At 70.2% G+C, this 55292-nt stretch carries 56 protein-coding genes (1 of these 56 running past the window's edge); 22 read left to right on the top strand and 34 right to left on the bottom strand.

Going from position 1 to position 55292, the window contains the following annotated elements; all coding sequences use genetic code 11:
* From UG56_RS05350 to UG56_RS05340, 3 genes are all read right to left on the bottom strand, one after another.
* Nucleotides 1-1340, bottom strand: partial view of a dipeptidase gene (locus UG56_RS05350; RefSeq protein ID WP_045549896.1) — the 5' portion only. Its footprint begins 7 nt before the window's first position; 1340 of the gene's 1347 nt are visible here — the first part of the coding sequence; its start codon is at nt 1338-1340; its stop codon lies beyond the left edge, outside the window.
* Between the two features lie 110 nt (nt 1341-1450).
* The gene (locus UG56_RS05345; protein ID WP_052693782.1) at nt 1451-2341 is read right to left on the bottom strand and encodes a hypothetical protein; all 891 of its coding nucleotides are present in this window, start codon (nt 2339-2341) and stop codon (nt 1451-1453) included.
* A gap of 304 nt (nt 2342-2645) precedes the next feature.
* Nucleotides 2646-3017, bottom strand: coding sequence for a sterol carrier family protein (locus UG56_RS05340; RefSeq protein WP_045549897.1), 372 nt, complete (start codon nt 3015-3017; stop codon nt 2646-2648).
* A gap of 63 nt (nt 3018-3080) precedes the next feature.
* On the opposite strand from UG56_RS05340, the gene UG56_RS05335 reads away from it, so the two are divergent.
* Genes UG56_RS05335 through UG56_RS05325 form a run of 3 tightly spaced genes read left to right on the top strand, consistent with a single transcriptional unit; the run spans nt 3081 to nt 5166 of the window.
* Nucleotides 3081-3806 carry a hypothetical protein gene (locus UG56_RS05335; protein WP_052693783.1) on the top strand — a complete coding sequence of 242 codons (726 nt, stop codon included), beginning with the start codon at nt 3081-3083 and terminating at the stop codon, nt 3804-3806.
* Between the two features lie 10 nt (nt 3807-3816).
* Nucleotides 3817-4581 carry a serine hydrolase gene (locus UG56_RS05330; protein WP_045549899.1) on the top strand — a complete coding sequence of 255 codons (765 nt, stop codon included), beginning with the start codon at nt 3817-3819 and terminating at the stop codon, nt 4579-4581.
* 36 nt (nt 4582-4617) lie between these two features.
* Nucleotides 4618-5166, top strand: coding sequence for a GNAT family N-acetyltransferase (locus tag UG56_RS05325; protein WP_052693786.1), 549 nt, complete (start codon nt 4618-4620; stop codon nt 5164-5166).
* Here UG56_RS05325 and UG56_RS05320 read toward each other — a convergent pair.
* Nucleotides 5149-6102, bottom strand: coding sequence for a helix-turn-helix transcriptional regulator (locus UG56_RS05320; protein ID WP_084100549.1), 954 nt, complete (start codon nt 6100-6102; stop codon nt 5149-5151). The genes UG56_RS05325 and UG56_RS05320 overlap by 18 nt on opposite strands.
* A gap of 298 nt (nt 6103-6400) precedes the next feature.
* Between UG56_RS05320 and UG56_RS05315 the strand changes: the two genes are divergently transcribed.
* From UG56_RS05315 to UG56_RS05305, 3 genes are read left to right on the top strand one after another with little or no spacing between them, the layout of a single operon-like run.
* Nucleotides 6401-7411 (top strand): ATP-binding cassette domain-containing protein, encoded by a 1011-nt coding sequence (locus UG56_RS05315; RefSeq protein ID WP_256206448.1) that lies wholly within the window; start codon nt 6401-6403, stop codon nt 7409-7411.
* Nucleotides 7408-8214 carry an ABC transporter permease gene (locus UG56_RS05310; RefSeq protein ID WP_045549901.1) on the top strand — a complete coding sequence of 269 codons (807 nt, stop codon included), beginning with the start codon at nt 7408-7410 and terminating at the stop codon, nt 8212-8214. Before UG56_RS05315 ends, UG56_RS05310 begins: the two co-directional genes overlap by 4 nt.
* Nucleotides 8215-8259: 45 nt before the next feature.
* Nucleotides 8260-9747 (top strand): DHA2 family efflux MFS transporter permease subunit, encoded by a 1488-nt coding sequence (locus UG56_RS05305; protein ID WP_045549902.1) that lies wholly within the window; start codon nt 8260-8262, stop codon nt 9745-9747.
* A gap of 4 nt (nt 9748-9751) precedes the next feature.
* On the opposite strand, the gene UG56_RS05300 is transcribed toward UG56_RS05305, so the two are convergent.
* Nucleotides 9752-10765 carry a CAP domain-containing protein gene (locus UG56_RS05300; protein ID WP_177191425.1) on the bottom strand — a complete coding sequence of 338 codons (1014 nt, stop codon included), beginning with the start codon at nt 10763-10765 and terminating at the stop codon, nt 9752-9754.
* A gap of 44 nt (nt 10766-10809) precedes the next feature.
* Nucleotides 10810-11544, bottom strand: coding sequence for a TetR/AcrR family transcriptional regulator (locus UG56_RS05295; protein ID WP_256206447.1), 735 nt, complete (start codon nt 11542-11544; stop codon nt 10810-10812).
* 102 nt (nt 11545-11646) lie between these two features.
* Here UG56_RS05295 and UG56_RS05290 point away from each other — a divergent pair, with 102 nt between their 5' ends.
* Complete coding sequence (locus UG56_RS05290; protein WP_045549138.1) at nt 11647-12396, top strand: DUF2306 domain-containing protein; 750 nt, start codon at nt 11647-11649, stop codon at nt 12394-12396.
* Here the strand turns inward: UG56_RS05290 and purL are convergent.
* Both purL and UG56_RS05280 read right to left on the bottom strand, forming a co-directional pair.
* Nucleotides 12315-14603: a phosphoribosylformylglycinamidine synthase subunit PurL gene (gene purL, locus UG56_RS05285; RefSeq protein WP_177191424.1), complete on the bottom strand. Its 2289-nt coding sequence runs from the start codon at nt 14601-14603 to the stop codon at nt 12315-12317. The two genes, UG56_RS05290 and purL, sit on opposite strands and share 82 nt — an antisense overlap.
* A 56-nt stretch (nt 14604-14659) precedes the next feature.
* The gene (locus UG56_RS05280) at nt 14660-15304 is read right to left on the bottom strand and encodes a hypothetical protein (RefSeq protein ID WP_045549139.1); all 645 of its coding nucleotides are present in this window, start codon (nt 15302-15304) and stop codon (nt 14660-14662) included.
* Nucleotides 15305-15486: 182 nt separating this feature from the next.
* Between UG56_RS05280 and UG56_RS05275 the strand changes: the two genes are divergently transcribed.
* Nucleotides 15487-16878, top strand: a complete 1392-nt coding sequence (locus UG56_RS05275; RefSeq protein ID WP_045549140.1) for a sulfatase-like hydrolase/transferase — start codon at nt 15487-15489, stop codon at nt 16876-16878.
* Nucleotides 16879-16937: 59 nt separating this feature from the next.
* Nucleotides 16938-18290, top strand: a complete 1353-nt coding sequence (locus tag UG56_RS05270; protein WP_052693600.1) for a glycoside hydrolase domain-containing protein — start codon at nt 16938-16940, stop codon at nt 18288-18290.
* A 46-nt stretch (nt 18291-18336) separates the two neighbouring features.
* Here UG56_RS05270 and UG56_RS05265 read toward each other — a convergent pair whose 3' ends face one another.
* The 6 genes from UG56_RS05265 to UG56_RS05240 all read right to left on the bottom strand — a co-directional run bounded on the left by UG56_RS05265 (nt 18337) and on the right by UG56_RS05240 (nt 22969).
* A complete protein-coding gene (locus UG56_RS05265) occupies nt 18337-18960 on the bottom strand; it encodes a hypothetical protein (protein ID WP_045549141.1) in 624 nt (207 codons plus the stop codon).
* Nucleotides 18960-19514, bottom strand: a complete 555-nt coding sequence (locus tag UG56_RS05260) for a hypothetical protein (RefSeq protein ID WP_143054920.1) — start codon at nt 19512-19514, stop codon at nt 18960-18962. Before UG56_RS05260 ends, UG56_RS05265 begins: the two co-directional genes overlap by 1 nt.
* 43 nt (nt 19515-19557) lie before the next feature.
* Nucleotides 19558-21354: a M91 family zinc metallopeptidase gene (locus UG56_RS05255; RefSeq protein ID WP_045549162.1), complete on the bottom strand. Its 1797-nt coding sequence runs from the start codon at nt 21352-21354 to the stop codon at nt 19558-19560.
* Nucleotides 21355-21364: 10 nt separating this feature from the next.
* The gene (locus UG56_RS05250) at nt 21365-21784 is read right to left on the bottom strand and encodes a hypothetical protein (protein WP_071326884.1); all 420 of its coding nucleotides are present in this window, start codon (nt 21782-21784) and stop codon (nt 21365-21367) included.
* A gap of 102 nt (nt 21785-21886) precedes the next feature.
* Nucleotides 21887-22393: a general stress protein gene (locus tag UG56_RS05245; RefSeq protein WP_045549143.1), complete on the bottom strand. Its 507-nt coding sequence runs from the start codon at nt 22391-22393 to the stop codon at nt 21887-21889.
* A gap of 24 nt (nt 22394-22417) precedes the next feature.
* Nucleotides 22418-22969, bottom strand: a complete 552-nt coding sequence (locus UG56_RS05240) for a TetR/AcrR family transcriptional regulator (protein ID WP_045549144.1) — start codon at nt 22967-22969, stop codon at nt 22418-22420.
* Nucleotides 22970-23143: 174 nt separating this feature from the next.
* Between UG56_RS05240 and UG56_RS05235 the strand changes: the two genes are divergently transcribed.
* Both UG56_RS05235 and UG56_RS05230 read left to right on the top strand, forming a co-directional pair.
* On the top strand, nt 23144-24583 hold the full coding sequence (locus UG56_RS05235) for an MFS transporter (protein ID WP_045549145.1): 1440 nt from the start codon (nt 23144-23146) through the stop codon (nt 24581-24583).
* A gap of 91 nt (nt 24584-24674) precedes the next feature.
* Nucleotides 24675-26030, top strand: a complete 1356-nt coding sequence (locus UG56_RS05230; RefSeq protein ID WP_052693602.1) for a glycoside hydrolase domain-containing protein — start codon at nt 24675-24677, stop codon at nt 26028-26030.
* A gap of 9 nt (nt 26031-26039) precedes the next feature.
* Here the strand turns inward: UG56_RS05230 and purQ are convergent, their stop codons facing one another.
* From purQ to UG56_RS05215, 3 genes are read right to left on the bottom strand one after another with little or no spacing between them, the layout of a single operon-like run.
* Nucleotides 26040-26708 (bottom strand): phosphoribosylformylglycinamidine synthase subunit PurQ, encoded by a 669-nt coding sequence (gene purQ / locus UG56_RS05225; RefSeq protein WP_045549146.1) that lies wholly within the window; start codon nt 26706-26708, stop codon nt 26040-26042.
* Entirely contained in the window at nt 26705-26956 is a 252-nt protein-coding gene (purS, locus tag UG56_RS05220; protein ID WP_045549147.1) for a phosphoribosylformylglycinamidine synthase subunit PurS, read from the bottom strand. Before purS ends, purQ begins: the two co-directional genes overlap by 4 nt.
* Nucleotides 26957-27003: 47 nt before the next feature.
* Nucleotides 27004-27612, bottom strand: coding sequence for a TetR/AcrR family transcriptional regulator (locus UG56_RS05215; RefSeq protein ID WP_045549148.1), 609 nt, complete (start codon nt 27610-27612; stop codon nt 27004-27006).
* A gap of 48 nt (nt 27613-27660) precedes the next feature.
* Between UG56_RS05215 and UG56_RS05210 the strand changes: the two genes are divergently transcribed.
* Both UG56_RS05210 and UG56_RS05205 read left to right on the top strand, forming a co-directional pair.
* On the top strand, nt 27661-29133 hold the full coding sequence (locus tag UG56_RS05210; protein WP_045549149.1) for an FAD-dependent monooxygenase: 1473 nt from the start codon (nt 27661-27663) through the stop codon (nt 29131-29133).
* Between the two features lie 66 nt (nt 29134-29199).
* Nucleotides 29200-30420, top strand: a complete 1221-nt coding sequence (locus UG56_RS05205) for an MFS transporter (RefSeq protein WP_071326883.1) — start codon at nt 29200-29202, stop codon at nt 30418-30420.
* Nucleotides 30421-30470: 50 nt separating this feature from the next.
* Here UG56_RS05205 and UG56_RS05200 read toward each other — a convergent pair whose 3' ends face one another.
* The 3 genes from UG56_RS05200 to UG56_RS05190 all read right to left on the bottom strand — a co-directional run bounded on the left by UG56_RS05200 (nt 30471) and on the right by UG56_RS05190 (nt 34112).
* The gene (locus UG56_RS05200) at nt 30471-31445 is read right to left on the bottom strand and encodes a hypothetical protein (RefSeq protein ID WP_218145139.1); all 975 of its coding nucleotides are present in this window, start codon (nt 31443-31445) and stop codon (nt 30471-30473) included.
* Between the two features lie 102 nt (nt 31446-31547).
* The gene (locus UG56_RS05195) at nt 31548-33110 is read right to left on the bottom strand and encodes a long-chain-fatty-acid--CoA ligase (RefSeq protein WP_045549152.1); all 1563 of its coding nucleotides are present in this window, start codon (nt 33108-33110) and stop codon (nt 31548-31550) included.
* 93 nt (nt 33111-33203) lie between these two features.
* The gene (locus UG56_RS05190) at nt 33204-34112 is read right to left on the bottom strand and encodes a phosphoribosylaminoimidazolesuccinocarboxamide synthase (protein WP_045549153.1); all 909 of its coding nucleotides are present in this window, start codon (nt 34110-34112) and stop codon (nt 33204-33206) included.
* 123 nt (nt 34113-34235) lie between these two features.
* Here UG56_RS05190 and UG56_RS05185 point away from each other — a divergent pair, with 123 nt between their 5' ends.
* On the top strand, nt 34236-35186 hold the full coding sequence (locus UG56_RS05185; protein ID WP_084100544.1) for a sulfotransferase family protein: 951 nt from the start codon (nt 34236-34238) through the stop codon (nt 35184-35186).
* On the opposite strand, the gene UG56_RS05180 is transcribed toward UG56_RS05185, so the two are convergent.
* The gene (locus tag UG56_RS05180; RefSeq protein ID WP_045549155.1) at nt 35170-36066 is read right to left on the bottom strand and encodes a hypothetical protein; all 897 of its coding nucleotides are present in this window, start codon (nt 36064-36066) and stop codon (nt 35170-35172) included. The two genes, UG56_RS05185 and UG56_RS05180, sit on opposite strands and share 17 nt — an antisense overlap.
* 159 nt (nt 36067-36225) lie before the next feature.
* Here UG56_RS05180 and UG56_RS05175 point away from each other — a divergent pair, with 159 nt between their 5' ends.
* Nucleotides 36226-36822, top strand: coding sequence for a hypothetical protein (locus UG56_RS05175; protein WP_045549156.1), 597 nt, complete (start codon nt 36226-36228; stop codon nt 36820-36822).
* The gene (locus UG56_RS05170; RefSeq protein ID WP_045549157.1) at nt 36822-37421 is read left to right on the top strand and encodes a nucleoside deaminase; all 600 of its coding nucleotides are present in this window, start codon (nt 36822-36824) and stop codon (nt 37419-37421) included. Before UG56_RS05175 ends, UG56_RS05170 begins: the two co-directional genes overlap by 1 nt.
* A gap of 16 nt (nt 37422-37437) precedes the next feature.
* Here UG56_RS05170 and UG56_RS05165 read toward each other — a convergent pair whose 3' ends face one another.
* Entirely contained in the window at nt 37438-38646 is a 1209-nt protein-coding gene (locus tag UG56_RS05165; protein WP_071326882.1) for an MFS transporter, read from the bottom strand.
* An 85-nt stretch (nt 38647-38731) separates the two neighbouring features.
* Here UG56_RS05165 and UG56_RS05160 point away from each other — a divergent pair, with 85 nt between their 5' ends.
* On the top strand, nt 38732-39064 hold the full coding sequence (locus tag UG56_RS05160; protein WP_045551907.1) for an ArsR/SmtB family transcription factor: 333 nt from the start codon (nt 38732-38734) through the stop codon (nt 39062-39064).
* Here the strand turns inward: UG56_RS05160 and UG56_RS05155 are convergent.
* The gene (locus UG56_RS05155; RefSeq protein ID WP_256206446.1) at nt 39061-39636 is read right to left on the bottom strand and encodes an antibiotic biosynthesis monooxygenase; all 576 of its coding nucleotides are present in this window, start codon (nt 39634-39636) and stop codon (nt 39061-39063) included. The two genes, UG56_RS05160 and UG56_RS05155, sit on opposite strands and share 4 nt — an antisense overlap.
* Nucleotides 39637-39694: 58 nt before the next feature.
* On the opposite strand from UG56_RS05155, the gene UG56_RS05150 reads away from it, so the two are divergent.
* On the top strand, nt 39695-40012 hold the full coding sequence (locus UG56_RS05150; protein WP_045551905.1) for an antibiotic biosynthesis monooxygenase family protein: 318 nt from the start codon (nt 39695-39697) through the stop codon (nt 40010-40012).
* 8 nt (nt 40013-40020) lie between these two features.
* Here the strand turns inward: UG56_RS05150 and UG56_RS05145 are convergent, their stop codons facing one another.
* From UG56_RS05145 to purB, 5 genes are read right to left on the bottom strand one after another with little or no spacing between them, the layout of a single operon-like run.
* Nucleotides 40021-40920 carry an oxygenase MpaB family protein gene (locus UG56_RS05145; protein WP_045551904.1) on the bottom strand — a complete coding sequence of 300 codons (900 nt, stop codon included), beginning with the start codon at nt 40918-40920 and terminating at the stop codon, nt 40021-40023.
* 40 nt (nt 40921-40960) lie between these two features.
* Entirely contained in the window at nt 40961-41368 is a 408-nt protein-coding gene (locus UG56_RS05140; RefSeq protein ID WP_052694236.1) for an NUDIX hydrolase, read from the bottom strand.
* A 30-nt stretch (nt 41369-41398) separates the two neighbouring features.
* Nucleotides 41399-42523 (bottom strand): LCP family protein, encoded by a 1125-nt coding sequence (locus UG56_RS05135; protein ID WP_071326881.1) that lies wholly within the window; start codon nt 42521-42523, stop codon nt 41399-41401.
* A complete protein-coding gene (locus UG56_RS05130; RefSeq protein WP_045548741.1) occupies nt 42520-43086 on the bottom strand; it encodes an RNA polymerase sigma factor in 567 nt (188 codons plus the stop codon). Before UG56_RS05130 ends, UG56_RS05135 begins: the two co-directional genes overlap by 4 nt.
* 54 nt (nt 43087-43140) lie before the next feature.
* Nucleotides 43141-44571 (bottom strand): adenylosuccinate lyase, encoded by a 1431-nt coding sequence (purB, locus tag UG56_RS05125; RefSeq protein ID WP_045548740.1) that lies wholly within the window; start codon nt 44569-44571, stop codon nt 43141-43143.
* Nucleotides 44572-44610: 39 nt separating this feature from the next.
* Between purB and UG56_RS05120 the strand changes: the two genes are divergently transcribed.
* From UG56_RS05120 to UG56_RS05110, 3 genes are all read left to right on the top strand, one after another.
* The gene (locus UG56_RS05120) at nt 44611-45825 is read left to right on the top strand and encodes a DUF4032 domain-containing protein (RefSeq protein ID WP_045548739.1); all 1215 of its coding nucleotides are present in this window, start codon (nt 44611-44613) and stop codon (nt 45823-45825) included.
* 77 nt (nt 45826-45902) lie between these two features.
* Nucleotides 45903-47189 (top strand): phosphoribosylamine--glycine ligase, encoded by a 1287-nt coding sequence (gene purD / locus UG56_RS05115; protein WP_045548738.1) that lies wholly within the window; start codon nt 45903-45905, stop codon nt 47187-47189.
* Nucleotides 47190-47211: 22 nt separating this feature from the next.
* Nucleotides 47212-47502: a hypothetical protein gene (locus UG56_RS05110; RefSeq protein WP_045548737.1), complete on the top strand. Its 291-nt coding sequence runs from the start codon at nt 47212-47214 to the stop codon at nt 47500-47502.
* A gap of 39 nt (nt 47503-47541) precedes the next feature.
* Here the strand turns inward: UG56_RS05110 and UG56_RS05105 are convergent, their stop codons facing one another.
* The 4 genes from UG56_RS05105 to UG56_RS05090 all read right to left on the bottom strand — a co-directional run bounded on the left by UG56_RS05105 (nt 47542) and on the right by UG56_RS05090 (nt 51965).
* On the bottom strand, nt 47542-48825 hold the full coding sequence (locus UG56_RS05105) for an adenylosuccinate synthase (protein ID WP_045548736.1): 1284 nt from the start codon (nt 48823-48825) through the stop codon (nt 47542-47544).
* Between the two features lie 167 nt (nt 48826-48992).
* Entirely contained in the window at nt 48993-49973 is a 981-nt protein-coding gene (locus UG56_RS05100) for a helix-turn-helix transcriptional regulator (RefSeq protein ID WP_045548735.1), read from the bottom strand.
* Between the two features lie 30 nt (nt 49974-50003).
* Nucleotides 50004-51506: a lysine--tRNA ligase gene (gene lysS, locus UG56_RS05095; protein WP_045548734.1), complete on the bottom strand. Its 1503-nt coding sequence runs from the start codon at nt 51504-51506 to the stop codon at nt 50004-50006.
* Nucleotides 51507-51551: 45 nt separating this feature from the next.
* On the bottom strand, nt 51552-51965 hold the full coding sequence (locus UG56_RS05090) for a DUF3151 domain-containing protein (RefSeq protein WP_045548733.1): 414 nt from the start codon (nt 51963-51965) through the stop codon (nt 51552-51554).
* 62 nt (nt 51966-52027) lie between these two features.
* On the opposite strand from UG56_RS05090, the gene UG56_RS05085 reads away from it, so the two are divergent.
* The gene (locus tag UG56_RS05085; protein ID WP_045548732.1) at nt 52028-53500 is read left to right on the top strand and encodes an MFS transporter; all 1473 of its coding nucleotides are present in this window, start codon (nt 52028-52030) and stop codon (nt 53498-53500) included.
* Here UG56_RS05085 and UG56_RS05080 read toward each other — a convergent pair.
* Both UG56_RS05080 and UG56_RS05075 read right to left on the bottom strand, forming a co-directional pair.
* The gene (locus tag UG56_RS05080; protein ID WP_052693529.1) at nt 53497-54156 is read right to left on the bottom strand and encodes a cache domain-containing protein; all 660 of its coding nucleotides are present in this window, start codon (nt 54154-54156) and stop codon (nt 53497-53499) included. The two genes, UG56_RS05085 and UG56_RS05080, sit on opposite strands and share 4 nt — an antisense overlap.
* Entirely contained in the window at nt 54153-54875 is a 723-nt protein-coding gene (locus UG56_RS05075) for a FadR/GntR family transcriptional regulator (protein ID WP_045548743.1), read from the bottom strand. Before UG56_RS05075 ends, UG56_RS05080 begins: the two co-directional genes overlap by 4 nt.
* Nucleotides 54876-55292: the final 417 nt, after the last annotated feature.

Raw genomic sequence — 55292 nt, 5'->3', positions numbered from 1 at the left:
CCCAGCTTCTGGAGCAGCAGCGCCTCGGCGACGACGACCTTCTTGAACTCGGCGAGGTGGAGACCCTCGTTGGCGCCGTGGGCGCGGGTGTCGGGGTCCTCGACGCCGGTCACGAGCACGCTGGCCTGCGGGAACGCCTCGAGGAACTCGGCGATGAACGGGATCGAGCCGCCCACGCCCATGTCGATCGGGGCGGTGCCGTCCCAGGCCTCGGTGAAGGCGGCGCGGGCTGCGTCGTAGGCCGGGCCGGTCGCGTCCAGGGCGATCGGCTCACCGGTGTCGACGACCTTGGTGGTCAGCTCGGCGCCCCACGGGACGTGCTTCTCCAGGTGCTGGGTGAGCGCGGCGACGGCATTCTCACCGGAGTCGCCCGGAGCGATCCGGATGGTGACCTTGGCGCGCGCGCTCGGCGAGAGGGTGTTGGAGGCGCCGTCGACCTTGGGGGCGTCCAGACCGGTGATCGTGATCGCCGGCTGCGTCCACATCCGCTCGACCGCGCTGCCCTTGCCGACCCACTGCAGGCCGGCGATGGCACCGGACTCGGCGCGCAGGCGCTCCTCGGGGTAGTCGACATCCGCCGCCGGACCCGAGACGAGCCCCTCGACCGCGGGCGCGCCGTCCTCGTCCCAGAGGGTGTTGAGGAGGCGTACGAGGGCCATGATCGCGTCAGGCGCCAGACCGCCCCACATGCCGGAGTGGACGGCGTGGCCCAGGGTGCGGAGCTCGACGTCGACCCGGATCAGACCACGCAGCGAGGTGGTCAGGGCCGGCACGCCGATGTCCCAGTTGCCGGAGTCGGCGATGACGATGACGTCGGCCTTCAGCTTGTCCTGGTACTTCCCGAGCAGCTCGGGCAGAGTCGCGGAGGCGACCTCCTCCTCACCCTCGATGAAGAGGCGGACCGTGACCGGAAGGTCGTCACCCAGGGCGCGGACCGCGCCGATGTGGGCGGCGATGCCGGCCTTGTCGTCGGCCGCACCGCGCCCGTAGAGGCGGTCGCCGACCTCGGTCGGCTCGAACGGCGGGGTGTCCCAGTCGGCGTGGTCGTTCTCGGGCTGGACGTCGTGGTGGGCGTAGAGCAGCACCGTCGGGGCGCCCTCGGGACCCTTCTTCTCACCGACGATCGCCGGCGGGGCGCCGTCGAAGGCGCGCACGATCTCCACCTCGAAACCCTCGGCCGCGAAGAGGTCGCGGGTCTTCTCCGCGCTCTTCTCGACCTCGCTCAGGCGCTCGGGGTCCGCGCTCACGGACTCGATCCGCACCAGGTCCTCGAGGTCCTTGCGGATCCCGGGGAAGAGGTCTTCTACACGGGCCTTGATGTCTTCGGTGGAGAGGGTCATGGGGTGAGATTATCCGGGCAGGGGTCGGGGGCGGGTAGTCCGGTAGCGAACTGCCTATTACTGGCGGGTACATGGGCAGTTCGCTACCGGACTACCTCGGCACCCACCCCTCACCCCACCCGATTCGACAAGAAGCGCTCTCGCTGCACGGCGTTCAACGATCGACGCTGTTCGACGGTGTGGGTGGGGGTCCACCACCGGGGTGGATCGATCGTCCAGCGGCGGTCAGCGACGGCGATCCGGCGCGCACGAGATCTTGCCTCCAGGGTGCGGCGGAGGAACCCGCTCGGATCACCGATTTCGCGAGAGACCATGGTGACGTACTCGAGGCCCGCGGCGCGGAACAGACCCTCACGTTCGATGTCAACGGCCCGCCGCTTTCCTTCAAGGTGGAGCTTGCCGTCGTACTCCCCCACGACGCCGGCTTCGAGATCGAGTACGTCGGGAGTCCCGATGTGCCGGCCCTCGAGATCGAAGACCGGACGGTTGCAAACCAGCGCGGTGAGCCCGAGATCGATCCGCCACAGCAGTCGCAGGTCGACCTCTCTCGGCGACCAGACATTCTCGTCAGCCAGGACGATCGCCTCCCGAGCCAGCCCGACACCGGTCCAGCCGTTCAGCGTCGATATGTAGGCCGCCGCTTCGTTCAGACTGACCTGGTCGCTTGCCAGCGCCAGGTCGAGCCACCGCACCGCCTCACGTAGATCCGCCGAGTACCGGATCTCGAAGACGATCGATCTGGCAGGACTCGTGATCGGAAGACCGTCGATCCAGCAACGCTCTTGCGGTGGCATGCGTTCGGCCGAGACGGCAAGGCCCGGTTGGGCGAGAATCTTGTGACCGTACGTCGCCAACGTCACCGGCCGTGCCTCGCCCATTCCTGCGAACCACTTCGCACCGACCCACGCGTACGCCGCCCATCCCGTCACGGCGCCCGTGTTGGGCAACAGCGCCGCGGCCTCTAACACCCTCTGCTGTGCGTCGGACGAGTCGACGGTCATCGGGACGTACAGCCCCCGCCAGACCCGTCTCCATCCGCGACCGCGGCTCTGCCTGGTCGTCGGTCCCGCCCGGCCCGTGGGATCGAGGGCGACCGGCATCACGACCTGCGGCCGCTCCGCCGACCAACGCCGTGGCTCGAAGTGAGGTGCTCGCTTCATCATGGCGCCAGCGTGCGCCTCCGACCGGCTCCATGACCTCCCATTTCTGGCGCCCTGTGGATAACTCCCGAAGGTCGGCGGGGTCGGGTCGGCGGGGTAGTCCGGTAGCCAACTGCCTATTTCTGGCGGGTATATGGGCAGTTCGCTACCGGACTACCCCACCCAAGGGCAGGTGAGCCGACAGGTCGGTGCGTTCTCCCGAGGCCCTCACCCGGGCCTGATCGACGGCCTCGGACCAGGTCATCGCCCCGGTGGCGAGCGCGATCCAGCTGACCGCGTCGGTCTCGATCACCGCCGGCGGAGTGCCCCGGGTGTGCCGGACTCCTTCGATGCACTGCACCGCGGCGTACGGCGGGACGCGGACCTCGACGCTCCTGCCGGGCGCGCGCTGCTCGAGCAGCGCGAGGTAGTGCTTGGTGAGGAGCCGCAGGTCGGCCTTGGCAGGCTCCCCGGCGCGTACGCGATCCAGAGCAGCGGCCACGTCGGCGGCGGCCGCGGGCTTGAGTCGAGCTGGCACATCGCCACCCTATCCGCGGCAGTTGCCCACCGCGGCGGCGCGCGACCACTACGCTCCGGTGACGTGGGCCTGGAGAGACTCGAGTCGGCGATGGTGCTGAGGACCGTCGAGACGCTGCACGGACGGATCGCCGCACGCTTCCCCGACCGCGGGCTGGTGAAGGTCGCGGAGGAGCTGAGCGGGCTGATCCGGGACTCCGCCGGTGTCGGGGACCGGCTCCGCCGACGGTTGCTGTGGACGCGCGCGGTCTCGCGCGTGCTGATCCTGGCCGTCCTCGTGCTGACGCTGGTCGCCATCGTCTGGGGCCTCGCCACGGCCTTCGGCGACAAGACGCTCACCGGCGTCCAGTGGCTGCCGCTGATGGAGAGCACCGTCAACGACCTCATCTTCGGCGCGGTCGCGATCTTCTTCCTCTACACGATCCCGGAGCGGCTGCTGCGCTCGCGAGCGCTGAAGCTGCTGCACCGGCTGCGCTCGCTGGCCCACATCATCGACATGCACCAGCTCACCAAGGATCCCGAGCGGCTGCGCACGGGATTCACGCCGACCTCGGCCAGCGTCCGGCTCACCCTCGACGCCGACGAGCTGATCCACTACCTGGAGTACTGCTCCGAGCTGCTCAGCCTCGTCGGCAAGACCGCCGCGCTGTGCGCCGAGGACTCCCAGGACAATGTGGTCCTGGACACGGTCAGCACCGTCGAGGGCCTCACCGTCGACCTCTCCCGCAAGATCTGGCAGAAGATCCAGGTCGTCGGCGAGCTGCGCGAGGAGCAGTCGTCGTCCGCCTAGGGTCCATCTCATGAGGTCACAGACGGAGTGGTCGATCCTCGCGGTCGAGGCCGACACCGGCGAGGTGCTCATCGAGTCCGACCCGGACCTGCTGCTGCCGACCGCCAGCGTCGGCAAGGTCTTCCTGCTGCACCACCTGGCCGAGCTGCTCGACGAGGACGAGTCGCTGGGCCGGCTGCTGCTGCGCAAGGACAGCGTCGAACCGGTGGCCGACAGCGGGCTGTGGCAACACCTGGACGTCCCCGCCCTGACCTTGAACGACTGCGCCCGGCTGGTCGGCGCGGTCTCGGACAACCTGGCCACCAACGTGCTCCTCGACCATGTCGGTCTGGCTCCGGTCCAGGCGGTCGCCTCGCGGCTCGCCCCGGGCGGGTCGATGCTGAACGACTCGGTCCGGGACGTACGGACGCCGGAGGACCCGCCGACGCTTTCCCTCGGCTGTGCCGCCGACTGGGTCGCCTACTTCCGTACGCCGCACCCGACCGTCCTGTCCTGGCTGGCGCCGGCCACCGACCTGTCGATGGTCTCCTCCGCCTTCGGCCTGGACCCGCTGGCCCACACCGGACCTGTCCCGACCGATCTGGCGAACCGTCTCCAGGTGTGGAGCAAGACGGGTACGGACGACGGCGTCCGCGCCGAGGTCGGGCTGCTCGACGTGGCCGGCCGGCGGGCGGCGTACGCGGTCATCTGCCGCTTCGAGGGCGAGGTCGTCCCGGTGCTCGGTCAGATGCGGGCGTACGGCACGCTGCTCCTGGATGTGCTGCAGGGCGGCTAGGATCCAGATCCCGGACCGGCTCAGTAGGAGAACAGTGTGTTCAGCATCGACCTCGGGAACGGCGCAGAGATGGTGCTGCGTGACCGATCGACCGACTTCGCCGTCCACAAGCTCATCAACGCCAACCTCGAGCACCTCCGCGAGTGGGAGCCGTGGGCCCACGGCCAGCAGACCATGCTGAGCGTCGCCTCGTTCGGCACCTACCTGCTGAACCAGTGGGTCAAGGGCGAGGCGGTCCCCTGTGTCATCCGCCAGGACGGCCAGGTCGCCGGCGCCACCACCGCACGGATCAACCTCTACGAGAAGTCGGCCACGATCGGCTACTGGCTGGGCGAGGCCTTCGAGGGTCGCGGTCTGGTCACCCGGGCCGTCTCGGCGCTGCTGGACACGCTCTTCAACGAGTACGACATCGCGCGGGCGATCATCGACACCGCCGTCCACAACAAGCGCAGCCGCGCGGTCGCCGAACGGCTCGGGTTCACCCACGAGGGCACCATGCGCGGCGCCCAGGCCTATCCGGGCGAGCGCCGGGACCTGGTGGTCTACGGGCTGCTGCGCGAGGAGTGGCTAGGTCGCCGGGCTTGAGCGGACGAACCGCTCCCCCGCCTGCTTGACCATCTCGGCCAGCTCGGCGGGCTGCTCGACCGTGAAGTCGGCGTCGACCCCGGCGAGGATCATCATCGGCCAGCCCAGATCATCGGCCTGCATCCGCAGCCGGCAGCCGCCCTCGGCGGCCTCGACCTGACCCCAGCGCCCGACCCGCCGTGCGACCACGTCCGGCTCGACGCGGAAGTGGACGCAGATGTCGTGGGCGGCCGGACGGGAGCGGATGCCCGCCTGGACGTATGCCGCCGCGTCGCCACCCGGGATCTCGCGCGGCCGGAACGTCTGGCCGGTGGTCGCCGGGTCGCTGACCCGGTCGACGCGGAAGGAGCGCCAGTCCTGGCGGACGCGGTCGTAGGCGAGGAGATACCAGCGGTTGCCGAGCATCACCAGACGGTGGGGCTCGACGCGGCGCCGGGTCGGCTCGGCCTCGGGCGCCTGATAGGTGAAGGTCAGCGCCTCGTCGTCGCGGCAGGCCTGCGCGAGGATGCCGAGAACCCCGGCGTCCAGCGGCACCCGGCCGCCCCACGGGAGCAAGTCGGTCTGCGAGGTGACGGCATCCATCCGGCGCCGCAGCCGCGGCGGCATCAGCGCGACGACCTTCCCGAGTGCCTGGGCGGAGGTGTCCCCCATCCCGGCGACCAGGCCGGCCGCGGCGGTGCGCAGCCCGACGGCGATCGCGACCGCCTCGTCGTCGTCGAGCAGCAGCGGCGGCAGGGCGTTGCCGGCCCGGAGCTGGTAGCCACCGGCCACTCCACGGGTGGCGTCCACGTCGTAGCCGAGATCGCGCAGCCGCTCGATGTCGCGGCGCAGCGTGCGTTCGCTGACCTCGAGGCGTACGGACAGCTCCGTGCCGGGCCAGAAACGATGGGTCTGCAGCAGGGAGAGGAGCTGCAGCATCCGGGCACTCGTGCTCATGCCGCCACCTCCGTGGCGCAAGCGCCATGGTACGGACGCGGCGGCATGAAAGATCGGATTGTCGCTCGCTGACGCTCGCTCATGCCGTCGACTCTAGGCGGAATTGCGGCCAGCTCATGACCTGATTCCCGGAGAACCCTGGGCCCGAGCCCGCGCGACGGTCGGCTCGCCCCCTCCTCGAGCCGACCGTCGTCGCGCTACCTCCCTCTTACCCATTCGCCGCACTTCTAAACCGCATCCCGCAAAAGTTTTTCAAAAGCGGACAGAAACTGGCCGGATGAGGTCAGAGGCTGAAGACATGACGAACCACACCCACCAGCGGCCGGTGATCCGCACCGAGGCTCTGACCAGGCACTTCACCAGGAGCAAGAAGACCGTCGAGGCCGTACGCGGGCTCGACCTCGAGATCCAGCAGGGCGAGCTCGTCGCCTTCCTCGGCCCCAACGGAGCCGGCAAGTCGACCACCCTGCGGATGCTCACCACGCTGATCCCGCCGACCTCCGGCACCGCCGAGGTCGCCGGCCATGACGTCGTACGCTCGCGGGCGGCCGTCCGGCGCTCGATCGGCTACGTCGGACAGGGCAACGCGGCGGCCTTCGTCCAGCGCGGCCGCGACGAGCTGATGTCCCAGGCTCGCGCCCACGGCATCCCGCGGGCCGCCGCGAAGGCGCGCATCGACGAGCTGCTCGCGGCCTTCGACCTCCAGGAGTACGCCGACCGGCCGGTCCAGACGCTGAGCGGCGGCCAGCGGCGGCGGCTCGACATCGCGATCGGCCTGCTCAACCATCCCGACGTACTGTTCCTCGACGAGCCCTCGACGGGCCTCGACCCGCAGAACCGCGCCAACCTGCAGGAGCAGATCCGCCGGCTCCACCAGGACGGCACCACCATCGTGCTCACCACCCACTACCTCGAGGAGGCGGACGCGCTCGCCGGGCGCGTGATCGTCATCGACCACGGGGTGGTGATCGCCGACGACACCGCCACCCGCCTCAAGGAGCGGCTCGGCGACCTGGTGCTCCTCGGCTTCGCCACCGAGGCGGACGCCACGACCGCCGCCGCCCGCGCCGAGTCGGCGTTGACCGGTCCGACCCTCATTGACCGCACCGGGACGCAGGTTTCGATCCGCACCCCGCGCGGCGCCGACAGCGCCCCGGCGATGGCCATCGACCTGGCCGCTCATGGCACGCCGGCGATCCGGATGGAGGTCCACGCCCCCACCCTCGACGACGTCTTCCTCGACCTCACCGGCCGCAGCCTGCGCGAGTCGGCCGAGTCCACCACCCAGACCGAAGGAGCAGCAGCATGACCACCCTCACCGTCCCGGCCGCACAGGTCCGCCACACCACCCGGGTGCCGAGCAGGCCGACCGGATTCCTCACCGATACCTGGACCGTGCTGCTCCGAGAGCTCACACCCAAGCTGCGCCAGCCGGCCTCGATGCTCTTCGCGATGATGCAGCCGCTGGTCTTCCTCGGCCTCTTCGCGCCGCTCCTGCCCGACGTCGAGAACGGCAGCGCGCTGCAGTGGTTCGTGCCCGGCATCGTCGTCATGACCGCGTTGATGGGCGCCTCGATGACCGGCGCCGACCTGACCGCGGAGATCCGCTCCGGCTCCCACGAGCGGCTGCTGGTCTCGCCGTTGTCCCGGCCGTCCCTGCTGGTCGGGCGGGCCCTGAAGGAGGTCGTGCCGGTGCTCTTCCAGACGGCCGTCATCCTCGCCGTGGTGACCCCGTTCAGCTTCGACCTCCACCTCGGCGGGGTCCTGGTCGGAGCCGTCATCGTCTCGCTCTTCGCGATCGGCCTCGGCGCGCTCAGCTTCGCGCTCGCCACCGCCGCCAAGGAGCAGGACTGGGTCTTCTGGACGGTCCAGCAGATGCTGATCTTCCCGCTGCTGCTCCTCTCCGGCGTCCTCCTCCCGCTCGACGGCGCTCCCGGCTGGCTGCGGTTCCTCAGCGACATCAACCCGATGACGTACGTCGTGGAGGCGGAGCGTGCGCTCTTCTCCGGCGAGTTCCCGGCCGATGTCGTCACCGGCGGCTTCGTCGCGGCGGCAGTCGTCGCGGCGCTCGGGGTGCTCGTCGGCGTACGGACGATGGAGAGGTCGAGCTGAGAAAGCTCTTGACCTGAAGTTCACTTGAGCTTTCAGACTGGACACATGACTCGACAGCCCAGCCCGACAACGATCGTGCTCACCGTCATCGCCGGCACGGTGATGATCCCGATCGACATCACGATCGTCGCGGTCGCGATCGCCCGTCTCTCCCAGGAGACGGGCGCTTCGCTGCCGGTGATCCAATGGGTGGCCACCGGCTACACGCTCGCGCTGGCGACGGTCATCCCGGCCGCGGCCTGGGCGATCAGCCGGTTCGGCGCCCGCCAGGTGTTCCTGACCGCGATCGGCGTCTTCACCCTCGGCTCCGCCCTGGTCGCGGCGTCCTGGAACGTCGAGTCGCTGATCGCGTTCCGCGTGCTGCAGGGGCTCGGCGGCGGTTTCGTGATGCCGGCCGCGATGACCCTGACGCTGCGCTCGGCGCCACCCGAGGAGCGCGGCCGGCTGATGGCTCTGATGGGCCTGCCGGTGCTGGTCGGCCCGGTCTTCGGGCCTGTGCTCGGCGGGTGGCTCCTCGACACCATGTCGTGGCGGTGGATGTTCCTGATCAACCTGCCGCTGGGCCTGCTCGGCCTCGTCCTCGGGCTGCGCAACCTCCCGCGCCTGGAGCGCGGCCCGGGCGCGCGCCTGGACGTACGCGGCCTGCTCCTGCTCCCGCCCGCGATGGCGCTCCTCGTGCTGGGCACCTCGTTCGCCGAGGGCACCCTGCTCGACGCCCAGGTGCTGGTCCCGATCGGGACCGGGATCGTGCTCGTGGCGCTCTTCGTCCGGCACGCGCTCCGCGCCGCAGCACCGCTCCTCGACATCCGGCTCCTCGGCCGCCGCCTGACCGGGGGCAGCGCCGCGCTGCTGGTCTGCTTCGCCGGCGGCTACTTCGGCTCGATGATCCTGGTGCCGCTCTACTGGCAGGTCGTACGCGGCGAGTCCGCCACCACCGCAGGCCTGCTCATGGCTCCCGCCGGCATCGCCGCCGGGATCATGATCCAGATCTCCGGCCGCCTCATCGACCGCTTCCCGCCGCTGCCGGTGATCGGCTCCGGCATCGTGGTCTCGACCCTGGGCTTCGGGGCCCTGGCACTCCAGCTCAGCGCCGACGCCCCGATGCCGATCCTGGCCACGACCCACGCGATCGCGACCGCGGGCGCCGGGTTCGTGATGCTGCCGACGATGACCATCGCCACCCGCTACCTCGAGGACAGCGCCATCCCGGCCGGCTCGACGATGATCAACGTGATGAACCAGGTCGCCACCGCCTTGTGCACCGCCGGCGTCTCGGTGCTCCTGGCCGCCGCGCTCTCCGCCCGCCTTCCCGATCTGGGCAGCGACGGCGTCGGGGCGCTCAGCGCACTGTCGCCCACCGAGCGCACGGCCGTGGCACCGCTGGCCGCCGAGGCCCTGCAGGTCGCGTTCTGGCTGCCGGTCACGATGATGGCGATCTCGGCCGTGGTCGCGTTCGTCGTCTTCCGGCGTACGCCCTCGGCTCGGACGGCGCCGGCCGACGGCCGTCGGCCCGTGGCCGCGGTCGCCGACTAGGTCACTACCACGGGCGGTGGGTGCCGGGATACGGGTTCGGGCGCCCCGGGGCGGGACGGCCGGGGCCGGGGTAGTCGGGGTGGCCGGGGTGGGGCTGAGCGGGATGGACGGCGCCTCGGTAGACGGGGCCGCCCCCGGGGTAGCGCGGGGCCGGCCTGACCGGCCGAGTCGCCTCGAGATCGCGCCGGTGCCGTTCGCGGCGCCGGCGCCGCGCCAGCAGGAACGCGATGAGCAGCCCGAGCCCGGACAGCCCGAGCACAGCGACGGCGATCTCGACGTAGCCGATCCCGAACAGCCCGCTCGAGGCAGGAGCAGGACCGTCCGAGGCGTCGGTGAAGGTCACCGGGCCGGCCGTCTCCGAGTCGTCCCCGGGCAGAGCCGAGCTCGACTCCGGCGAGGACGATGACGACGACCCCGAAGCCGAGGGCGAGGACGAGGGCGATGCGACGGCGGACGGCGTACGCGACGGGGCCGGCGACGCCGTCTTCGACTTCGTGGGCTTCGAGGTCTGACGAGGAGTCGGCGCCCCGGTCGTCGCGGGCGCGGCCGGTGCCTGCGCGGTGGCCTCGGGGGTCGCGGTCGGCCGTACGCCCGGCGGATACTTCGCGAAGACCTGGACGCCCCAGCTGGTGCCGTCGACCACCACGAACGCGATCCCGATATGGGTGTAGTCGCCCAGGATGTTGGCGCGGTGCCCGTCGGAGCTCATCCAGCCCCGGTGCATCTCGGCGCCGGTCGGGTAGCCCATGGCGACGTTCTCGCCGATCCCCTGCCACCCCTCCGGCACCTGCTCGGCGAGGTCGGGATTGTGGGAGAGCTCCCCGTCGGCGGCGATCTTGTAGGCCCACGTCCGCGCCAGGCGGTCGAGGGCGGAGTCCCGCGTCAGCGGGTCCAGACCGGCATCGGCACGGGCGGCGTTCGCCAGCCGCTTGATCGTCCCGCCCTCCCCCGCGGACGCCGGACCGGCGCTGAACAGCAGCGCGGCCGCCGCCAGCAACAGAGCAAGGACACAGGACACGGGGCGATGCAGGTGGGGGAACATCCCCGCCAGGGTATCGACCTTTACTTGCGGTCGCTGCGCTCGATGTGGCGCTCGATGTGGGCCGCGATGCCTGCCATCAGCAGGCTCTGCCCGAAGGCCGACGGGTCGTCGGAGTCCGATTCCTCGCCGGGCGCGGCAGGCTGCCAGGTGGCCATCGACGCCATCAGGTGCGGGAACCGCTCCGGATCCGCGTACGTCACGAGCATCTCCTCGAACGACGCGTAGGGGTTGTCCGGGTCGGACAGCGCCGCCTCGACCTCGATCTTCGCCTCGCCCAGCGCGTACTGCGCGACGATGCCCAGGATCGCCAGCTTCTCCTCCGCAGGCAGTGCGACGTCGCGCAGATAGTAGAAGCCCAGGTCGATCCAGGCCAGGCGGTTCGGACCAGGGAGCGTGGCCGCGATCGGGAGGTCCAGGAACCATGGCTTGCGCACCGCCAGGTCGACCTGGGCACGCATCCAGGCCGCCAGACCCTCGCGCCACTCCAGGTCACGGTCGGGCTCGGGCAGGTCGTTGCAGAGCCGGTCGGCGAGCAGGATGAGCAGCTCGTCCTTGTTCTTCACGTGCCGGTAGAGCGCCATCGGCGAACAGCCGACCGCCTCGGCGACCCGGGCCATCGAGACGGCGGCAAGACCCTGCTCATCGGCGATGACGTAGGCGGCCTCGACGATCTGGGCGACGCTCAGCGCCGGCTTCGGGCCACGCCGGCCGGCCGGAGGCTTGCCCCACAGACGGGGGATCAGGTCAGAACTCATCGCATCCATCATGCCCTGCCCTTCCCGAAACCGATTGACGACCCATCCAATCTGCGTATTTTATAAACAGTTAATGCCATACGCTATTAGATCGGACGGCTCATGAGCACAACGACAAGACCTCTGGCACGCCCCTGGTGGCTCTTCCCACTGGGCGCGGCGACGGTGATCTTCCTGGTGTCCGCGCTGCCGCGATATGTGGGTCTGGACCCGTCGCAGTCGTTGGTCGCCACCGACCGCGGGCCCGCCTTCTACCCCGCCCTGGTGACGCACATCTTCTTCGGCTCGGTGATGCTCTGCTGCGGCGTACTCCAGCTGTGGCCGTGGCTACGCGCCCACCACCCGACGGTGCACCGCTGGACGGGGCGCGTCTATGTGGTCACCGGCATCCCGACGGGCGTGGCGGCGCTGGTCACCAGCCAGTTCCCGGCCGCGGGACCGGCCCAGCAGGTCGGCAACACTTTCCTGGGGGTGCTGTTCCTGCTCTTCACCGTGCTCGGCTACCGCGCCGCCCGGCAGCGGCGCTTCAAGGACCACCGCGAGTGGATGTACCGCAGCTACGCGATGGCGTTCTCGATCGTTGCCAACCGCTTCTGGGGCATGGTGCTGCTGATGATGTTCGTGCCCGAGGTGATGACCGGCGCCGACATCGGCACCGAGGACCCCACCCTCGCCAGCGCCGCCGCGGCCTCGGCGTGGGTCAGCTGGGTCGTGAACCTGCTGATCGCCGAGTGGATCATCCACCGGAGACCGCGGCGGCGAGGGAAGCGTCAGGAGAGCGCGTCGCGCAGCGTCGAGCGCCAGACGCCGGTGAGCTCCTCGAGCGGGATCTCGACGGCGCCGCCGTCGTAGGAGATCCGGTAGGCGGAGCCACCGGTCACACCGAGCTTCGTCGCCGCGACCCCGTGGCGCTCGGCCAGCGCGGTGAGCCGCTCGACGTCGTCGGCCTTGACGGTGACGATCGCGCGGGCGACCGACTCCGAGAAGAGCGCGACGAACGGGTCACCCGCGAGGGTCACGGAGACACCGATCCCCGAGGACATCGCCGGCTCGGCCAGCGCCTGCATCAGGCCACCGTCGGAGAGGTCGTGGGCCGAGGTGATGAAGCGGGCCTCGCCCAGGAGCTCGGCCAGGGCCTTCTCGGCGCCCAGGTTCACCCGGGGCGGCAGGCCACCGAGGTGACCGTGCACCACGTGGGCCCACTCCGAGCCGGAGAGCTCCTCGTGGGTCTCACCGAGCAGCACGACGACCTCGTCGGCGGCCTGGAAGTCCGAAGGCGTACGCGTGGTGACGTCCTCGATCACACCGAGGGTCGCGACCACCGGCGTGGGGTGGATGGCGACGTCGCCGGTCTGGTTGTAGAGGGAGACGTTGCCGCCGGTGACCGGGATGCCGAGCTCGAGGCAGGCGTCCTTCAGGCCGCGGGTGGCCTCGGCGAACTGCCACATCACGTCGGGGTCCTCCGGGGAGCCGAAGTTGAGGCAGTCGGAGATGGCCAGCGGCTTGGCGCCGACGGAGGCGACGTTGCGGTAGGACTCGGAGAGGGCGAGCTGGGCACCGGCGTAGGGGTCCAGCTTGGCGAAGCGCCCGTTGGCGTCGGTCGCGAGCGCGACACCGAGGTTGGTCGACTCGTCGACGCGGATCATGCCGCCGTCGGAGGGCTGGGAGAGGACGGTGTTGCCGCGCACGTAGCGGTCGTACTGCTCGGTGATCCAGGACTTGTCGCACAGGTTCTCCGAGGCGACCAGCTTCAGGATCGTCTCGCGGAGCTCGTCGGCGGAGGCCGCCCGCGGGAGCTTCTCGGCGACGTCGGCCTGGAGCGCGTCCTGCCACGACGGGCGGGCGTAGGGGCGCTCGTAGACCGGGCCCTCGTGGGCGACCGTGCGCGGGTCGACGTCGACGATCGGCTCGCCGTGCCAGTCGACGCGGAGCCGGCCCTCGCCGGTGACGGTGCCGATCGTGGCGGCTTCGACGTCCCACTTGTCGCAGATCGCCATGAAGGTGGCCTCGTCCTCGGGCGCGATGACGGCCATCATCCGCTCCTGGGACTCGCTCATCAGGATCTCCTCCGGCGCGAGCGTCGAGTCACGCAGCGGGACCTTGGTCAGCTCGACGTGCATGCCGCCGTCACCGGCGGCGGCGAGCTCGGAGGTGGCACACGAGATGCCGGCCGCGCCGAAGTCCTGGATGCCGCGGACGATGCCGGCGGCGAAGAGCTCGAGGGTGCACTCGATGAGCAGCTTCTCCATGAACGGGTCGCCGACCTGGACGCTCGGCCGCTTCGCCGGCCCGTCCTCGTCGAACTCCACCGACGCCAGGATGGAGGCGCCACCGATGCCGTCGCCGCCGGTGCGCGCGCCGTACATGATCACCAGGTTGCCGGCGCCGCTCGCCTTGGCGAGGTGCAGGTCCTCGTGGCGCAGCACGCCGACGCAGAGCGCGTTGACCAGCGGGTTGCCGAGGTAGGAGGCGTCGAAGACGGCCTCACCACCGATGTTGGGCAGACCCAGGCAGTTGCCGTAGTGGCCGATGCCGGACACGATCCCGGGCAGCACCCGGTGGGTGTCGTCCTCGGAGAGCGGGCCGAAGCGGAGCGGGTCCATGACGGCGACCGGGCGCGCGCCCATCGCGAGGATGTCGCGGACGATGCCGCCGACGCCGGTCGCGGCGCCCTGGTGGGGCTCGACGTAGCTCGGGTGGTTGTGGGACTCGACCTTGAAGGTGACCGCGTAGCCCTGGCCGACGTCGAGCACGCCCGCGTTCTCACCGATGCCGGCGAGCATCTTGCCGGCGGGGGTCTCCTGCGGGATCTCGCCGAACTGCTTCAGGTGGACCTTGGAGGACTTGTAGGAGCAGTGCTCGGACCACATCACCGAGTACATCGCCAGCTCGGCACCGGTCGGCCGGCGGCCGAGGATGCGGCGGATCTCGGCGTACTCGTCCTCCTTGAGGCCGAGCTCGGCCCAGGGCTGCTCGCGGTCGGGGTCACCGGCAGCGTGGTGCACGGTGTCCAGGAGCGGAAGATCGGACGCAACGGCAGCGGACGAAGTCTCGGTCACGGGCAGAAATCTACGTCAGAAGTGCCCAATCCCCCGAGTCGTCAGCCGGCCGCCGATCATCTGGGCAGCCCGCGCCACTCCCGCAGGTCGCGGATCTCACCGAACTCCTCGAGCGCCTGCCGGGCGACCTCGCCGTCCCCGGCGTAGGCGGCGACGCTCCAGCCGTGACCCTCCACCATCTCGGCGGTGACCCAGGAGGCCTCGCCGTGCGGGGTGGGCAGCCGGCGCGGACGCCAGGAGAGCGACATGCCGCCGTCGGGGCGCTGCTCGATCCTCGGGGTCGAGCCGGTCGCGGCGTACTTCTTCTGGCCGGTCTGCCACGTGCTCCAGTAGGCGTAGTGGAGGTAGACCCGGCTGCCCCGCCAGGTGATCGAGCACTCCACGAAGAGGTCACGCGGACCGGTCTCGGTACGGGCGCACTCGCCGCTCCGGGCGGCGTCGTCGTAGCCCGGGAAGACCCACTTCATGCCGTCCTCGCCGCGCGGGTCCGGGCACCGGGTCAGGGACCCGGAGCCGTTGCCGTCCCAGCAGACGTAGGGCGTGTTGGCCTGCCTGGTGGTCGAGCTGACCTGGTCGGCGACCGCGAACGGCCCGCCCACCTGTCCGCCGTAGGCGACGTGGATGATCCCGGCGACCGTGAGCGCGAGCAGCACGGTGATCGCGAAGAGAACCGGCGTCACCCGGTCACGTCGCTGCTGCACAGGCCCCCACCCCTTTGCGATCCGTTCCTTTACCAAGTTAACGCCGCCGCACGGCTTTGGTTAGGGCCCATCAGCCCGGCGGGACCAACGTCCCGGACGTCCGTCACCCGAGACCTTCGCTCGTCGAGCCAGCCGCCCTCTAGTCTTCTATTCGTAGTTATTCACTAGAGAAAGGCCATACGGTGTCCTCCCCCAGCACGTTCAGCCGACGCAGCCTCCTGGCGACCGGGGTCGGCGCGGTCGCCGCCACCGGCCTCGCCACGCCCGCCAACGCCGCCACCGAGGAGCCGTTCCAGGCCCGTAAGGTCAACCGGCCCCGGCGCAGGCCGAACCTCCTGGTCATCCTGGGCGACGACCTCGGCTGGGCCGACCTGTCCTCCTACGGCTCCCCGGACATCGAGACGCCCCACCTGGACCGGCTGGCCGCCTCGGGCGTGCGGTTCACCGACGCCTACTCCGCCTCCTCGGTCTGCTCCCCCACCCGCTTCGGGCTCTACACCGGGCGCTATCCCGGTCGCCTCGCCGGCGGGCTGCCCGAGCCCATCTCGTCGCCCAACAAGCTCCACGGCATCCCGCTCGACCACCCGACGCTCGCCTCGCTGCTGAAGGAGCAGGGCTACACGACGGCACTCTTCGGCAAGTGGCACTGCGGCTACCTGCCCTGGTACAGCCCGACCCGGGTCGGCTGGGACGAGTTCTTCGGCAACTTCTCCGGCGGGCTCGACTACTTCTCCAAGATCAACCACAACGGCGACCACGACCTCTACGAGAACGAGGTGGAGGTCGAGGACCTCCGCTACTACACCGAGATCGTCACCGAGAAGGCCGTCAGCTTCCTCGAGCGCGACCACGACGCGCCGTGGCTCCTCAACCTCAACTTCACCACCCCGCACTGGCCCTGGGAGGGACCCGACGACAAGGCGGTGAGCGATGAGCTGACCGCCCGGATCGAGGACGGCGAGAAGGGCGTGCTCTTCCATAACGACGGCGGCTCGCTGGCGACGTACAAGACCATGGTCGAGGACCTCGACCAGTCGATCGGCCAGGTCATCAAGGCCCTCGAACGCACGGGCCAGCTCCGCGACACCGTCGTCTTCTTCGCCAGCGACAACGGCGGTGAGCGGTTCTCCAACGTGTGGCCGTTCACCGGCGCCAAGTCGAACCTCAACGAGGGCGGCATCCGGGTGCCCACCATCCTGAGCTGGCCCGGCACCCTGCCCGGTCGCCAGGTCAGCGACGAGCCCGTGGTCACGACCGACTGGACCGCGACCTTCCTCGAGCTCGCCGGCGCGACGCCGGCGGAGGACTACCCCCTCGACGGCACCAGCCTGGTCCCACACCTCTTCGGTGGCCGGCCGCGCGAGACCCAGGACCTCTTCTGGCGGATGCGCGGGCAGCGGGCGCTACGCCGCGGCTCGCTCAAGTATCTGCAGCTCGACGGCACCGACCACCTCTACGACCTGAGCGAGGACGTACGCGAGCAGGCCGACCTGGCCCGGAAGCGGCCGGAGGACCTGGCGGAGCTGCGCGCGGCCTGGGAGAAGATCGACGACACCCTGCTGGCGTACTCCTGACGTACGCCTGGGCGAGTCCACTGGTAACTGAGTGACGGTTGTGACTACCGTGACGAAATATGGGGGACTTCACCAGGTTCAAGTACGTCAGACGGGCACTCGGCGCGAGCCTGATCTCCGGCGTCGTCGGCGTCGCGGGGCTGGCCACACCCAGCCCCGCGGCGGCCGCGAACCCGGTCACCCCGGGCAACTTCACCGGCTACGGCTTCGACCAGTGCCAGGCGCCGTCGCAGGCGGCGATGGACCGCTGGTGGAAGCACTCCAACTTCGGCGCGGTGGGGATCTACATCGCCGGCAACTCGCGTGGCTGCCGCACCCAGACCAACCTGAGCGCCACCTGGGTGCGCGCCCAGCAGGCCCGCGGGTGGCGGCTCCTGCCGGTCACGCTCGGCCCGCAGGCATCCTGCAACCCGCACTTCCCGCGCTACCGCGACGACCCGCGGATCAGCGCCAAACCGACCGACCAGTACGCCAAGGCGAAACGCCAGGGCGTCGCGCAGGCCGATGCGACCGTCGACGCCGCCAAGCGCTACGGCATCGTCGCCGGGAGCACGATGTTCTACGACCTCGAGGGCTTCGACATCGGCAACAAGCGCTGCCGTGAGTCGGCGATGTGGTTCGTCTCGGCCTGGAGCTACCGGATCAAGAAGCTCGGCTACCGCCCGGCGCTGTACTCGAGCGCGTCGTCCGGGATCAAGGCGATGTACGCCGTCTGGCACGCCCAGCCGCGCGGCTTCGTCTACCCCGCGGACCTGTGGATCGCCGACTGGGACGGCCGCGCCGGCACCTCGACCCGCTACATCCCCGACTCCCCGTGGAACCCGCACAAGCGCGTCAAGCAGTACCGCGGCCCGCACAAGGAGACCCACGGCGGCACCACCATCGAGATCGACTCCAACTTCGTCGACCTCGGCCGCGGCTCCTACGCGCGGCCGGTGACGCACTGCGGCGGCGTGCCGGTCAGCTTCACCAGCTACCCCGCCCTGAAGCCGCGCACCAGCTCCTACACCCCCTCGCCGATCTACACCAAGGCGCTCGAGTGCATGCTCCGCGAGCGCGGGGGCTTCGGCGGCCCCATCGACGGGACGTACGACGCGGGGCTGGTCCGCTCGATCAACGCCTGGCAGCGCTCGCACGGGCTGACGGTGCGAAAGACCTGGACCCAGGGTGCCTGGAAGACGCTGTGGGCGGCCAACAGCCGCCCGCTCCTGAAGCGCGGCATGTCCGGCGAGACCGTCCGCGACCTCCAGCGCGCCCTCAGCGCCACCACCGCGCCCGAGCGTCCGAAGATCACCGGCGTCATGGACTGGAACACCCAGGTCGCCCTCGTCGCCTACCAGAAGCGCCTCGGCCGCACCACGACCGGGATGGCCACCGAGGTGACCTGGTACGACCTGGCCCACGGCCGCTGAGTCCGAGGTTGTGAAGCCGAGAGTGGTCCATAGGCCACTCTCGGCTTCACAACGCTTCGGGGGTTGAGCAGAACAGGTGCTGCGCGGCGCTCGCGTGGCCGATCGTCCGGGTTCCGTCCTCCTCGGTCCGCGGTGTCGTCGACTCGGGGACGGGCGAGGAGACCACTCCGAGACAGAACCGGACCTCGTCGACGTCGCTCGGGATCGACATCGGTCCTGTTCCGAGATCGGACCCGAACGGGTGGAACCAGGTCAGCGGCAACACCGATGTCACTTCCACCTCGACAACCCCGCCCGCGGGCACCTCCGTGACCCCGACTCGCGGTATCGACTCCCACGTCTGGTCGGTGTCCGGAAAGCCGAAGATCGCCTGCGACAGCAATGCTCCACCGTTGGCGTCCTCGGTGACGTACGCCGCTTCCTCGCGATAGCGGATGCCAGCACCCGCGGGCAACCCGGGCCGGTTGATCAGCATCAGCGGCTCATCACCGTCGTTGGCGAACCGGTAGCTCACCTGGACCTCGGTGCCGCTGACCGTCACGTCGGCGTCGAACGTCGCAGCCGGCGCCGGTGCCGAGCTCGACGGACCGAACTCGCCATAGGGCGAATCCTCAGCGCACCCGCCGAGAGGCATCAGCAGTGCCACCATGAGCACGCCGACACGCTTCATCAGCCCAGGGATGCCGGATCAGAGCAGAAGATCTGCTGGGCCTCGGCTGCCGAGTCGGAGTGGGCGAGACCCGTGACCTCGGCGGGGACGCCGTCGGGGTAGAGGTCGCGGAGGTCGAGGACACCGACGCAGAAGATGACCTCCTCAACCGGGTCCGGGAGCTGCGGGACCGAGTCGTCGTCGAACGGGCGGTACTCCTCGAGCGGCAACGGCACGCGTACGTTCCGCTCCAGCTCCTCGCCCGCCGCGAGCTCGACCCAGCCGACCGCCGGCATCTGGGCGAACGACGTGTCGTCCGGCAGTGCGAAGACTCGCTTGCTGACCTCGGCCCGGCTCCCGCCGCTGCCCAGGACGTAGACGGTGTCCGCCGACGCCGGCTGCAGCGCACCGTTGGCGTACGTCGGCACCGAGTCGACCACGTAGACGTCGACATCCGCGTCGTTGACCACCCGATAGCTGATCTCGAGCGCATCTCCGGCCTTGGCGATCTCCGACTCGAACCGGACCCCGTCGATCTTCCGCTCCCCCTCGGGAGCCTTCGCGCAGCCACTCATCACCAGACCTCCCGCCGTCAACAGCGATGCGAGCATCATCCACCTAGTAGTGGTCACGGTGCGGTGCCCCCATCTCGTCGCGCAGACCGTTCTCGGTGTAGACGTAGGGATGGTCCGGGTCGATCTGCTCGGGCGTGCTCGGGTCGTTGTCGTGGTCGACAGGCAGACCGGCAGCCTCGCGCTCGCGGTTGTTCGTCCCCTGGTTCTCGGGGTCGTCACCGTGATACTCACCGGGCTCGAGCGTGTCGTGCATGTAGTCGTAGACGTGCGCCATCTCGTGGTAGAGCACCGCGACCGGCGGGCCGTCGACGGGCGTCTGGGGATAACGGTTGCCGGTGTTCATCGTGTCGATGTCCGGCATGTACTCGATCTCGTTGCCGCCCATCTTCCCGTCGGATGCCGAGCTGTTCGGCGTGTCACCGACGTACTCGCGGATGGTCAGGTTCTCCTGCCCGATCCCGAACACACCCGAATCATCGTGTCTACGGTCCAGCGCGGCGAGCATCTGCTGACCCGTCGGCGACGCGGCCAGCATCTCGAGGTCGGCGCGGGTCCGGGCGACGAACTCCGGTGACCCCTCGATCTTGATCCACTCCGGGACCTCGGCGATCTGGACCGTCACGTGCTGCTCGACGTCCTCGTCGGTGTCGCCGGACTCGCCGTGGGCCTTGTCGTCCCCCGTGCCACCGTAGGTGGTGTCGGTCCCCCGGCCGGCGTACGTCACGTCGTCGCCGGCGCCGCCGTGGATCCGGTCGTTGTCGTCACCGCCGGAGACGATGTCGTTGCCGTCACCGCCGACGAGCAGATCGTCGCCATCGGCACCTTCGAGGTAGTCCTGGCCGCGACCACCGCTGATCCGGTCGTTTCCGGCCATGCCGTAGACCGTGTCGTCCCCGCCCGCTCCGGTGGCGAGGTCGTTGCCGCCCTGGGCGTCGATGTAGTCGCGGTCCGTGCCGCCCGAGACCCGGTCGTCGCCGTCGCCGGCGAAGATGTGGTCACGGTCCTGGCCACCGAGGATGCGGTCGCTGCCGCTGCCCCCGTTGAGCCGGTCATCGCCCCTGCCCCCGAGCAGGGAGAGGTTGACGTTGGTGCCCTGCGGGACGTTGATCTCGTCGTTGCCCTCGCCGGCGCGGATGACGATCTCGTTGCCGGCGGGCACCTCGTACATCTGACCGTTGACGGTGACGACCTGTTTCCCGGTCAGCGGGTTGATCCCGACGGTGACCACGTCGTCGCCGCTGCCGGTGTTGATGTAGGTCTTGCCGTCGACGTTGATCATGCCGACCGAGTCGACGTCGGCAGGGAGGTGGAACGGGTCCTGGCCGGACTCGGCGATCGCCGCCATGCTCGTCGACAGGCTCTGCCAGGCAGCGGTGGTGTCGACGAGCACCTGGCGGTCGGCGCCGAGGTCGCGGTCGAGGCCGGTCCGGATCTCGGAGGCCCGGGCGATGGCGTCGGTGACCAGCTTGCTGTCCTCGGGGGTCTCGGGCTCGAACCGGATGTCGCCCGACGGGCTGCCCTGGTGCGGGATGTGGGCAACGGTGGCCCAGGACTGGTCGAGGTGACCTTGGGCGATGCGTACGGTGCCGGCGATGCGGGCCATCGCTGCCGACGCCTTGTCCGCGAGCTCGCGCGCGGTGTCGAGGTCGGTCAGGAGCGTCTTGCGGTGCCCCTCGTAGGACTCGGCCGTCTGCCCCTCCCAGTCGGCGACCACGTCCTTGGAGCCGCTGATGAACGACTCGGTGACGCCGTCGAGGGCCTTCGCGACCGACGACCAGCCTCGCGACGCGTCGTCGATCGAGGCCACGTCGTCCCACAGCTTCCAGGTGCCTTCGGACATCTCGTGCTCCTCAGCGGGGGGTGGGGGTGGGGCCCGGTGACGGGCTCGGCGTGGGCGAGGGTGGCTTCGGACCCGGAGTCGGCTCCGGAGGTCGCGGCAGCGGTCCCGGAGGCAGCGAGTTGCTGGACTGGACGGCCCGGGCGACCTCCTCGTCGGTCGCGGAGATGTCGAACGCACACAGCATGAGCGCGTCGGCGTCGGCCTCGAAGACCGCCGCGAACGACTCGAGTGCGCTGGACGCGGCCTCGACCAACGGCCCGTGGGCAGCCGTCGTGTCGTAGCCGCCCTGGGTGTTGCCGGCATCGCGCGAGGCGACCTGGAGCGCGCCGGCGTTGTCCGTGGTCGCGGCGGTCAGGTCCATCGCCCAGTCGATGCAGCGGTCGGCGAGCCTGACGAGCTCGTCGGGACGTACGTTGATCTGAGATGACATCGGGGCCTCCCTCTTCAACGGGGTTCTTCCCCGGAAGACGCGTGGCTACACGCGAACGCCGCGCCTATCTCATCATCCGAGACAGGCGCGGCGGCGAGGGGCTCAGGAGAAGGGGTTGGGCAGGGCGCCGGGGAGGTCGGCGAGGAGCTCGCGGGCACGGGCGGCGACCTTGTGCTCGACGAGCACCTCGTACTTGGCCGGGACGATCATCTTGACGCTGGAGAAGTCGCGGGTGCCCCGGGTGGCGGCGTAGCCGATCAGCGACCAGACGAGGCCGAAGACGACGCCCAGCAGCACCGTCGAGAGCAGGATGAAGAGGAAGTTCTCGCCGCCGAAGAGCGACATGATCAGGCCGACGAAGACGCCGAGCCAGGCGCCGGAGAGGACACCGGCGAGCGCGACCTTGCTCCAGGTGAGGCGGCCGGTGATCCGCTCGATCTGCTTCAGCTCGGTGCCGACGATCATGCAGTTCTCGACCGGGAACTCGTGGTCGGAGAGGAAGTCGACCGTCTTCTGCGCGGCCGCGTAGTCGTCATAGGTCGCGAGCGACTGGGGGAACTCCAGCTTCAGCGGGCTCTGCGGGCCGCCGACCGGCGAGGTGAAGGACATACGCCCAGTGTGCCCCAGGGAAGGTCAGGATTTGAGGACGCCGTTCGCGATGACATCGAGCATGGGACGTACGTCCCGGGGCTCGAGCGAGGACTGGTCGGCCATGGTCGCGACCCCACCGAGGAGACGACACACGTCGAGGTTGTCGACGCCCTCGCGCAGCATGCCGTGGTCGGCCATCTCGGTCAGGACGCTCTCGTTGGCGTCGGCGTAGGTCTGGCACTTGGTGCGCAGCGGAGAGTCCTCGCAGCCCAGGGAGGCCGTGATCTTGGCGGCCGCGCCCTGATGGCGGGTCAGCAGTCCGACGTACTCCTCGAACCAGGCGAGCAGCTTCTCCCGGCACCCACCCTCGGTCGCCATCGCCTTCTCGACATGGGCGGAGACCTCCTCGATCCAGGTGGCCATGATCGCCTCGTGGAGCGCCTCGCGCGTGGGGAAGTGACGGTAGAGGGTGCCCGGGCCGACGCCTGCGCGACGGGCCACCTCGTCGAGAGGCGCGTCGAGGCCGCGCTCCTTGAAGACGGCATGGGCGACCTCGATCAGCCGCTCGCGGTTGCGCTGCGCGTCGGCTCTCATCCGGACCTCCTCTGTGGCTCCCGCCGCTCTGCGGGGGCCTCACGTTAACAGCAGTGACCGCGAGCACAGATAAATGCATTGCTAACCGGAGACACCCTCCGGTAGTGTTCCATGCAAGCGGAGACTTCCTCCGCTTCACTGTACTCCTTTTCCGTCTCCAACAGGAGCTCTCGAATGACATCCACCGTGGCACCACCCACGCCACCCGCGGCCACCAAGGCCGTCGGTGCCGGGATCGCCCTGGTCCTGGTCGCTCAGCTGATGATCGTGCTCGACGCCGCCGTCGTGAACGTCGCACTCCCTCGGATCGCCAACGACCTCGAGTTCACCCCCGCGGCCCTGACCTGGGTCCTCAACGGCTACACCCTCGCCTTCGGCGGCCTGCTGCTGCTCGGCGGCCGTCTCGGCGACGTCTTCGGCAGGCGGCGTACGTTCGTCGCCGGCCTCTCCGTCTTCACCCTCTTCTCCCTGGCCGGCGGGCTCGCGCCGACCGACGACCTGCTGGTCATCGCCCGTGCTCTGCAGGGCTTCGGTGCCGCGATCGCCGCGCCTCAGGTGCTGGCGCTGCTGACCACCTCGGCGAAGGACGACGCCGGGCGGGCGCGGGCGATCGCGCTCTTCGCGGCCGTCTCCTCCAGCGGTGCCTCCATCGGCCTGATCCTCGGCGGCATCCTGACCGATGTCGCGTCGTGGCGCTGGACGCTGTTCATCAACGTACCCATCGGGCTCGTCGTGCTCGCCCTCGTCGGCCGCCTCGTCTCCGAGACCGCCCGGCGACCGGGACGCTTCGACATCGTCGGCGCCGTGGCCGCCACCGGTGGTGCGGCCGCGATCGTGTGGTCGCTCATCGGCGCCCCCGAGCACGGCTGGACCTCCGCGCGCACCATCGGCGGCATCGCCGTCGGCCTGCTCCTGCTGGTCGCCCTCGTGCTCACCGAGCGCCGCGTCGCCCACCCGCTGCTGCAGCTCCACCTCTTCAACAGCCACCGCCGCGTCGCCGCGTTCATCGCCGCGGTCGGGCTGGTCGGTGCTCAGTTCGCGACGTTCTACCTGACCGTGATCTACCTGCAGGGCGTGCTCGGCATGGGTCCGCTCGCCTCCGGGCTGGCGTTCCTCCCGCTCACCCTGATGATCTTCGCGATGTCCCGGATCGCGCCTCGCATCGCTGCCCGGATCGGGATGCCGCGGGTGCTGGTGCTGGGCGCCACCGGCCTCACCGCGTCGTTCCTGTGGCTGAGCACGCTCTCGGAGTCGAGCACCTACGCCGGCGCCGTCCTGGCTCCGTTCCTCCTCAACGGCGCCTTCGCCTCGCTCGTCTTCACCTCCACCACGGCCCTCGGCCTGGAGAACGTCGACGCCGCGCACGCCGGCTCGGCCTCGGGTCTGGTGCAGACGATGCAGCAGCTCGGCGGCTCGATCGGCCTGGCCGTGATCGCCTCGGTCTACGTCGCCAACGGCACCCCCGGCGAGGTCGTGCCGGGCATGCGTGAGGCGTTCTACGCCGCGGCCACCCTCGGCGCGCTCGGGATCATCGCCTCGCTGAGCGTCGTGCTCCGTCGTCCCTCCGGACTGCGGTCGTACGCCGCCGGGCCGGCCGCGGTCGAGGTCGACTGAACCGTCACCCTCGGGTTCGAGGACGTTGGACCCTCGACACGAGTCGTTCGACCTCTGCCGAACCAGGTCCCGGACCTGGTAACTACACACCATGGGGGGCATCACCAGATACGGGAACGCCCGGCACATCCTCGTCGCCGGCGTCATCGCCATCATCATGACCGTCGCGGGGCTGGCTTCGGCCGGCCCCGCGACGGCTGCCAACCCGGTCACCCCGGGCAACTTCACCGGCTTCGGGTTCGACCAGTGCCAGGCACCGTCGCAGACGGCGATGGACCAGTGGTGGAAGGACTCGAACTTCACCGGCGTGGGCATCTACATCGCGGGCAAGTCGCGTGGCTGCCGCGTCCAGACCTACCTCTCGGCGACCTGGGTGCGCACCCAGCAGGCCCGCGGCTGGCGGCTGCTGCCGGTCACGCTCGGTCCGCAGGCATCGTGCAACCCGCGCTATCCCCGCTACGGCGACGACCCGACGATCAACCCCGACCCGGCCGACGGCTACGCGGCGGCGAGGCGTCAGGCGATCAGTGAGGCCAACGCGGCCGTGGCCGCGGCCCAAGGGTACGGGATCGCGGCGGGCAGCACGATGTTCTACGACCTGGAGGCCTTCGACATCACGAACCAGGCGTGTCGTGAGTCGGCGATGTGGTTCATCTCCGCTTGGAGCTACCGGATCAAGGTGCTGGGCTACCGCTCGGCGATGTACTCCAGCGCGGCGTCGGGGATCAAGGCGATCTACGACGTCCGGCGAGCCCAAACGCCCGGATTCACCTACCCATCGGACATCTGGATCGCCGACTGGGACGGCAAGGCGAACACGTCCACGACGTACATCCCCGACTCCGTGTGGAGCGACCACGACCGGGTCAAGCAGTACCACGGCGGCCACGACGAGACCCACGGCGGCGTCACCATCAACATCGACACCGACTACCTCGACGTCGGCCGCGGCTCCTACGCCCCTGCTGTGGTCAGGTGCGGCGGCGTACGCGTCGACTTCGACTACTACCCCGACCTAGCGCCGGCGACGTCGACCTACACCCCGCCCGCGGCGTACGTGAAGGCGCTCAAGTGCATGCTCAGCACCCGGGGCACCTTCGACGGCGTGATGAGCGGCTACTACGGCTCCGCACTGAAGGCAGCGGTCCACGACTGGCAGCGCGCGCACGGACTGGCTGTTCGGGACCTGTGGACCCGGGGCGCCTGGAAGACGCTGTGGGCCGCCAACCGGCACCCGATCCTCAAGCGCGGCTCCGCCGGGGACCAGGTCCGCGACCTCCAGCGCGCCCTCAACTCCACCACCCGCACCGAGGAGCGGGTCAAGGTCACCGGGGTCCTCGACTGGACCACCCACGTCGGCCTGACCAACTACCAGCGGCGGCTCGGGCGCACCGTCAACGGCTTCGCGACGGACGTCACCTGGTACGACCTGGCCCACGCCCGTTAGGGCCAGAGCTCAGGCGAAGGTCTTCTCGACCAGCGAGGTGAAGAAGCCGAGGCCGTCGGTGCCCGACCCGGTGAGGGTCTCGACCGCGTGCTCGGGGTGGGGCATCAGGCCGACGACGTTGCCGGCCTCGTTGGTGATGCCGGCGATGTCGTTGACCGAGCCGTTGGGGTTCACGTCGAGGTAGCGCGCGACGACGCGGCCCTCGTCCTCGAGCCGCTTGATGGTGTCGGCGTCGGCGACGTACTGCCCCTCACCATTCTTCAGCGGAACCACGATCTCCTGGTCCTTGGTGAACGCTGAGGTCCAGGCGGTCGAGGTGTTCTCGATGCGCAGCTTCTGGTCGCGGCAGATGAACTTGAGGTGGTCGTTGCGCAGCAGGCCGCCGGGAAGCAGGTGGGACTCCACCAGCATCTGGAAGCCGTTGCAGATGCCGAGGACCGGCAGGCCCTTCTGAGCACCCTCGATGACCTCGGTCATGATCGGGGCGAAGCGGGAGATGGCACCGCAGCGCAGGTAGTCACCGTAGGAGAAGCCGCCCGGCAGGATCACCGCGTCGACGCCCTGGAGGTCGTGGTCGCCGTGCCACAGCGCGACGGCCTCGTTGCCACCGACGCGGACGGCGCGCTGCGCGTCGACGTCGTCGAGCGTGCCCGGGAAGGTGATGACGCCGATCTTCACTTGGCAGGCTCTTCCACGCGGACGACGTAGTTCTCGATCACCGTGTTGGCCAGGAAGGTCTCGGCCAGCTTCTCGATCTGGGCGAGCGCGTCGTCGGTGATCTCGGGGATCTCCAGCTCGAACCGCTTGCCCTGACGGACCTCGGTGACCCCGGTGAACCCGAGCCGCGGCAGGGCGCCGAGCACGGCCTTCCCCTGCGGGTCGAGAATCTCGGGCTTGGGCATGACGTCGACGACAACGCGAGGCATGGCCGCAGTCTAGGTCAGGGGTACGTCACGCACCTACTCCCCACAGGTCACTCGATGCCGCGCTCCAGATGGTCGAACCCGGCCACGAGCGCGGCCCGATACCCGGCGTCGACCGCCGCGAGCGGCTCCCCCGCGAGGAGCCGCCCGGCGGCACCAGTGAAGGCCTCCCGGATGACCGCGACGGCGAGCGCCGCCGTCAGTCGTGCCGACGGCCCGTCGTCGGCGACACCCGAGGCCTCGATCTGCGCCGCCAGGTGGTCGCACAGATCGTCGACGAGCTCTCGCGCCCTGGCTCGCAGCGCCGGCGAGTCGAGCACGGTGCGCCAGAAACGGACGTACCGCTGCTCGAGGCCGAGGAACGGGTGGCGCTGCTGTTCGAGGTCGGTCATCAGGTCGCGCAGGGCGCGCATCGGGGTGCGTTCGCCCCGGCGCGCGATCGCATCACCGAACAGGCTCCTGATCTCGGGGACACGGTCGAAGAAGATGTCCTCCTTGCGCGGGAAGTAGTTGAAGACGGTCACCTTCGAGACGCCGGCGGACTCGGCGATCTCGGCGATGGTGACCGCCTCGAAGCCGCGGGCGGCGAACATCTGCGTCGCGACGTCGGAGATCCGTTGCCGGGTCTGCGCCTTCTTGGTCTCGCGGAGCGATGTCATAGGAAAATAATATCCGACTAAATTTTGAGTCTGGTACAACTTTTTGCCATGGATGCTGATGTGACCGTGGTGGGCGCAGGTCCCGCGGGGTTGATGCTGGCTGGTGAGCTCGCTCTTCGCGGAGTCTCGGTCGTGGTGCTGGAGCGGCGCGAGACACCCGACCAGACGATCAGGGCGGGGTCGATCAATGTGCCGACCGCCGAGGCGTTCGACCGGCGCGGGCTGCTGCCCGGGCTGCTCGATGCTCAAGCAGCCAACTTGGCCGCGTTCTCGAAGTTCGCCGGCGGCGGAGCGGTCAAGCCGCCACCGAAGTTCGCGGGACACTTCGCCGGCATGTTCCTCTCGGCGGACCGGTTCGACGACGCCGACCCGGCCTTCGCCGGGCGCGGGCCGGCGGGCGAGGTGGGCTTCGTCAACCAGCAGCAGGTCGAGGCGCTGCTCGGCGCCTGGGTCGCGGAGCTCGGTGTCGAGGTACGCCGCGGGGTGGAGATGACCGGGTTCACGGCCTCCGCGGAGCGCGTGACCGTGCAGACCGGCGGTCGAGAGATGCACACGGGCTGGCTGGTCGGCTGCGACGGGGGCCGCAGCGCGGTGCGCAAGCAGGCCGGGTTCGACTTCCCGGGCACCGGGCCGGAGCTGACCGCCTACCAGGCCGTCGTCGACCTCGACGGCGAGGAGCCGGCGAAGGGCTGGCACACCACCCCGACCGGTATCTACGCGTACGGCCCGACGCCCGGGCGGATCCTCACCGTCGAGTTCGGCGGGTCGCCCGTCGACCGGGACACGCCGGTGACCGCCGCCGAGCTCGAGGCGAGCCTGCGCAGGGTCACCGGTGCGGACGTACGCATCACCGGGGTGAGATCTGCGACGAGGTTCACCGACAACGCCCGGCAAGCGGCGACCTACCGGCAGGGGCGGGTGCTACTGGCCGGCGACGCCGCCCACGTGCACTCGCCGTTCGGCGGGCAGGGGCTCAACCTGAGCGTCGGCGACGCGGTCAACCTCGGCTGGAAGCTGGCGGCCGTCGTCCGGGGCGCCGCGGCCGAGGATCTCCTGGACTCCTACACCGCGGAGCGTCACCCGGTCGGGGCCTGGGTGCTCGACTGGACCCGCGCCCAGATCGCGATCATGCGGCCCGACCCGTACGCCCGAGCGATCCGTTCGGTCGTCGGCGATCTGCTCGGCACCGTGGATGCCACGACCTACTTCGCGAAGCAGATCTCGGGGGTCACCCACCGCTACGACCTGGGCAGCGAGCACCCGCTCGTCGGTCGCAGCGCACCCGATCTCGTGCTCGCCGACGGCAGCCGCCTCAACGAGCACCTCCACGCCGGCACCGGCCTGCTCGTCGACCTCGGCGGCCTGCCTGCGGGCGCCGACACCTGCTCGCTCCCGACGACCCGGGGCACTGACGGCGACCTCCCCGGGCTGCTCGTCCGCCCCGACGGCATCGTGGCCTGGGCCGGAGGGTCAGACGACCTCGACGTCGCACTGAAGAGGTGGTTCGGCACGAGCGCCTGAGGGCCGGACTGCGTCGACCCCTAAACCGTTGGCTATCGGGCAGCGCGGGCTTTACCGTCGATCCTCGTGCGCCACCTGCTGCTCGACATCGCCCCGTTGCGTACGTCGCCGGCTTTCCGCCGATTCTTCATCGGGCGGGCGGTCTCGGGGCTCGGTGGGCAGATCTCGGTCGTCGCGGTGATGTACCAGGTCTGGGAGTCGACCCACAGCCCGTTCTGGTCCGGCAGCGTCGCCCTCGCCCAGCTCGTCCCGATGCTCACGATCGGGCTCTGGGGTGGCTCCGTGGCGGACCGGGCCGACCGGCGCTCGATCCTGATGGCCACGACGATCGCCCAGCTCGTCCTGGCTCTGCTGCTCGTCGGTCAGGCCCTGTGGCTCGGCACTTCACCGGCATCGCTCGGGCCCGTCCTGGCCCTGGTCGGGCTCGTCGCCGCTGTGGGCGCGGTCGCCGCTCCGGCGGGCATGGGCGTGATCCCGCGCCTGCTCCCGGCCGGGCAGGTCGCCGCCGGGCTCGCCCTCAACCGGCTGAGCTTCCAGGGGTCCATGCTGCTGGGTCCGGCGCTGGGCGGGCTGATCATCGGCTACGCGGGCCTCGAGATAGCGTACGCCGTCGACGCCGCCTCCTTCGCCGCCGGCTTCCTCGGGGTCCTCGGCCTCCCGGCCCTCGCTCCCGCCGTCAGGAGGAGCGGCGGTGGTGTCCTGGAAGGACTGCGCTTCGCCGCCACCCAGCCGGTCGTACGCGGCGTGCTCCTCGTCGATCTGGCGGCCACCGTCCTGGCCATGCCGGTGAGCCTGTTCCCGCTGGTCAACGAGGAGCGGTTCGGTGGCGACCCACGGACGCTCGGGCTGTTCCTGACCGCGATCGCGGTGGGTGGCGTCGCGGCCTCGCTGTTCTCGGGTTCGTTCACCCGGCGCACCCGCCCGGGCCTGATCACGATCGGTGCCGCCGCGATCTGGGGCATCAGCCTCGGTGCCGTCGGGCTGGTCAGCTCACCGTGGCTGTGCCTCGCCCTGCTCGCCGTCGCCGGCGCGGCCGACTCGGTCAGCGTCGTCACCCGCGGCACCCTGATCCAGCTCGCGGTGCCGGACGACCTGCGTGGCCGGACCGCCGCGGTCGAGATGATCGTCGGCGCCGGCGGTCCGGAGATCGGCAACCTGCGCGGCGGCGCCGTCGCCCAGCTCACCTCGGGCTCGTTCGCGCTGGTCAGCGGGGGTCTCACCTGCCTGCTCGCCCTGGCCGCCGTCGGCGCCACCGCGCGGCCGATGCTCGCCTTCAGGACCACGTAGGTGCGGGAAGGTCGAAGTTCGCAGTCACCACGTGGCTGCGAACTTCGAGTTCATCGACCGCGTTGCTCCGAACATTCAGGGCACGACCGCAGCTCCCCTGACCAGCCGCCGCGGGCGAGCAGCTCACCGATGCGGACGGCGGTCCGGCACGGATCACCGAGCACCTGACCGTAGGTGATCCGGACCGTCCGCAGACCCCGCACAGCCGCCGCATCCAGGTCACGGGCATGGTCGGCGTCCCGAGACGCAGCGCCGCGGTGGAAGGCACGGCCGTCCAGCTCGACGACCAGGCCGTACGCCGCGTAGGTGACGTCGCGCTCGACGGAGACCCCGGCGACCGAGTCGGCGACCTGGCGTTCTCCCGTCGGCAGACCATGAGCGCGCTCCACGCGCCTGAGGTATTCACGCTCGAGCACCGAGCATGCGCCTGCCGTGAGGTCATCGAGCAGCTCGCGGAGGAGGCGCCGATCGCGCAACCGTCGGCGATGCCCCAGGGCCTCGACCAACGCCCCTGCCCGCAACGCCTTGCTCTGGACCAGGTCGGCGAGCATCGAGAATGCCTCGTTGACGTCGGCAGCCTCCGCGGCCGCATCGATCGCGGCTTCAGCGACCAGCTGTCGCGGCGGATAGGCGGCCCAATCGACGTACCCGTCGAAACGAGCGCGGCGCCGGACGATCACCCCACAGGGCGCACGCACGGTGCGACTCATGGGGACCATCACCTCGATCGGGCCTCGCTCCGGCGGTTTCGGCAGCGCAGATCTCCCGGTCAGAGCGGCCGGCCAGCACGCCAGCACCGCCGCCCACGCACGCTGACCCCACGTCGGATTGCCGGTGTGGTTGACGTAGACACCCGGATGGATCGCGGTGATCTCACGGTTGCGTACGAGACGGCGGATGTCGTGGTCCTGAGCATGCAGCTCACGCAGCTGTTTCCTCGAGATGACCCCGCCCTGGATCTCATCCCGCAGCCGCTCCATCCCGTCACGGTCGGACGGCTGCCTCACTGCGCCCGAGTGGTCCACACCGTCAGTTCTACCCCAACGCTCGCCCCACGAACCCGAAGATCGCAGCCACCGAGTGACTGCGATCTTCGAGCTACGGCACCTGCCGGCGTACGAGATCCCTTACTTCAGCTCGCGCTTGAGGATCTTGCCGGTGGCGGTCATCGGGAGGGCGTCGACGATCTCGACGATGCGCGGGTACTTGTAGGCGGCCATCTGCTCCTTCGACCAGGCGACGATCTCCTCGGAGGTCGCGGTGGCGCCGGGCTTGAGGACGAGGACGGCCTTGATCTCCTCGCCGTGGGAGTCGTGCGGGACGCCGATCACGGCGGCCAGCGAGACCGCCGGGTGGGTCAGCAGGACCTCTTCGATCTCACGCGGGTAGACGTTGAAGCCGCCGCGGATGATGAGCTCCTTGGCGCGGTCGACGATGTAGTACCAGCCGTCCTCGTCGCGCTTGGCGAGGTCGCCGGACCGGAACCAGCCGTCCGAGGTGAGTACCTCGGCGGTGGCCTCGGGGCGGTTGTAGTAGCCCTTGAAGATGTTGTGGCCCTTGATCGCGATCTCGCCGATCGCGTCGGGGGTCCACTCGATGTCGTCCCAGGACGCCGGGTCGATCAGGCGCATCTCGACACCGGGGATCGGGACACCGATCGAGCCCGGGCGCACCGGCTGGCCGTAGAGCGAGAACGACGCCACCGGGGAGGTCTCGGAGAGGCCGTAGCCCTCGAGGATGGTGACGCCGAAGCGCTTCTCGAACTCCTTGTGGATCTCGACCGGGAGGGCCGAGCCGCCGGCGGCGGCGACGCGCAGGTTCTTGGCGAGGGTGGCCACGTCGATGTCCTCGGAGAGGGCGCCGAGGAGGCCCCAGTACATGGTCGGCACGCCCGCGAAGAAGCTCACGCTCTCCTTGAGCATGGTCGCCAGCGCGGCCGCGGCGTCGAAGCGGGGCAGCAGCACGATGGTGCCGCCGAAGGCGATCGCGCCGTTCTGCACGACGGTCTGCCCGAAGGCGTGGAAGAGGGGCAGCACGGCCAGGTAGGTGTCGGGCCGGTCGGCCGAGGCGCCGAAGAGCTCGGCACCGGCCAGCGCGTTGTCGCGCATGTTGCGGTGGCGCAGCTCGGCGCCCTTGGGCTGGCCGGTGGTGCCGGAGGTGTAGAGGATGACCGCGGTGTCGTCCTCGTCGGTGGCCACGGTGTCGAACGTCGGCGGCTGGGTGCCGATGCCCTGGCCGAGGGTGGTCACGCCCTCGATCGGCGAGGCGGCGGTCGGGTCGGCGGTGATCAGGAAGAAGTTGTCGACCCCGGCCTCCTGTGCGCCGGCGTGCGCCTCGGCGCCGATGGCGAGCTCCGGCGTGCCCTCGAAGGCGAAGAGAGCCTTCGCGTCGGAGTCCTGGAGGTGGTAGGCCACCTCGCGCCCCTTGAGCAGCACGTTGAGGGGCACGACGGTGGAACCGGCCTTGAGGATGCCGAAGTAGACCATCGTGAAGTAGGGCAGGTTCGGGCTCATCAGGGCGACCCGGTCACCCGCGCCGATGCCCTTGCTCGCCAGCAGGTTCGCGACCTGGTTGGCGGCACCGTTGACCTGGGCGTAGTTCAGACGGACGTCCCCCAGCACGATCGCGGTGCGCTCGGGATAGGTCGCCGCGGAGTCTTCGAGCAGCGAAGCAAGGTTGTACGTGGACACATGGCCTCCAGTGGTGTGCGTGCTACGCGTCACAACCTACCCGCGCGTAGCCTCCCGGGAAACACGGTCCACAATTTTAGTGAGACACGTGTCTCAGAATCGGTGGCCGGTCAGTTTCTCGTACGCCTCGACGTACTTCGCCCGCGTGCGCGCGACGATCTCCTCGGGCAGCTCGGGCGGCGGACCACCGGCGGCTCGGTCCCAGCCCGACTCGGGCGAGAGCAGCCAGCGGCGGATGACGTCCTTGTCGAAGCTGGGGATCGCGGACCCGGGGTGCCACTGCGCAGCGTCCCAGTAGCGGGAGGAGTCCGGCGTGAGGACCTCGTCGGCGAGGACGATCGTGCGGATGCCCAGGTCGTCCTGGCGTACGCCGAACTCGAACTTCGTGTCGGCCAGGATGAGGCCGCAGCCGCGGGCGATCTCGTCGGCCCGCTGGTAGACCGCCAGGGTCAGCCGGCGCACCGCGGCGGCGTCGTCCTCGCCGATCAGCTTGGAGACGTACTCGTAGGTGACGTTCTCGTCGTGGTCGCCGAGCTCGGCCTTGGTCGCCGGGGTGAAGATCGGCGGGGTGAGCCGGGAGCCATCGACCAGGCCGGCCGGGAGCCGGATGCCGCAGACCTCGCCGGTGCTCTCGTACTCACGCAGGCCCGAGCCGGTCAGGTAGCCGCGCGCGACGCACTCGACGGGAAGCATGTGCAGCTTCTGGGCGATCACCGCACGGCCGGCCACCGACTCCGGCACGTCGGTCGAGAGGACATGGGTCGGCACCAGGTCCTCGAACTGCTCGAACCACCACAGCGACAGCCGGGTGAGGATCTCGCCCTTGTCCGGGATGACCGTGTCGAAGACGTGATCGAAGGCCGAGATGCGGTCGCTGGCGACCATCAGGAGCTGGCCGGCGTACGGGCCCTCCTCCAGCTCGTAGAGGTCGCGCACCTTGCCGGAGTGGAGGTGCTTCGCGCCCGGGATCGCCGGCGCCGCGGGGATGTTGAGTTCAGCCACGGGATCAGCCTAAGAGATCGGCCATCGAGACAGCGCTGCCGGAACCGTTTCTCGCTTAAGTAGACTGTTTCTAGCGATTTAAGCGGGAGGGCCGCCATGGAACGACGACCACAGCCGGATTTCTTGATCATCGGAGCACCGAAGGCCGGCACCACGGCGCTGCACTCGGCGCTCGCGCGGCACCCGCAGGTGTTCGCCACGACACCCAAGGAGCCCAAGTACTGGCTCTGCGACGACGCTCCCCCGCCGCACTGGCGCGGTCCGGGCGACAAGCACTCCCAGCAGGAGTGGGTCTGGCGGCGACAGGACTACGACCGCCTCTTCGAGGCCGCACCCGAGCACGCGGTGCGGGGCGAGAGCACGCCGTTCTACCTCTGGTCCAGCAGCGCCCAGCGACGGATCGCCGAGCACCTCCCCGAGGCGAAGCTGATCGCCGTCGTGCGCGACCCGATCGACCGCGCCTACTCCAACTGGATGCACCTGTGGTGCGACGGCCTCGAGCCCGTCGCAGACTTCCTGGAGGCGTTCGGGCGACAGGACCGGCGCGCCCACGAGGGCTGGGCGCCGTTCTGGCGCTACCGCGAGCTCGGGCTCTACGGCCAGCAGCTCGACCACCTCTACAAGCTCGTCGGCGAGGACCGGGTCCTGGTGGTGCGCTACCGCGACATCGTCGACGAGCCGGCCGCGACCGTCGACCGCGCCTGCCGCTTCCTCGGCATCGAGCAGGGCCACGTCGACCACATCCCGAAGGACAACAGCAGGACGTACGTCGAACCCGGCTGGCGCCCGAAGGTGCTCGGTCCCGTGGTCAGGGGCGGTGCCTGGCTCGGCCAGTTCGCCCCGCCGGAGATCTGGCGTCGGGCCTATCCGCCGCTGCTGCGCCAGCTCGCCGGACCCGGCGACCACCACCGGCCCCGGCTGACGCCGGAGCAGCGCGAGCAGCTCCTGCCGGCCTTCGCCGAGGACATCGAGCTGCTCACCAAGGTGAGCGGACAGGACTTCTCCGACTGGCTCTCCACGACCAGCCGGGGGTCGTTCCAGGAACGGGCTCAGCCGCTCAGCGAACCAGCGTGACCAGGTCGTGGGCGCCGTCCTCGCGGGCGGCCTCCACGTAGTAGCGGATGCGGCCGTCCGGCAGCGCCACGGCGCTGGCGTAGCGGAAGGCGCCGTCGGAGTGGGGGCTGGCGATGGGGGCAGCCTCGGGATCGGCGACCAGACGGGTGCCGTCCCAGCGGGCGATCCCGGTGGTCTCGTACCAGTTCGACTCGGCGTCGGCGCGGCCGTCGTAGAGGACGACGAGCGGGTCGTGGGAGACGACCGTGGTGACCCGCGCACCGCGGGCGTCCCACCGGCCGGGGCGGCCGGCCAGGACCTCGCCGTCGTCGTGCCACTCCAGGCCGTCGGTGCTCGTCAGGTAGCGGGTCGTCATCCGGTCCTCGTGTCCCGGCTCGGTGAGCGGGTGGCAGCACAGCCACATCTGCCAGGTCTGGGTGACCGGGTCGATCGCGATCACCGGGTCCTTGACCGCGACGGTGTCGCTGCCGGGGTGGACGACCCGGCGCTCGCCGTCGGGCAGACCCTCGACGGTGTCGGCGGTGAGGCTGTCGACCCACCAGTGCTTGGAGTCCCAGGTAGCGCAGGAGAGGTAGAGCCGCCAGCCACCCTCGGGCAGCGGCACCAGCACCGGCCGCTCCAGCGACTCGCAGCCGAACTGGTCGCGGTGGACCTCGGTGACCGTCTCGAACCGCACCCCGTCGGTCGACCGGGCGACGCTGACCGTCACCCCGCGGCCGTCGGAGAGCGGACGCCGGTTGCGCCAGGTCAGCCAGAAGACCCCGTCGACCAGGACCGCGCTCGCGGCGCCGGCCCAGTTGCCCGGCCCCTCGCCGGGCGCCGGGATCACGAGCTCGGCACCGTCGTAGGACGGGAGGGACGGAAGCACACCAGTGGTCATGGAGTCATCTTAGTCGAGTCACTCACTCGTCTAAGGATCCACGCGGGGTGGTCCGGAGATGTAACACGTCGTTCGTAGGACTACTCGCCCTGTCGGAACGACCGGATAGTCCGACGAACAGCGTGTTACACGTCCGCCCACTGTGGCATCGTTCGGGCCATGGCCGAGACAGCAGATCAGATCTATGCCCGCGTCCAGGCCGGCGGTGACCTGCCCGCGCCGAGCGTGACCGAGTGGGACGTCTTCCCGTGGGTCGTCCGTGACGGGGAGATCGCCCCCAAGCCGCTCGCCCCGCCCGCCCCCGAGGAGCCTCGCAACGGCGAGGACGGCGTCGACTGCAACCTGTGCGCCACCGACCGGCCCGACGTGATCTGGCAGGACGAGAGCTGGCGGGTCAAGCACCTGAAGCAGTCCGGGCTGCCGGTGGTGCTGATCCTCGAGCCGCTGGAGCACTACGACCTGCCCGATCTCGACGAGCACCAGGCGGCCGAGTTCGGGGTCCTCACCGTGCGGCTCGTCCGGATCATCGAGAGCCTGCCCAACATCGCCCGCTGCCACGCCATGCGCATCGGCGACGGCGCCGAGCACCTGCACATGTGGTTCCTGGCCCGCCCGAAGGACCTGCTCTCCGTCCGCGGCAGCTTCTCGCCCGACTGGGACGACATCCTGCCTCCCGGCCCCGAGGAGATCTGGCGCGCCGACCTCGCCGAGGTCGCCCGCAAGCTCGCCACCCACGGCGGCGAGGCCCTGGTCTGATGGACCTGACCGACGAGGCGGACGTACGCCGCCTGCTGGACGTGATCGAGCAGGAGATCGTCCCGCTGACCCGTGCCGGAGTGGCCGCCGGCAACAAGATCTTCGGCGCCGCGATCCTGCGTCGCGCGGACCTGTCGGTCGTGGTGGCCGAGACCAACAACGAGACCGAGAACCCGCTGTGGCACGGCGAGATCCATGCCATCAAGCGCTTCTTCGAGCTGCCGGCGGAGGACCGGCCGGCGCCGGCCGACTGCCTGCTGCTGGCGACCCACGAGCCGTGCTCGCTGTGCCTGTCGGGGGTGGCCTGGTCGGGGTTCCCCGAGTTCGCCTATCTCTTCAGCCACCAGGACTCGGCCGACTCCTTCGCGATCCCGTACGACCTGGCGATCCTCAAGGGCGTCTACGCCGTCCCCGATCCCGACCGCGACGAGGCCGACCCGGCGCGCGACCTCTACAACCGCACCAACGACTACTTCACCAGCACCGCCCTCGCCCCGCTCGCCGACCCCGAGCAGCTCGCCCGGATCAGCCGGACCTACGACGAGCTCTCGGCGGCGTACCAGGAGCGGAAGGGCGGCGGCGCGATCGCCCACCCCTGACCGGCCGCCGAGCCGCTCAGTCGTTGCTGCGCCAGCGCAGCAGCCCGGCCGCGGCGGAGAGCACCACGACGACGGCACCGTAGGCGTAGGTCGTGGTCGTGAGACCGACCTGCGGCGTCACCAGCCCGGCGATGACGGCAGGGACACCGAAGGCCAGGTAGGACACGATGAAGATCACCGCGAAGACCTCCGCCCGCTCATGGGCCGGAAGCATCGGCACGATCGTGCGCAGGATCCCGAAGAACGCGGTGCCGAAGCCGGTCCCGACGACGATCACGGCGACGAGGTAGGCGGTCGCCGAGCCGGCCAGCAGCGCGAGCAGGCTGAGCACGGTGCCACCGGCCAGCGCGGACGTGCCGTAGAGCGTCGTCGCGCGCGCCGAGCGGTTCCGGAACGCGTACGCCGCCAGCGCGCCGGAGCCGGCGAGGGCCCCGATCGCCAGCCCCTGGACGATGTGGCTGGTGGCGCCCAGCTCGGTGCGTACGATCGCGGCCCCGAGGGAGAGGAACAGACCACCCGTGGCCCAGCCGGCGAAGATCGCCGGGGCGCTGCGGGCGAGCAGGCCCCGGATGGCCGGCGGCACCGCGATCCGCGGACGCAGCGAGGCGAGCAGGCCCTCGTGGCGGGGCGCGGTCTCCGGAGCGAGCCAGACACCGGCCGCGAGCAGGAGGGACAGGACCACGAGGGTGTCGAACACGATGGCCCGCGCGTCGCCGGCCGCCTCCAGGGCCACGCCGGCGACGACCCCACCGACCGCCAGGCCGACCATCGGCGCGACCGCGTTGGTCACGGCCGCCGATCCGGGCCGTGACGGCCGCTCGAAGTCGGCCATGGCGGCCGACAGGGTCGAGAGCAGCAACCCGCTCGCGACCCCCTGCAGGATCCGCGCGTCGAAGAGCACGGCGGCACTGTCAGCACCCTGGAAGAGCGCGAAGCTGCCCGCGAGGAGAAGGAACCCGACGGTCACCACCGGGCGTCGGCCGACATGGTCGGAGACCGAGCCACCCACGAGCAGGGTGACCAGCAGCGCCACGGCATAGACCGCGAAGACCGCCGTCATCACCCAGGGCTGGAGCCCGAGTCCGACCTGGAGGTCGGGATAGAACGGGGACGGGGCGCTGGCCCCGGCCATCATCAGCACGACCGCCGCGAGGGCCACCGCCGCGCCGAGTCGTCGCCCGACGACGGCGTCCGTCGTCGTACTGCTCACTGCTTCTGCCGACATCACCACTCCATCCATTGTTCGAATTATTTCGAACCTTTCAAGGAGCGTACGTGCATTCCGACGACTGTGCAACTATTATCGAACCATGAGTTCTTCCCCGGACCTTCCGCATCCTGAGCGGTCGGAGCTCTCGCTGACGACGGTGCTCTTCGCGCTCAGCGACCCCGAGCGCCTGGCGATCGCCCGCCAGCTGGTCGACGGACCCCTCGACATGGCGGAGTGCCACCTGAGCAACCCGGACGTGCCGAAGTCGACGAAGTCGCACCTGATGAAGGTGCTGCGTACGGCCGGGGTGGTCCGCAACGAGGCCAACGGCCGCGCGCGGCGTCTCTCGCTGCGTCGCGAGGATCTCGACGCTCGGTTCCCGGGTCTGCTCGACGCCGTCCTCTCCGCGGACGACCCCAAGCCGAAGGCCTAGCGACGCCAGGGCGCCGGGCGGCCGTGCAGGAACCACTCCATGTTGCGGGTGATCCATGGCAGCCCGAAGTAGGTCATGAACGGCAGCGTCACGGCCATCACGCCCAGCACCTTCAGCGGCAGCACCCAGTCGGCGACGAACGGCCCGATCAGCCAGTTGGCGAGCAGGCTGACCGGGTAGAACATCAGGAAGATCGTGATCGTCTGCTTCCACCTCGGCGGAGCCGTCGCGACCCCCGAGACCTGCTCGACGTCATAGGTGCTCGGCGGGTCGAACCAGCCCTCGATCCCGGTGCGCCGCTCGATCCGGGTCTCCTCCACGAACGGCTCGCCCGCACCCAGCCACCAGCCGCGCTGGCGGCTGTTGTCCCAGCGCCCGAGGGTCTCGTGGGAGTCGAACCGGTAGAGCAGGTGCCACTGGTCGGAGTCCGGTGCCGGCCGCACCCAGCCCGCCCCCAGGAATCCGGGGAACTCACTGGCCAGCCGGATCCCCGCCTGCATCCAGGCGACCATCTCGTCGCGACGCTCCACGGAGACTCGGCGGGCGATGGTCACGGTTACCGGATCGGACATGCCGTCCATCGTCGCAGGCACGTACGCCGCGTCCCCAGCCCTCGCATAGGTTTGCGGCATGTCTGTGGTGAAGATCAATGCAATCCAGGTTCCGGCCGAGGCAGGCGCCGAGCTCGAGAAGCGGTTCGCGGCGCGAGCCGGGGCCGTCGAGAACTCGCCGGGCTTCCTCGGCTTCCAGCTCCTGCGCCCGGTCGCCGGCGAGGACCGCTACTTCGTCGTCACCCACTGGGACTCGGAGGAGTCCTTCGCTGCCTGGCGCGACGGTGACGCCCGGGCCGCGCACGCGACCCCGCCGGGCGAGGCGCCGCGCAAGCCGGTCTCGACCGGTGCCGACCTGCTGGAGTTCGAGGTCGTGCTGGACGTCAAGCCTGCCTGACGCCGTCCTCAGGCCGACGTGACGTCGGAGACGCCGGGGATGCTGACCCCGCCCCGGCGCACCAAGGACTGCTCACCCCGCTGGACGAACGCGTAGAAGTGCTCGCTCCTCCCCCGCAGCAGCGGCGTGGGTCCGAGGAGCGAGAGGCGGCCGTGGACGAGGCGGCTGGCGGTGCGTACGGCCCGCCATCTCGTCTCGGCCGCGGCTGACCACGGGATGTCGTAGTGCTCGCGGACGACCGGCGGGAGGCTGCCCTGGACGACGGTCCGAAGTGTCTCGGAGGTCGGGGCTCCACCGGGCAGGTGGTAGCCCGCGGAGCCCGCGATGTGGCGTCCGACCAGGCGGGCCTCGTCGACGAGGTAGGGATCGTCCGAGGAGAGCCAGGCGTCGAAGCGGCGGCGGAAGTCGGGATAGGACGCCGGCGCGGCGTCGGCCGGCATGCCGAAGAGACCCGCCCAGGTCACGAACCCGTCGAAGAGCTCCTCGCGCTCATGAGGGCGGAGCGGGCGGACCAGGGCGTCGTACATGAACTCGACCGAGTCGAGCGCGAACGCCGCCGTCCACCACATCAGGCCGGGATCGGTGGCCGAGTAGTGCGAGCCCGCGGGATGGGCCGGGCCTCCGTCGACCTCCATCGTCCCGTCGACGGGCACGTGCCTCTTCGCCGTGAACGCGAGCGCCCTGTCCGCCTCGTCCTTGGTGCCGAGGAAGACCGTCTCCATCAGCCGGGCGGTCAGCGCGAGCCGGGTGTAGGGCGTCGCCCGATGGGCGGTGTGCTGGGCGGTGCCGACGAAGAGCCGCGGGTGCAGACCGCCGATGATCAGCGCCCGCTGTCCCCAGGTGAGGCCGACCACCCGCTGACGCATCGCACGCACGACCATCGAGTCGGCGGCGAAGTACCCGGACATGTCGACAGTCTGCCACCGTGCGGTGACCCGTCGCCGGGGTTCAGGCGGGCTGAAGGGCCGGGACGACGTACTCCCTGGTCAGCGGCGCGAAGTCCGCTCCGTCGGTGATCTCGGTGAGGCTCGCCCAGCGCAGCTCCGCGATCTCGGCGGCCGCGTCGGGCGTCACCTTCCCGGCCCAGGTGAAGACCGTCGAGCGCACCAGGTGTCCCGGCTCGTTGGCGGCATCCGCCTCGAACTCACCGAGCAGCGTGAGCTCCTCGACCAGGAGACGTACGCCGAGCTCCTCCGCGACCTCGCGCACGGCCGCGTCCGCGGCCGACTCCCCCGGCTCCAGCTTCCCGCCGGGCAGCATGAAGCTCGCGGTGCCGTTCTTGCGGACCGTGAGCATCCGCCCCGCGTCGTCCCGGAAGACGACTGCCGCGACGGTGATGACGTTGGGCTCGGACACACGCGAAGCCTCTCACGCGGCCCGCGGAGCTCAGCAGACGCCGGCGTGCCTCGAGTCGCCGGGCTTGCTCGGGGGCGGCGCCGGGGCGTCGTTCGCGACCGCCTCGAAGAGATCGGCGGCCGCAGTCTCGTCGAGCAGCAGGGCATTGAGGTCCTGCGGGTCGGTCTCCGCCGGCGCCGTCATCAGGGTGACGTCGTTCCGCCCGATCCCGTCCAGGCCCGCGGCGAGCTCAGCGAGCGTACGCAGATCCAGGTCGGTCTTCAGTCCCGAACCGGCCGCTTCCAGGATCGCCCGCACCTTGGCGACGTCCGCGAGCGTGCCCCCCGCCAGGATCTTGCCGGTCATCGAGGCGAGGAACGCCTGCTGCCGGGTGATCCGGTCCAGATCGCCGCCGTCGCCGAGACCGTGGCGAAGGCGTACGTAGTCGAGCGCTTGCTGCCCGTCGAGGGTCTGAGAGCCCTGGTGGAACCTCGCGCCCGTGTAAGGATCTGCGACCTTCTGGGGGAGGCAGACGTCGACCCCGCCGAGCGCGTCGACGACGGCCGGGATGGTGGCGAAGTCCAGCTCCACCACGTGGTCCACCGTCACCCGGCACTCCTCGCACAGCTCGCCGGTGACCGACTCCAGCTGCTCGGCGACACAGGCCCCGCCGCCCTCGACGTAGGCCGCGTTCCACCGCTGCTGCCGGGTGCCCTGGCGCTGCCCGCAGGCCGGAGGGGGGACGATCAGGTCGCGCGGGATGCTGATGGCGTATGCCGAGCCGCGGTCGGCCGCGAGATGCACCAGGATCGTGGTGTCCGCGCGGGCGTCGCCACGCTCCCCGCCGACCTCGCATCCGTCGCAGGCGCGGCCGTCGGAGCCGAGCACGAGGATGTCGACCGGCTTGCCGCTGCCCGCGGCCGCGAGTGTGGGCGCGTCGTCCCGGCTCAGCGCGAGCGGAACGGCGACCGCGAGCACGGCGACGGCCGCGACGGCGCCGATGACGGCGACCCAGCGCCGTGCGCGGCGCGGCCGCTGCTCCGTACGGTCCAAGACGGGTGCGGACATGAGGATCTCCTCGAGGAGCTCGGCGCGCTCCGAGGCCGGCACCAGCCCGTCGAGATCCTCCCGGGCGAGCGGGTTGCTCGCGCGCAGCCGGAACAGATCGTCGGTCATCGGCCCTCCTCGGTCGCGAAGTGGTGGGGTACACCACGCACATGTCCCGCCACCGGGGCGGCGTCACCCAGGGCCTGCGCGAATCTGGCCCGAGCCCGGGCCAGCCGCATCCGTGCGGTGCCGGCCGCGATCCCGAGCACCTCGGCCGCCTCGCTCGGCGTCAGGTCGTCCCAGGCGATCAGGGTCAGCAGCTCCCGGTCGGCCGCGGAGAGGGTGGCCAGGGCTCGGCGTACCCGATCCTGTTCGGCGACGCCCGCGGCCGGGTCGGGTACGTCGGCGCCGCCCAGGAACGCCCGCAGCCGCTCCCCCAGGCGCGCCCGGCGCCGGGTGGAACGGTGCTGGTTGAGGAGTACGTTGCGGGCGATCCCGAACAGCCACGGCCGGTAGTCGCCGGCCGGAGCCTCATCGAGCCGCCGCCAGGCGACCAGGAACGTCTCGCTGACCACGTCCGCGGCGTCGGCCGGCTGCTCGACCCTCCGCAGCGCGTAGCCGAGCACGGCCTGGAAGTTGGCGTCGTAGAGCGCGCGGAAGCGCGCCGTGGACGGATCGGCGAGACGTGTCACGCCCCTCCATGTCCGGCTCGGCACCGAGCGTCACACGCCGGTTCGGTCAGATCCTCAGAGGATCTCGCCGGGCACGTAGGCAGCAGCCTCCGGGTGCGCGGCGGTGACGGCCTCCACGCGGCGTACGACCTCCTGGACCTGCGCGACCGCGGCACCGGTGAACTCGATCGGCTCGGCCACGAGCGACTGGATCTGCTCCTCGGTCAGGCCGAGGCGGGGGTCGGCGCCGAGCTTGGCGAAGACGTCGTTCTCGGCCTGTCCCTTGCGCATCGACAGCGCGGTGCCGACGGCGGCCTCCTTGATCGCCTCGTGGGCCTCCTCGCGACCGACGCCGTTGCGGACGGCGGCCATCAGGACCTTGGTGGTGGCCAGGAACGGCAGGTAGCGGTCGAGCTCACGCTGGATCACGGCCGGGAAGGCGCCGAACTCGTCGAGCACGGTCAGGAAGGTCTGGAAGAGGCCGTCGGCGGCGAAGAAGGCGTCCGGGAGCGCGACCCGGCGCACGACCGAGTCGGAGACGTCGCCCTCGTTCCACTGGTCGCCGGCCAGCTCGGAGATCATCGAGAGGTAGCCGCGCAGCACGACCGAGAGGCCGTTGACCCGCTCGGTGGAGCGCGAGTTCATCTTGTGGGGCATCGCGCTGGAGCCGACCTGGCCCTCCTTGAAGCCCTCGGTGACCAGCTCGTTGCCGGCCATCAGCCGGATCGTGGTCGAGAGGTTGGAGGGGCCGGAGACCAGCTGGACCAGCGCCGAGACCGCGTCGAAGTCGAGGGAGCGCGGGTAGACCTGGCCGACACTCGTGAAGACGTTCTCGAAGCCGAGGTGGGCCGCGACCCGCTCCTCGAGCTGGGCCAGCTTGTCGGCGTCGCCGTCGAGCAGGTCGAGCATGTCCTGCGCGGTGCCCATCGGGCCCTTGATCCCGCGCAGCGGGTAGCGGGCGATGAGCTCCTCGACCCGCTGGAGCCCGACCAGCATCTCGTCGGCGACGGTCGCGAACCGCTTGCCGAGCGTCGTCGCCTGAGCCGCCACGTTGTGCGAACGGCCGGCCATGACGGTGGTCTCGTGCTCGGTCGCAAGGCGTGCCAGGCGGGCCAGGGTCGCGACGGCACGGTCGCGGATCACCTTCAGGCTGGAGAGGACCTGGAGCTGCTCGACGTTCTCCGTCAGGTCGCGCGAGGTCATGCCCTTGTGGATGTGCTCGTGACCGGCGAGCGCGGCGAACTCCTCGATCCGCGCCTTCACGTCGTGACGGGTCACCCGCTCCCGGGCCGCGATCGAGTCGAGGTCGACGTCCTCGACGACCTTCTCGTACGCCTCCACGACCCCGTCGGGGAGGTCGATGCCGAGATCCTTCTGAGCCTTGAGCACCGCGATCCAGAGCTGGCGCTCCAGCACGATCTTGTGCTCGGGACTCCAGATCCCGGCGAGGTCGGCAGCGGCATAGCGGTTGGCGAGAACGTTGGGCACCACAGTCACGGTGGACATTCTCCCATGTCCGATGCCCCACCCCACTAACGTGGCGGTATGGCCCTGCGGATGCTCGCCAGCCGGCCCGATCCGGCCCTCTACACCTTGCCCTGGGCGCTCCCCCTGGAGGAGTGGCCCGACGACGTCGTGGTGCCGTTGGCGCGCGGTCTGAGCCGCCACGTCGTACGCATCGTGCGCGTGCGCGGCAACATCTACGCCGTCAAGGAGACCCAGGCCGACATCGCCCGGCGCGAGTACAACATGCTGCGCGAGCTGCAGCGACTCGGCCTGCCGACCGTGGTCGCCAAGAGCGTCGTCACCGGCCGCAAGGACCGCGACGGCAACGACCTCAACGCCGCGCTGATGACCGACCACCTCACCTACTCGCTCCCCTACCGGGCGCTGTTCGAGCGGGGCCTGGCCGCCGACCGGCTGCCCAGCCTGATCGACGCCCTCGTCGTGCTGCTCGTACGCCTCCACCTGGCCGGCTTCTACTGGGGCGACGTGTCCTTGTCGAACGTCCTCTTCGTCCGCGACGCGGCCGGGTTCGCCGCCTACCTGGTCGATGCCGAGACCGGAGAGCTGAAGGCGGAGCTCTCCGACCGGCTGCGCGAGTACGACCTCGAGGTCGCCTACCAGAACATCTACGGCGAGCTCCTCGACCTGCAGGCGAGCGAGTCGCTGCCGGAGGCCTTCCCGATCGACGCGATCGTCGAGCGGCTGCAGGACCGCTACAAAGCGCTGTGGCGCGAGCTCACCGAGGAGCAGGTCTTCTCGGCCGAGGAGATGTGGCACATCGAGCAGCGCATCGAGCGCCTCCACGACCTCGGCTTCGACGTCGAGGAGCTCGACATCACCACCAGCGAGGACGGAGACACGGTGGCGCTGCGCCCGCGGGTGGTCGAGCTCGGCCACCACCGTCGCGAGCTGCGTACGCTGACCGGGCTCGACGTCCAGGACGCCCAGGCCCGGCGGATCCTCAACGACATCTCCGCCTACCGCGCCACCCGCGAGCTCGGCGACCAGCCGATCGAGGTCGCCGCGAGCCGCTGGCTGCGCGAGATCTATGAACCCATCGTCGCCATGCGCCCGCCCGGCGCGGCCGCCAAGCTCACCCCGGCGCAGATGTTCCACGAGATCCTCGAGCACCGCTGGGTGCTCTCCCAGTTCGCCGGCGAGTGGGTCAAGCTCATCAACGCCGCCGAGTCCTACTACGAGGACGTCATCGCCCACCGCCCCGACGAGGCGGTGACCCCACCGCCGGAGGACTGACCGCCGGGTTGTGAAGCCGAGGGTGACCTATGGACCACGCTCAGGTTCACAAACTCGGCGCAGCATAAGGTGGCCCCGTGAGGATCCTTGTCGTTGGCACCGGTGGTCGTGAGCACGCGCTCGCTCTGAAGCTCTCCCAGGAGGGGAACGAGGTGTACGCCGCGCCCGGCAACCCCGGGATCGCGGAGTTCGCGACGCTCCGGGACGTGGACATCATGTCCGGCCCCGAGATCGCCTCCCTGGCGGGCGAGCTGGGCGTCGACCTCGTGATCGTCGGACCGGAGGCGCCGCTGGTGGCCGGGGTCGCCGACGCGGTCCGTGACGCCGGCATCGCGGTCTTCGGGCCGTCGCAGGCGGCCGCGCAGCTCGAGGGCTCGAAGGCGTTCTCCAAGGACGTGATGTCCGCGGCCGGCGTGCCGACCGCGGGCTCGCGCGTGGCGACCACGCCCGAGGAGGCGGCCGCCGCGCTGGACGAGTTCGGCGCTCCATACGTCGTCAAGGACGATGCCCTCGCCGCCGGCAAGGGCGTCGTCGTGACGCGCGACCGCGACGAGGCGCTGGCGCACGCGGCCGCGTGCGAGCGGGTCGTCATCGAGGAGTTCCTCGACGGCCCCGAGGTCTCGCTGTTCGCGATCTGCGACGGTTCCCGCGCCTACGCGCTGCAGCCGGCCCAGGACTTCAAGCGGATCTTCGACGGCGGTAAGGGTGGCAACACCGGCGGGATGGGTGCCTACTCGCCGCTGCCGTGGGCGCAGCCGGACCTCGCCGAGGTCGTGCTCGAGACCGTCGTCCGGCCGACCCTGGCCGAGATGGAGAAGCGCGGCGCCCCGTTCGTCGGGTGCCTCTACGTCGGTCTCTCGCTGACCGCCAAGGGCCCGAAGGTGATCGAGTTCAACTGCCGCTTCGGCGACCCCGACTCCCAGCCCGTGCTCGCGCTGCTGGAGTCCTCGCTCGGCGACCTGCTGTTCGCGGCGGCCACCGGCGCGCTGGACACCGTCGAGGAGCCGGTCTTCTCCGACGGCGCCTCGGTGACGGTCGTGCTGGCCTCGGCCGGCTACCCGGAGTCCTCCTCCAAGGGCGATGTCATCACCGGCGTCGGCAACGCCAACTCGATCAACGACGTGGACGTGATCCACGCGGGCACGGCGATCGTCGACGCCTCCACGCCGGAGGAGCCGGACCACCGCCACCTGGTCACCGCGGGCGGCCGTGTCCTGGCGGTCCGGGCGAAGGGCTACGACATCGACGACGCGCGCTCCCGGGCGTACGCTGCCGCCGACCTGATCAGTTTCGACGGTCTGCAGCGACGCTCCGACATCGCGGCCGAGCCGCTCGGTGTCGTCGAGGGCGCCTCGCTGCTTTGAGCATCGGCGTACGCTCCCGAGCATGACCTGGGTCGTGTTCGGGATCGCCGTCGTCGTCGTGCTCGGCCTGATGATCGCGGCCTGCAACAAGGCCCTGCGCTCCTCGCGCCGCGGCGTCTCCTCCGGGCTCGGCGACGGCCTCGGCAACTTCATCGACGTCTTCGACCCCGGCAACGCCCGCGCCGCACGCGAGCTCAAGGAGCAGGACAACATCGGTCACGTGATCCCCTCGCCCGACGGTGACGACCCGCCTCACGGGGTCGACCTGAAGGCCAGGCGGGTCACCATCCGTCGTCCCAGCGCGCAGCCGTGAGGCTGGGAGTGGCCACGGGCCACTCCCAGCTTCACGACCTCAGGTCAGGGAATTGATGATGACCGTCTCGTCCCGGGCCGGGCCGACGCCGATGACCGACATGGGGGCGCCGGAGATCTCCTCGACGAACTTCACGTAGGCCTGGGCGTTGGCGGGGAGGTCGCTGAACGACCGGGCACCCGAGATGTCTTCCTTCCAGCCCGGAAGCGTCTCGTAGATCGGCTTGGCGTGGTGGAAGTCGGACTGGTTGACGGGCATCTCGTCGTGGCGGACGCCGTCGACGTCGTAGGCCACGCAGACCGGGATCTCGTCGAGGCCGCCAAGGACGTCGAGCTTGGTGAGGACGAAGTCGGTGACACCGTTGACGCGGGCGGCGTAGCGGGCGATGACGGCGTCGTACCAGCCGCAGCGGCGCGGCCGGCCGGTGGTGGTGCCGAACTCGTGCCCGTTCTGGGCCAGGTAGGCGCCGGACTCGTCGAAGAGCTCGGTCGGGAACGGCCCCTCGCCCACGCGCGTGGTGTAGGCCTTCACGATCCCGACCACCCGGTCGATCCGCGTCGGCGGGATCCCGGAGCCGGTGCAGGCACCACCCGAGGTGGCGTTGGAGGAGGTCACGAACGGGTAGGTGCCGTGGTCGACGTCGAGCAGCGTCGCCTGGCCGCCCTCGAGCAGGACGGTCTCGTCCCGGTCGAGCGCCTGGTGGAGCAGCAGCCCGGTGTCGCAGACCATCGGGGCGATCCGGTCGGCGTAGGACAGCAGGTCGTCGACGATCGCCTCGACGGTGAAGCCGCGCCGGTTGTAGACCTTCGAGAGGAGCTGGTTCTTCAGCTCGAGCGCACCCTCGACCTTGCCGCGCAGGATCGACTCGTCGAAGAGGTCCTGGACGCGGATGCCGATGCGGTTGACCTTGTCGGCGTAGGTCGGCCCGATCCCGCGGCCGGTGGTGCCGATCTTGCGCGAGCCGAGGAAGCGCTCGGTGACCTTGTCGAGCTGGCGGTTGTAGTCGGCGATGACGTGCGCGCTGGCCGACAGCTTCAGCTTCGAGACGTCGACGCCGCGCTCCTCCAGGGCGGTCAGCTCCTCGAAGAGGACCGCGAGGTCGACGACGACGCCGTTGCCGATCACCGGCGTCACGCCGGGGGTCAGGATGCCGCTGGGCAGCAGGTGGAGGGCGTACTTCTCCTTGCCGATCACGACGGTGTGACCAGCGTTGTTGCCGCCGTTGAACTTCACGACGTAGTCGACGTGCTCACCGAGAAGGTCGGTCGCCTTGCCCTTGCCTTCGTCGCCCCACTGGGCGCCGATGATCGTGATCGCGGGCATGTGTTGCTCCTTCGCTCCGGACGGAGTCCCTCCGGGCGATGCCCGGCTGCTCGACGCACCATTATCTAGTGTGTGACGATCCATCGCTGGACCCATCGAAAAATGCGAAAAACCCTGGCAAGACCAGGGCTCTTGCGACCACACGCTAGCAAATCCCTGGCCGTACGTCACAGCCAGCCGCGCCGCGCGGCCTCGACACCCGCCTCGAACCGCGAGCTCGCGCCGAGCTCCTCGAGCAGCTCGGCGACCCGCCGCCGGACCGTACGCAGCGAGACACCCAGCCTCCGGGCGATCTGCTCGTCCTGGGCCCCGCTGGCCAGCTCGACGAGCAGCAGACGGCGCTCGGCGCTCGGCAGCTCCTCCAGCTCGGCCGCCGGGAGGGCCCGGTGCCACAGCTCCTCGAAGTAGCAGGTGACCACCTCGACGACGCCCCGCTGGCGTACGTTGACCAGCGGCTGCTCCACCAGGCCGAGCGGGTCGGGGAACATCGCGTGCGTGCTGCCGACGACCATCAGGTGAGTGGCGACATGCGGCAGGATCCGGATGTCCTCACCGATCTCGACCCGCATCCGCAGCACGTCGGGCGAGTGCTTCAGGGCCGCCACCGGATAGATGCCGCGGCACCGGCGACCCGACTTCGTCGCGGCCTCGATGACCGAGATGAACCGCATCTCCGAGGGATGCACGGTCACCGCCGGGCGCAGCCACATCATGTCGCCCGAGGTGGCCGAGACCAGGCGCTCGAAGGTCTCCGGCGTGAACTCGGTCGCGATCACCTCGCCGTCGATCGGATGCTCCTCGCCGATCGTCGTCGGGAGCCGTGCGGCGGTGCCGGCGACGTACGGCACCGACTGGGAGATCTTGAGCAGGTGGTCGTGGGCGTCCTGGGCCCTGGTCGCGGCCCGCTCCAGCATGTGGGCGACCACCGCTGTCGGGCTGAGCACGGTCAACGTCTCGCCGCAGCTGATGACTCCGCTCTCGATCAGGGGCGCGGCCTCCTCCTTCAGCTCGCCCTCGGAGGCGGACAGCGTCGCCGCGACCGCCGCGCACGGCCACCCGGTGAGCGGGAGGAGACGGCTGTAGAGCTGCGCCGCGCCGGGGTCGAACCCCAGCGCGGTCATCAACGTCTCCGACCGGCCGTTCTCCATACCTGGAACTCTAGTGCCAGGTATGGCAGATCAGGCCTCCGGCTTGAGCAGCGGGAAGAGGATCGTCTCGCGGATCCCGGCCCCGGTGAAGAGCATGATCGCCCGGTCCAGGCCGAGGCCGAGACCACCCATCGGCGGGGCGCCGTACTCCAGCGCCCGCAGGAAGTCCTCGTCGAGCTGCATCGCCTCGGGGTCACCACCGGCCGCCAGGAGCGACTGCTGGGTGAGCACCTCGCGCTGCACGACCGGGTCGATCAGCTCGGTGAACCCGGTGCCGCGCTCGACACCGCCGATGATCAGGTCCCAGGCGAGCACCTTGCCGGGCTCCTCGTCGTTGATCCGCGCCAGCGGCTGGGCGATCGCCGGGAAGTCGCACAGGAAGGTCGGCTGGAGCAGGTGGGGCTCCACCAGCTCGCCGCACAGCTCCATGACGATCTTGCCGGCGTCCCAGGCCGGGTCGAGCTCGACGTCGTGCTTGTCGGCCAGGGCCTTGAGCGTGTCGACGTCGGTGTCGGGGGTGACCTCGACACCCACGGCCTCGGAGACGCCCTCGTAGACCGGCAGCCAGGTCCACTCGCCGTCGAGGTCGATGACACCGGCCTCGGTCTCGATCTGGCGCGAGCCGACCGCGTCGGCGGCAGCGAGGTACATCTGCCGCATCTCCTCGGCGATGGTGAACTGGTCGCCGTAGGCCTGGTAGGCCTCGATCATCGTGAACTCGGGGCTGTGCGTGGAGTCGACGCCCTCGTTGCGGAAGATCCGGCCGATCTCGTAGACCTTGTCGACACCGCCGACAACGGCCTTCTTGAGGTTGAGCTCGAGCGCGATCCGCAGGCTCATCGGCTGGTCGAACGCGTTCATGTGGGTGTTGAACGGTCGCGCGTGGGCGCCACCGTGGATGAGCTGCAGGACCGGCGTCTCGACCTCGAGATAGCCGTCGTCCTCCAGACGGCGGCGGATCGCCTGGGTGATCTTCGCGCGCGTACGCACCATGTCGCGCGCCTCCTGGCGCACGACCAGGTCGGCGTAGCGCTGGCGCACCCGGGCCTCCTCGGAGAGGTCCTTGTGGAGCACCGGCAGCGGCCGCAGCGCCTTGGAGGCCATCTCCCAGCTCGAGGCCATGATGGAGAGCTCGCCGCGCCGGGAGGAGATCACCCGGCCGGTGACGGCGACGTGGTCGCCGAGGTCGACCAGGCTCTTCCAGTCCGCGAGCGCCTCCTCGCCCACCTCGGCGAGCGAGAGCATCACCTGGAGCCGGGTGCCGATGCCCTCCTGGAGCGTCGCGAACGCCAGCTTTCCGGTGTTGCGGACGAACATGACCCGGCCGGCGACGGTGACCACGTCCTGGGTCTCCTCGCCGGCCTCGAGCTTGTCCTCGTAGGCCTCGCGCACCTCGGCGAGCGTGTGGGTGCGGCCGACGCCGATGGCGTACGCCTTCTTCCCGGCGGCCAGCAGGCGCTCGCGCTTCTCGCGCCGGACCAGCATCTGCTCGTTGAGGTCCGGTTCGGGGGCGTTGGTGGTCTGCTCAGTCACAGGGCAAGGCTAGGCGAAATCGCTGGTCCGACGCGATTCGGTAGTTCAGCCGAGAAGCGTGTCGTACGCCGTCGGGCTGCTGTCGCGCAGGAACTCGCTGCAGCGCTCCCACTCGTCGGTCTCGCCAATCGCCTTGGCCTGCTCGGCGAGGAGGGCGAGGCTGGTCAGGAAGCCACGGTTGGGCTCGTGCTCCCACGGCACCGGACCGTGACCCTTCCAGCCGTTGCGGCGCAGCATGTCGAGCGAGCGGTGGTAGCCGACGCGGGCGTAGGCGTAGACGGTCACGTCCTCGGCGCCGGACTCCTTGGCTGCCGTGGCGAGCGCGGCCCAGGCCGCGGGCGAGGCCGGGTGGCGGCGTACGACCTCGGCGGGCTCGGTGCCGGCGGACAGCTCGTCGGTCGCGGGGTCGGCGGGGAGGTGGGTCGGCGGCGGGCCGGCCATCAGGTCCTGGTGGGTCATGCCCACCATTGTGCCCGCGTACTCCGCCACCAAATGTCGGTGGTCGGGTGTTGACTGTGCACATGACCGAAACGACGACGTCGGCGACGCCGGGCGACACCGTGGAACATCCGTGGCGCAGCCTGGGCGCGCTGTGCATCGGCTTCTTCATGATCCTCGTCGACATGACGATCGTGACCGTCGCGACCCCGGACATCATGAGGGACCTCGAGGCGAGCACCAACGACGTGCTGTGGGTGACCAGCGCCTATCTGCTGACCTATGCCGTCCCGGTGCTGATCATGGGGCGTCTCGGTGACCGGTTCGGGCCGAAGTGGCTCTATCTCGGCGGCCTGGCGATCTTCACGCTCGCGTCGCTGTGGTGCGGGCTCTCCGACAACATCGCGATGCTGATCGCCGCGCGTGCGGTGCAGGGTGTCGGTGCGTCGATGATGACGCCGCAGACGATGGCGGTGATCACCCGGATCTTCCCGGCCGACCGCCGCGGCGCGGCGATGGCGCTGTGGGGCGCCACGGCCGGCATCGCGACGCTGGTCGGTCCGATCCTCGGCGGTGTGCTGGTCGACCTCGGCGGCTGGGAGTGGATCTTCTTCATCAACATCCCCGTCGGCGTGCTGGCGCTCGTCCTCAACTGGCGGCTGGTGCCGCTGCTGCCGACCCACCCGCACGTCTTCGACTGGCTGGGTGTCGCGCTCAGCGGGATCGGCATGTTCGGCCTGGTCTTCGGCCTGCAGGACGGCGAGCAGCGCGACTGGGACGCGGTGGTCTGGGCGCTGGTCGTCGGAGGCGTGGTCGTGCTCGGTCTGTTCGTGCTGTGGGAGGCGCGCAACAAGCAGGAGCCGCTGCTTCCGCTGGGCCTCTTCGGCGACCGCAACTTCTCGGTCGCCAACATCGCGATCACCTGCATGGGCATGGCGGCCACGACGATGGGCTTCCCGCTGATGCTCTACGCCCAGATCGTCCGTGGCTACGACGCGCTCGAGGCCTCCCTCCTGTTCGTCCCGATGGCGGCGGTCTCGCTCGTGCTCGCGCCGGTGGTCGGCCGGATCAACGACAAGGTCCATCCCCGCTGGCTCACCAGCTTCGGCTTCCTCTGCTGCGCCGCCGCGATCTTCTGGGTCACCCGGCCGATGACCCCCGGCTCGGCCGTGTGGGAGATCCTCCTCCCGATGGGGCTGCTCGGGCTCGGGATGGCGTTCGTGTGGGCGCCGCTGGCGGCGGCCGCCACCCGCAACCTGCCACCGCACCACGCCGGAGCAGGGGCGGGCGTCTACAACGCCACCCGGACGGTCGGTTCGGTGGTCGGCTCGGCCGCGATCGCGGTGCTCATGGACGCCCGCATCAGCGCCAACGGGCTGGACGCGAGCGCGGAGAGCGCCGGCAACGCCGGTGGTCAGATGCCGGCGCAGATCGCCGAGCGGTTCTCCCAGGCGATGGCCGAGGCGACGCTGCTGCCGGCGATCGCGCTGGCGGTGGGCTTCGTGGCGGTGCTCTTCTTCACCACCCCGCGACACATGATGAAGCCGACAGCCTAGGAGAGCGCGACCGAGAGCGGCAGACCCCGGCACGGGATCATGTCGCGGGCCGTGGTGAGCGGAGCACCCGTGGCCAGCTGCGGGTCGGCCGAGACGATCGCCTTGCCGTGGCCGTTGACCAGCGTCGCGCCGGCCTCGCGCAGGCCGGGCAGGAGCATCGTCTCGAGCGTCTCGACCAGGGTGTCGGCCCCGGCGACGCCGACCATGCGGCCGCCGGCGTAGACCGGCATCGTCGTGGTCATGACGTACTCGTCGGTGCAGACGAAGTCGACGTACGGGCCGACGAGGGTCAGCTCCCCCGTACGCTCCGGGGTGCGATACCAGGGCTGGCGGGTGTAGTCGATCGCCTCACCGGTCGCCGGCGCGTCCGCGTCGCCCAGGAAGTCCCGCTCCTCCCCCTGCCACCAGACGAGGTAGAGCCGACGGTCGCTGAGCACGCCCGGCGCGACGACGAACCCGCCACCGACGAGGTTGGGGTTGCGCAGGAACTCCAGGGAGCCGGGTTCGAGCCGCTCCCGCAGGGAGGTGGTGGTGACCGGCCCGGCCTCGAAGAGAGCGGCCACCTCGCTGCGTACGCGCTCCAGCTCGGCCACGATCGGCCCGAAATGCTGCTCGACCTGAGCCACACAGTCGATGGGAGTCATCGTCCTGGTCATCGTCGCACCGCCTCATGGATCTCGGCCAAGCGTTCAAGGGAGTGAGCGACATGCTCGCGTACGCTCTCCCGTGCCCTGACAGCATCCCCCGCTGCGAGGGCTTCGACAAGCTCCTGGTGGCGGGTCGCGGTCGCCTCCCGGAAGCCCGGCTCGTCGAGCGGGATCCGGAGCAGCGCGCCGAAGTCGGCCTCCTGGCGCACCACCTCACGGGTCATCCGGGCCGACTGGGTCAGCGCCGCCACCGACAGGTAGAGCTCGCTGTCGGCGCTGCGCCAGCGGGCCACGTCGCTGACGTTGAGCGGGATCAGCAGGTCGCGCAGGTCCTCGACCTCGTCGGGGTCCGTACGCTCCGCCGCGATCTCCGCACACCCGGTGAGCACCACGAGGTAGACGGTGGCCCGGTCGCGCAGCTCGATCCGCGACATCGCGGCGAGCCGCTCCTCGACGAGGTCGACGCTCTTCGGGGCGCGCACGAACGAGCCACCGCCACGCCCCCGGGTCGTCACCACCAGACCCTTGGCGCGCAGCGCGACCAGCGCCTCTCGCGCGGTGACCGTCGCGACTCCGAGCATCTGCGCGAGCTCGGGCTCGCTGGGGAGCCGCTCCCCGTGAGCGAGTACGCCGGAACGGATCGCCTCGGCGAGCCGGTTCTCGACGCGCGCCGCCCGGCCCTCGTCGCCGATCGGGGCGAAGATGGCCGCGCGGGCTCGGGAGGTCATCACACGCACGCCGAAATCCTAATGTATGGATCCAGATGATTCGGGGCCTCAGATCTGTTCGATTCTGTTCGAATCCGCACAGAACTTCATGAATTTCGTCTTAACCATCTGGATCCATGGGCGTTTCTATGCATAACCTGAGCCCACGACTGACGCAGACTTGGTGTCGGTCACCCAAGATCGTCGGATGTCCAGGGCTTGTGGGGGGCGCTGGGCATCCGACTCCTTGGTTTTGGGCAGGTGGCGGCGTGGATGCCGGCCGAGATACCTCGGTGAGTGCGCACCGACTTCGTGGAGTTCACCGAAGTGAGCGACTGCCGACCGAGGTACCTCGGTGAACGTCCGGGCCGGCGCACCACCGTCTCCGCATGCAACAAGGGCGGGGAGAGCCTCTCGGCTCTCCCCGCCCTGTTTCTC

The sequence above is a fragment of the Nocardioides luteus genome (assembly GCF_000960475.2).
Classification (GTDB): Bacteria; Actinomycetota; Actinomycetes; order Propionibacteriales; family Nocardioidaceae; genus Nocardioides; species Nocardioides luteus_A.
The sequence above is the reverse complement of the archived record's forward strand: the minus strand, read 5'-3'. Positions and strand labels throughout refer to the sequence as shown.

What these genes read in the sequence shown, in the direction of transcription:
- UG56_RS05295 (WP_256206447.1), bottom strand. Translation starts at nt 11,544, where the DNA reads ATGAGTTCTGACCTGATCCCCCGTCTGTGGGGCAAGCCTCCGGCCGGC.
- UG56_RS05245 (WP_045549143.1), bottom strand. Translation starts at nt 22,393, where the DNA reads ATGTCCTTCACCTCGCCGGTCGGCGGCCCGCAGAGCCCGCTGAAGCTG.
- UG56_RS05235 (WP_045549145.1), top strand. Translation starts at nt 23,144, where the DNA reads ATGACATCCACCGTGGCACCACCCACGCCACCCGCGGCCACCAAGGCC.
- UG56_RS05165 (WP_071326882.1), bottom strand. Translation starts at nt 38,646, where the DNA reads ATGTCGGCAGAAGCAGTGAGCAGTACGACGACGGACGCCGTCGTCGGG.
- UG56_RS05110 (WP_045548737.1), top strand. Translation starts at nt 47,212, where the DNA reads ATGACCTGGGTCGTGTTCGGGATCGCCGTCGTCGTCGTGCTCGGCCTG.
- UG56_RS05170 (WP_045549157.1), top strand. Translation starts at nt 36,822, where the DNA reads ATGGACCTGACCGACGAGGCGGACGTACGCCGCCTGCTGGACGTGATC.
- UG56_RS05265 (WP_045549141.1), bottom strand. Translation starts at nt 18,960, where the DNA reads ATGAAGCGTGTCGGCGTGCTCATGGTGGCACTGCTGATGCCTCTCGGC.
- UG56_RS05315 (WP_256206448.1), top strand. Translation starts at nt 6,401, where the DNA reads ATGACGAACCACACCCACCAGCGGCCGGTGATCCGCACCGAGGCTCTG.
- UG56_RS05260 (WP_143054920.1), bottom strand. Translation starts at nt 19,514, where the DNA reads ATGAGTGGCTGCGCGAAGGCTCCCGAGGGGGAGCGGAAGATCGACGGG.
- UG56_RS05210 (WP_045549149.1), top strand. Translation starts at nt 27,661, where the DNA reads ATGGATGCTGATGTGACCGTGGTGGGCGCAGGTCCCGCGGGGTTGATG.
- UG56_RS05150 (WP_045551905.1), top strand. Translation starts at nt 39,695, where the DNA reads ATGTCTGTGGTGAAGATCAATGCAATCCAGGTTCCGGCCGAGGCAGGC.
- UG56_RS05100 (WP_045548735.1), bottom strand. Translation starts at nt 49,973, where the DNA reads ATGGAGAACGGCCGGTCGGAGACGTTGATGACCGCGCTGGGGTTCGAC.
- UG56_RS05135 (WP_071326881.1), bottom strand. Translation starts at nt 42,523, where the DNA reads ATGACCGACGATCTGTTCCGGCTGCGCGCGAGCAACCCGCTCGCCCGG.
- UG56_RS05090 (WP_045548733.1), bottom strand. Translation starts at nt 51,965, where the DNA reads ATGACCCACCAGGACCTGATGGCCGGCCCGCCGCCGACCCACCTCCCC.
- UG56_RS05255 (WP_045549162.1), bottom strand. Translation starts at nt 21,354, where the DNA reads ATGTCCGAAGGCACCTGGAAGCTGTGGGACGACGTGGCCTCGATCGAC.
- UG56_RS05080 (WP_052693529.1), bottom strand. Translation starts at nt 54,156, where the DNA reads ATGACCAGGACGATGACTCCCATCGACTGTGTGGCTCAGGTCGAGCAG.
- UG56_RS05160 (WP_045551907.1), top strand. Translation starts at nt 38,732, where the DNA reads ATGAGTTCTTCCCCGGACCTTCCGCATCCTGAGCGGTCGGAGCTCTCG.
- UG56_RS05145 (WP_045551904.1), bottom strand. Translation starts at nt 40,920, where the DNA reads ATGTCCGGGTACTTCGCCGCCGACTCGATGGTCGTGCGTGCGATGCGT.
- UG56_RS05310 (WP_045549901.1), top strand. Translation starts at nt 7,408, where the DNA reads ATGACCACCCTCACCGTCCCGGCCGCACAGGTCCGCCACACCACCCGG.
- purS (WP_045549147.1), bottom strand. Translation starts at nt 26,956, where the DNA reads ATGCCTCGCGTTGTCGTCGACGTCATGCCCAAGCCCGAGATTCTCGAC.
- UG56_RS05085 (WP_045548732.1), top strand. Translation starts at nt 52,028, where the DNA reads ATGACCGAAACGACGACGTCGGCGACGCCGGGCGACACCGTGGAACAT.
- UG56_RS05330 (WP_045549899.1), top strand. Translation starts at nt 3,817, where the DNA reads ATGAGGTCACAGACGGAGTGGTCGATCCTCGCGGTCGAGGCCGACACC.
- UG56_RS05155 (WP_256206446.1), bottom strand. Translation starts at nt 39,636, where the DNA reads ATGTCCGATCCGGTAACCGTGACCATCGCCCGCCGAGTCTCCGTGGAG.
- UG56_RS05290 (WP_045549138.1), top strand. Translation starts at nt 11,647, where the DNA reads ATGAGCACAACGACAAGACCTCTGGCACGCCCCTGGTGGCTCTTCCCA.
- UG56_RS05305 (WP_045549902.1), top strand. Translation starts at nt 8,260, where the DNA reads ATGACTCGACAGCCCAGCCCGACAACGATCGTGCTCACCGTCATCGCC.
- UG56_RS05175 (WP_045549156.1), top strand. Translation starts at nt 36,226, where the DNA reads ATGGCCGAGACAGCAGATCAGATCTATGCCCGCGTCCAGGCCGGCGGT.
- UG56_RS05105 (WP_045548736.1), bottom strand. Translation starts at nt 48,825, where the DNA reads ATGCCCGCGATCACGATCATCGGCGCCCAGTGGGGCGACGAAGGCAAG.
- UG56_RS05120 (WP_045548739.1), top strand. Translation starts at nt 44,611, where the DNA reads ATGGCCCTGCGGATGCTCGCCAGCCGGCCCGATCCGGCCCTCTACACC.
- UG56_RS05230 (WP_052693602.1), top strand. Translation starts at nt 24,675, where the DNA reads ATGGGGGGCATCACCAGATACGGGAACGCCCGGCACATCCTCGTCGCC.
- UG56_RS05180 (WP_045549155.1), bottom strand. Translation starts at nt 36,066, where the DNA reads ATGACCACTGGTGTGCTTCCGTCCCTCCCGTCCTACGACGGTGCCGAG.
- UG56_RS05345 (WP_052693782.1), bottom strand. Translation starts at nt 2,341, where the DNA reads ATGACCGTCGACTCGTCCGACGCACAGCAGAGGGTGTTAGAGGCCGCG.
- UG56_RS05215 (WP_045549148.1), bottom strand. Translation starts at nt 27,612, where the DNA reads ATGACATCGCTCCGCGAGACCAAGAAGGCGCAGACCCGGCAACGGATC.
- UG56_RS05240 (WP_045549144.1), bottom strand. Translation starts at nt 22,969, where the DNA reads ATGAGAGCCGACGCGCAGCGCAACCGCGAGCGGCTGATCGAGGTCGCC.
- UG56_RS05250 (WP_071326884.1), bottom strand. Translation starts at nt 21,784, where the DNA reads ATGTCATCTCAGATCAACGTACGTCCCGACGAGCTCGTCAGGCTCGCC.
- UG56_RS05320 (WP_084100549.1), bottom strand. Translation starts at nt 6,102, where the DNA reads ATGAGCACGAGTGCCCGGATGCTGCAGCTCCTCTCCCTGCTGCAGACC.
- UG56_RS05075 (WP_045548743.1), bottom strand. Translation starts at nt 54,875, where the DNA reads ATGACCTCCCGAGCCCGCGCGGCCATCTTCGCCCCGATCGGCGACGAG.
- UG56_RS05270 (WP_052693600.1), top strand. Translation starts at nt 16,938, where the DNA reads ATGGGGGACTTCACCAGGTTCAAGTACGTCAGACGGGCACTCGGCGCG.
- purB (WP_045548740.1), bottom strand. Translation starts at nt 44,571, where the DNA reads ATGTCCACCGTGACTGTGGTGCCCAACGTTCTCGCCAACCGCTATGCC.